This is a genomic window from Flavobacterium poyangense (genome assembly GCF_011751075.1).
GTDB lineage: Bacteria > Bacteroidota > Bacteroidia > Flavobacteriales > Flavobacteriaceae > Flavobacterium > Flavobacterium poyangense.
Genome location: NZ_JAALLN010000002.1, coordinates 634384 through 692054, shown reverse-complemented (window position 1 = coordinate 692054; position 57671 = coordinate 634384). Strand labels below are relative to the sequence as shown.

General features: G+C 34.7%; 56 protein-coding genes (2 of these 56 only partly in view). 34 read left to right on the top strand and 22 right to left on the bottom strand.

The annotated features are described in order from the left end of the window. From G3A47_RS07880 to G3A47_RS07870, 3 genes are all read right to left on the bottom strand, one after another. Window positions 1–844: the 5' portion of a TolC family protein gene (locus tag G3A47_RS07880; RefSeq protein WP_166921627.1), read on the bottom strand. 491 nt of this gene lie to the left of the window's left edge; 844 of the gene's 1335 nt are visible here — the first part of the coding sequence; its start codon is at window positions 842–844; its stop codon lies off the left edge, out of view. A 10-nt stretch (window positions 845–854) separates the two neighbouring features. Continuing rightward, window positions 855–1454: a TetR/AcrR family transcriptional regulator gene (locus G3A47_RS07875; protein ID WP_166921626.1), complete on the bottom strand. Its 600-nt coding sequence runs from the start codon at window positions 1452–1454 to the stop codon at window positions 855–857. Window positions 1455–1561: 107 nt separating this feature from the next. Further along, window positions 1562–2083: a YceI family protein gene (locus tag G3A47_RS07870; protein WP_166921625.1), complete on the bottom strand. Its 522-nt coding sequence runs from the start codon at window positions 2081–2083 to the stop codon at window positions 1562–1564. Between the two features lie 611 nt (window positions 2084–2694). On the opposite strand from G3A47_RS07870, the gene G3A47_RS07865 reads away from it, so the two are divergent. Genes G3A47_RS07865 through G3A47_RS07855 form a run of 3 tightly spaced genes read left to right on the top strand, consistent with a single transcriptional unit; the run spans window position 2695 to window position 4789 of the window. Next, a complete protein-coding gene (locus G3A47_RS07865) occupies window positions 2695–3669 on the top strand; it encodes a polyprenyl synthetase family protein (protein WP_166921624.1) in 975 nt (324 codons plus the stop codon). Window positions 3670–3710: 41 nt separating this feature from the next. Next, window positions 3711–4439 (top strand): hypothetical protein, encoded by a 729-nt coding sequence (locus G3A47_RS07860; protein WP_166921623.1) that lies wholly within the window; start codon window positions 3711–3713, stop codon window positions 4437–4439. Then, the gene (locus tag G3A47_RS07855) at window positions 4436–4789 is read left to right on the top strand and encodes a hypothetical protein (protein ID WP_166921622.1); all 354 of its coding nucleotides are present in this window, start codon (window positions 4436–4438) and stop codon (window positions 4787–4789) included. The genes G3A47_RS07860 and G3A47_RS07855 overlap by 4 nt, the downstream gene beginning before the upstream one ends. A gap of 282 nt (window positions 4790–5071) precedes the next feature. Here the strand turns inward: G3A47_RS07855 and G3A47_RS07850 are convergent, their stop codons facing one another. From G3A47_RS07850 to G3A47_RS07800, 11 genes are all read right to left on the bottom strand, one after another. Beyond that, complete coding sequence (locus tag G3A47_RS07850; RefSeq protein WP_166921621.1) at window positions 5072–6184, bottom strand: alcohol dehydrogenase catalytic domain-containing protein; 1113 nt, start codon at window positions 6182–6184, stop codon at window positions 5072–5074. 3 nt (window positions 6185–6187) lie between these two features. Continuing rightward, window positions 6188–9322, bottom strand: a complete 3135-nt coding sequence (locus tag G3A47_RS07845; RefSeq protein WP_166921620.1) for a lantibiotic dehydratase — start codon at window positions 9320–9322, stop codon at window positions 6188–6190. 16 nt (window positions 9323–9338) lie between these two features. Further along, window positions 9339–11501 carry a peptidase domain-containing ABC transporter gene (locus tag G3A47_RS07840; RefSeq protein WP_166921619.1) on the bottom strand — a complete coding sequence of 721 codons (2163 nt, stop codon included), beginning with the start codon at window positions 11499–11501 and terminating at the stop codon, window positions 9339–9341. Next, window positions 11494–12648 carry an HlyD family secretion protein gene (locus G3A47_RS07835; protein WP_166921618.1) on the bottom strand — a complete coding sequence of 385 codons (1155 nt, stop codon included), beginning with the start codon at window positions 12646–12648 and terminating at the stop codon, window positions 11494–11496. Before G3A47_RS07835 ends, G3A47_RS07840 begins: the two co-directional genes overlap by 8 nt. Window positions 12649–13045: 397 nt before the next feature. Beyond that, window positions 13046–13195: a class I lanthipeptide gene (locus G3A47_RS07830; protein WP_166921617.1), complete on the bottom strand. Its 150-nt coding sequence runs from the start codon at window positions 13193–13195 to the stop codon at window positions 13046–13048. Window positions 13196–13221: 26 nt separating this feature from the next. Next, entirely contained in the window at window positions 13222–13374 is a 153-nt protein-coding gene (locus G3A47_RS07825) for a class I lanthipeptide (RefSeq protein WP_166921616.1), read from the bottom strand. A gap of 26 nt (window positions 13375–13400) precedes the next feature. Further along, a complete protein-coding gene (locus G3A47_RS07820; RefSeq protein WP_166921615.1) occupies window positions 13401–13553 on the bottom strand; it encodes a class I lanthipeptide in 153 nt (50 codons plus the stop codon). Between the two features lie 26 nt (window positions 13554–13579). Further along, window positions 13580–13732 (bottom strand): class I lanthipeptide, encoded by a 153-nt coding sequence (locus G3A47_RS07815; protein WP_166921614.1) that lies wholly within the window; start codon window positions 13730–13732, stop codon window positions 13580–13582. A 12-nt stretch (window positions 13733–13744) separates the two neighbouring features. Then, a complete protein-coding gene (locus G3A47_RS07810) occupies window positions 13745–13915 on the bottom strand; it encodes a class I lanthipeptide (RefSeq protein ID WP_166921613.1) in 171 nt (56 codons plus the stop codon). Then, complete coding sequence (locus tag G3A47_RS07805) at window positions 13915–14100, bottom strand: class I lanthipeptide (protein ID WP_166921612.1); 186 nt, start codon at window positions 14098–14100, stop codon at window positions 13915–13917. The genes G3A47_RS07810 and G3A47_RS07805 overlap by 1 nt, the downstream gene beginning before the upstream one ends. Window positions 14101–14814: 714 nt before the next feature. Then, the gene (locus G3A47_RS07800) at window positions 14815–16623 is read right to left on the bottom strand and encodes a helix-turn-helix domain-containing protein (protein WP_166921611.1); all 1809 of its coding nucleotides are present in this window, start codon (window positions 16621–16623) and stop codon (window positions 14815–14817) included. A gap of 157 nt (window positions 16624–16780) precedes the next feature. Between G3A47_RS07800 and G3A47_RS07795 the strand changes: the two genes are divergently transcribed. Continuing rightward, window positions 16781–16951 carry a hypothetical protein gene (locus G3A47_RS07795; RefSeq protein WP_166921610.1) on the top strand — a complete coding sequence of 57 codons (171 nt, stop codon included), beginning with the start codon at window positions 16781–16783 and terminating at the stop codon, window positions 16949–16951. A gap of 234 nt (window positions 16952–17185) precedes the next feature. Here G3A47_RS07795 and G3A47_RS07790 read toward each other — a convergent pair whose 3' ends face one another. After that, the gene (locus tag G3A47_RS07790) at window positions 17186–17743 is read right to left on the bottom strand and encodes a hypothetical protein (protein ID WP_166921609.1); all 558 of its coding nucleotides are present in this window, start codon (window positions 17741–17743) and stop codon (window positions 17186–17188) included. A gap of 116 nt (window positions 17744–17859) precedes the next feature. Between G3A47_RS07790 and G3A47_RS07785 the strand changes: the two genes are divergently transcribed. From G3A47_RS07785 to G3A47_RS07755, 7 genes are all read left to right on the top strand, one after another. Then, the gene (locus tag G3A47_RS07785) at window positions 17860–20631 is read left to right on the top strand and encodes a 2-oxoglutarate dehydrogenase E1 component (protein WP_166921608.1); all 2772 of its coding nucleotides are present in this window, start codon (window positions 17860–17862) and stop codon (window positions 20629–20631) included. A gap of 88 nt (window positions 20632–20719) precedes the next feature. After that, window positions 20720–21952 (top strand): 2-oxoglutarate dehydrogenase complex dihydrolipoyllysine-residue succinyltransferase, encoded by a 1233-nt coding sequence (gene odhB / locus G3A47_RS07780; protein WP_166921607.1) that lies wholly within the window; start codon window positions 20720–20722, stop codon window positions 21950–21952. A gap of 215 nt (window positions 21953–22167) precedes the next feature. Beyond that, window positions 22168–24588, top strand: coding sequence for a TonB-dependent receptor (locus tag G3A47_RS07775; protein WP_166921606.1), 2421 nt, complete (start codon window positions 22168–22170; stop codon window positions 24586–24588). Window positions 24589–24651: 63 nt separating this feature from the next. Further along, window positions 24652–24984 carry a hypothetical protein gene (locus tag G3A47_RS07770; protein WP_166921605.1) on the top strand — a complete coding sequence of 111 codons (333 nt, stop codon included), beginning with the start codon at window positions 24652–24654 and terminating at the stop codon, window positions 24982–24984. Between the two features lie 3 nt (window positions 24985–24987). Beyond that, window positions 24988–25290: a hypothetical protein gene (locus tag G3A47_RS07765; RefSeq protein WP_166921604.1), complete on the top strand. Its 303-nt coding sequence runs from the start codon at window positions 24988–24990 to the stop codon at window positions 25288–25290. 3 nt (window positions 25291–25293) lie between these two features. After that, complete coding sequence (locus tag G3A47_RS07760; protein WP_166921603.1) at window positions 25294–26841, top strand: PepSY-associated TM helix domain-containing protein; 1548 nt, start codon at window positions 25294–25296, stop codon at window positions 26839–26841. A gap of 339 nt (window positions 26842–27180) precedes the next feature. Beyond that, on the top strand, window positions 27181–28287 hold the full coding sequence (locus G3A47_RS07755; protein WP_166921602.1) for a PepSY-associated TM helix domain-containing protein: 1107 nt from the start codon (window positions 27181–27183) through the stop codon (window positions 28285–28287). A 295-nt stretch (window positions 28288–28582) separates the two neighbouring features. Here the strand turns inward: G3A47_RS07755 and G3A47_RS07750 are convergent, their stop codons facing one another. Next, a complete protein-coding gene (locus tag G3A47_RS07750) occupies window positions 28583–28930 on the bottom strand; it encodes a toxin-antitoxin system YwqK family antitoxin (RefSeq protein WP_166921601.1) in 348 nt (115 codons plus the stop codon). 210 nt (window positions 28931–29140) lie between these two features. After that, window positions 29141–30136, bottom strand: coding sequence for a TlpA family protein disulfide reductase (locus G3A47_RS07745; RefSeq protein ID WP_166921600.1), 996 nt, complete (start codon window positions 30134–30136; stop codon window positions 29141–29143). A 157-nt stretch (window positions 30137–30293) separates the two neighbouring features. Here G3A47_RS07745 and aspS point away from each other — a divergent pair, with 157 nt between their 5' ends. The 18 genes from aspS to G3A47_RS07655 all read left to right on the top strand — a co-directional run bounded on the left by aspS (window position 30294) and on the right by G3A47_RS07655 (window position 47956). After that, on the top strand, window positions 30294–32048 hold the full coding sequence (gene aspS, locus G3A47_RS07740; RefSeq protein ID WP_166921599.1) for an aspartate--tRNA ligase: 1755 nt from the start codon (window positions 30294–30296) through the stop codon (window positions 32046–32048). A gap of 521 nt (window positions 32049–32569) precedes the next feature. Continuing rightward, on the top strand, window positions 32570–32764 hold the full coding sequence (locus G3A47_RS07735) for a cold-shock protein (protein ID WP_007137066.1): 195 nt from the start codon (window positions 32570–32572) through the stop codon (window positions 32762–32764). Window positions 32765–33008: 244 nt separating this feature from the next. Next, window positions 33009–33374, top strand: a complete 366-nt coding sequence (locus G3A47_RS07730; protein WP_166921598.1) for an NADH-quinone oxidoreductase subunit A — start codon at window positions 33009–33011, stop codon at window positions 33372–33374. Between the two features lie 160 nt (window positions 33375–33534). Then, window positions 33535–34083 (top strand): NADH-quinone oxidoreductase subunit B, encoded by a 549-nt coding sequence (locus G3A47_RS07725; protein ID WP_166921597.1) that lies wholly within the window; start codon window positions 33535–33537, stop codon window positions 34081–34083. A 1-nt stretch (window position 34084) separates the two neighbouring features. Then, a complete protein-coding gene (locus G3A47_RS07720) occupies window positions 34085–34606 on the top strand; it encodes an NADH-quinone oxidoreductase subunit C (RefSeq protein ID WP_166921596.1) in 522 nt (173 codons plus the stop codon). A 25-nt stretch (window positions 34607–34631) separates the two neighbouring features. Continuing rightward, window positions 34632–35870 (top strand): NADH-quinone oxidoreductase subunit D, encoded by a 1239-nt coding sequence (locus tag G3A47_RS07715; protein ID WP_166921595.1) that lies wholly within the window; start codon window positions 34632–34634, stop codon window positions 35868–35870. Between the two features lie 224 nt (window positions 35871–36094). Further along, window positions 36095–36625, top strand: a complete 531-nt coding sequence (locus G3A47_RS07710) for a complex I 24 kDa subunit family protein (protein ID WP_166921594.1) — start codon at window positions 36095–36097, stop codon at window positions 36623–36625. Window position 36626: 1 nt separating this feature from the next. Next, on the top strand, window positions 36627–37997 hold the full coding sequence (gene nuoF / locus G3A47_RS07705) for an NADH-quinone oxidoreductase subunit NuoF (protein WP_166921593.1): 1371 nt from the start codon (window positions 36627–36629) through the stop codon (window positions 37995–37997). Between the two features lie 85 nt (window positions 37998–38082). After that, on the top strand, window positions 38083–39114 hold the full coding sequence (locus tag G3A47_RS07700) for a 2Fe-2S iron-sulfur cluster-binding protein (RefSeq protein ID WP_166921592.1): 1032 nt from the start codon (window positions 38083–38085) through the stop codon (window positions 39112–39114). Window positions 39115–39118: 4 nt separating this feature from the next. Next, window positions 39119–40171, top strand: coding sequence for an NADH-quinone oxidoreductase subunit NuoH (nuoH, locus tag G3A47_RS07695; protein WP_166921591.1), 1053 nt, complete (start codon window positions 39119–39121; stop codon window positions 40169–40171). 26 nt (window positions 40172–40197) lie between these two features. After that, complete coding sequence (locus G3A47_RS07690; RefSeq protein WP_166921590.1) at window positions 40198–40719, top strand: ORF6N domain-containing protein; 522 nt, start codon at window positions 40198–40200, stop codon at window positions 40717–40719. Window positions 40720–40815: 96 nt separating this feature from the next. Then, window positions 40816–41361, top strand: coding sequence for a NuoI/complex I 23 kDa subunit family protein (locus G3A47_RS07685; RefSeq protein ID WP_166921589.1), 546 nt, complete (start codon window positions 40816–40818; stop codon window positions 41359–41361). Then, a complete protein-coding gene (locus G3A47_RS07680) occupies window positions 41361–41900 on the top strand; it encodes an NADH-quinone oxidoreductase subunit J family protein (RefSeq protein WP_166921588.1) in 540 nt (179 codons plus the stop codon). The genes G3A47_RS07685 and G3A47_RS07680 overlap by 1 nt, the downstream gene beginning before the upstream one ends. Then, complete coding sequence (gene nuoK / locus G3A47_RS07675) at window positions 41900–42220, top strand: NADH-quinone oxidoreductase subunit NuoK (protein ID WP_017494599.1); 321 nt, start codon at window positions 41900–41902, stop codon at window positions 42218–42220. The genes G3A47_RS07680 and nuoK overlap by 1 nt, the downstream gene beginning before the upstream one ends. Before the next feature lie 6 nt (window positions 42221–42226). After that, window positions 42227–44110 carry an NADH-quinone oxidoreductase subunit L gene (nuoL, locus tag G3A47_RS07670; protein ID WP_166921587.1) on the top strand — a complete coding sequence of 628 codons (1884 nt, stop codon included), beginning with the start codon at window positions 42227–42229 and terminating at the stop codon, window positions 44108–44110. A gap of 10 nt (window positions 44111–44120) precedes the next feature. Beyond that, window positions 44121–45563 (top strand): complex I subunit 4 family protein, encoded by a 1443-nt coding sequence (locus tag G3A47_RS07665; protein WP_166921586.1) that lies wholly within the window; start codon window positions 44121–44123, stop codon window positions 45561–45563. 64 nt (window positions 45564–45627) lie between these two features. Continuing rightward, window positions 45628–47019, top strand: coding sequence for an NADH-quinone oxidoreductase subunit N (locus G3A47_RS07660; RefSeq protein WP_166921585.1), 1392 nt, complete (start codon window positions 45628–45630; stop codon window positions 47017–47019). A gap of 163 nt (window positions 47020–47182) precedes the next feature. Then, window positions 47183–47956: a Bax inhibitor-1/YccA family protein gene (locus G3A47_RS07655; protein ID WP_166921584.1), complete on the top strand. Its 774-nt coding sequence runs from the start codon at window positions 47183–47185 to the stop codon at window positions 47954–47956. A gap of 351 nt (window positions 47957–48307) precedes the next feature. On the opposite strand, the gene amaB is transcribed toward G3A47_RS07655, so the two are convergent. Beyond that, a complete protein-coding gene (amaB, locus tag G3A47_RS07650; protein ID WP_166921583.1) occupies window positions 48308–49861 on the bottom strand; it encodes an L-piperidine-6-carboxylate dehydrogenase in 1554 nt (517 codons plus the stop codon). A 183-nt stretch (window positions 49862–50044) separates the two neighbouring features. Here amaB and G3A47_RS07645 point away from each other — a divergent pair, with 183 nt between their 5' ends. Then, window positions 50045–51004, top strand: a complete 960-nt coding sequence (locus tag G3A47_RS07645; RefSeq protein ID WP_166921582.1) for an MBL fold metallo-hydrolase — start codon at window positions 50045–50047, stop codon at window positions 51002–51004. Between the two features lie 38 nt (window positions 51005–51042). Then, window positions 51043–51333: a type II toxin-antitoxin system RelE/ParE family toxin gene (locus tag G3A47_RS07640; protein WP_166921581.1), complete on the top strand. Its 291-nt coding sequence runs from the start codon at window positions 51043–51045 to the stop codon at window positions 51331–51333. Between the two features lies 1 nt (window position 51334). Here the strand turns inward: G3A47_RS07640 and G3A47_RS07635 are convergent, their stop codons facing one another. The 3 genes from G3A47_RS07635 to G3A47_RS07625 form a co-directional block, all read right to left on the bottom strand. Beyond that, window positions 51335–51646 (bottom strand): hypothetical protein, encoded by a 312-nt coding sequence (locus tag G3A47_RS07635; RefSeq protein WP_166921580.1) that lies wholly within the window; start codon window positions 51644–51646, stop codon window positions 51335–51337. A gap of 93 nt (window positions 51647–51739) precedes the next feature. Next, complete coding sequence (locus tag G3A47_RS07630) at window positions 51740–52279, bottom strand: 3-hydroxyanthranilate 3,4-dioxygenase (RefSeq protein ID WP_166921579.1); 540 nt, start codon at window positions 52277–52279, stop codon at window positions 51740–51742. Between the two features lie 200 nt (window positions 52280–52479). After that, window positions 52480–53583 carry an endonuclease/exonuclease/phosphatase family protein gene (locus tag G3A47_RS07625; RefSeq protein WP_208328346.1) on the bottom strand — a complete coding sequence of 368 codons (1104 nt, stop codon included), beginning with the start codon at window positions 53581–53583 and terminating at the stop codon, window positions 52480–52482. Window positions 53584–53822: 239 nt separating this feature from the next. Here G3A47_RS07625 and G3A47_RS07620 point away from each other — a divergent pair, with 239 nt between their 5' ends. The 3 genes from G3A47_RS07620 to G3A47_RS07610 all read left to right on the top strand — a co-directional run bounded on the left by G3A47_RS07620 (window position 53823) and on the right by G3A47_RS07610 (window position 56155). Continuing rightward, entirely contained in the window at window positions 53823–54722 is a 900-nt protein-coding gene (locus tag G3A47_RS07620) for a S66 peptidase family protein (RefSeq protein WP_166921578.1), read from the top strand. Between the two features lie 296 nt (window positions 54723–55018). Next, window positions 55019–55378, top strand: coding sequence for a YraN family protein (locus tag G3A47_RS07615; RefSeq protein WP_166921577.1), 360 nt, complete (start codon window positions 55019–55021; stop codon window positions 55376–55378). A gap of 120 nt (window positions 55379–55498) precedes the next feature. Then, window positions 55499–56155 (top strand): aspartate kinase, encoded by a 657-nt coding sequence (locus G3A47_RS07610; RefSeq protein WP_042564741.1) that lies wholly within the window; start codon window positions 55499–55501, stop codon window positions 56153–56155. Window positions 56156–57410: 1255 nt separating this feature from the next. Here the strand turns inward: G3A47_RS07610 and mfd are convergent. Beyond that, window positions 57411–57671 carry the 3' end of a transcription-repair coupling factor gene (gene mfd, locus G3A47_RS07605; protein WP_166921576.1) on the bottom strand. The gene runs 3105 nt beyond the window's last position, so only the last 261 of its 3366 coding nucleotides appear in the window; the start codon falls outside the window, past its right edge — the gene reads right to left on this strand; the stop codon is at window positions 57411–57413.

The following is a 57671-nucleotide window of genomic DNA, read 5'->3' as shown; positions in this document are numbered from 1 at the left end:
TAGGATAATATCCGGCCTCAACCGCTTTTTTATTGTACACTAAAAGTTCTTCCTGTTTTTTCAAAAGCAAGTACTCCGTTCTCTTTTCTGTGTTTGGCACTTCTGTCAAAGCGGCCGGTACCACTTCAAATTCTTCTTTTGGCATATCGATTAGCGTTTCTATAGGCATACCCATATAAAACTTTAAAGCATTCTCCTGTAAAGTAATCTGATTTTTAATCTGCTGACGCTCGGTATCAATGTTTGACATTTTTACGATGATACGGTCTAAGTCAATTTTTTTAGCCAATCCGTTTTCAAACTGCCCTTTAACGATATCACGTACTTTGGTAGTATTAACGTAGTTGCTGTCTAATAAAACCAATCTTTCGCGTTGCACATAAACAGAGTAGTAGTTATTGGCAACTCTTTCTATTACCTGTTCGTCTGTTAATTGATTGTTTATCTGATAAAATTCACGAGTAGATCTTGCTGCTCTTAATCCGGTAAAAACGGCCTGATCAAATAGCGTCTGAGTCAAGGAAACCCCTGCTACAGAAGTCCATTTTTGACCAAATGCTGCCTGAATAGTAGTTCCCGGCTGTCCAAATCCGGCACCATCGATTACTGTTGTCTGGATAATTGGATTATGAGTCAGGTTTCCGCTTGCCGAAATTTGAGGCAATGCTTTAGAACGGGCTTCCTGAACCTTGTATTCCCCGTTTTCAACCGATAATTTAGCTTTTTTTGCATCGGCTTTGTTTTCAAGCGCGTATACAAGAGCATCTTTTAGGGTTAGTGTTTTGACTTGTGCGCTGACACTTAAGCCAATGGAGCACAAAAATATAAGAATGATTCTTTTCATAGATTGATGATTAAGTAGTAAATTTTTTAAGTTGTTTTTCTAATTCTGCAATGCCTTCTGCAGTTGCCATTGCTCTGGTGTGATATTCCAAAGCTTCTAACTCTATTCTCTGCGCTTCTTTCTCGGAGACTGTATTTTCGTTAATGTGAAAAATCAAAATGTAATAAAATTTCACATAAACCTCTATATTTAAATCTTCCCGGTATAATTTCTCCCGGATTCCCTTATTGATATTATTTCTGAACCATTCACTACACTGATCAATTTCCTGGGACATTACATTTTGATAAATCTCCGGATAGTGTTTTTTTAACTGATAAATCGGAGAGGAGTCAATATTGTTTTTAAACATTTCACAAAACATTTCTCTAATTTCAAAATTCTCATGAATCGCATTGTGGTTCTTTGCAACTATAGTATCAATAATATGATGTACTTGTGTGTGAACCAATGCAGTACTTTCTTCAATCAGGACTTCTTTATTACAAAAATATTTGTAAATCGTCTTTTTAGAAATACACATTTCACTCGCAATATCATCCATTGTGACACTTTTAAACCCCAATTTTAAAAACAATTCACTTGCCTTTGATATGATTTTCTCTTTCATTTTAATTTTCAAATTGTACTACAAATATAATTTGGAAACTTTATTAACAAAAATAGTTTCCGTTAAATTTGTACTATTTTTACATTAATTTGTTGCCTGCATAACAGTTATATGCTAAATTCTAAATTAGCAATAAGCTTCATATCCTTTCCCAATGCAAGGCCTCCGTTATGGTTAAACGAATGATAGTCTAAACCAAAATCCTGACGTTTAATGTTTCCGGTAATTTCAAAAGCAACTTTCTTTTTACCATCGTAAGAATTAATTCCGATAAACTCGGCATCAAGCTCTACTACCTTAGTCACATCTTTTATGGTCAGATCACCTTTGAAAAAATTAATATTATTATTCACTTTCTGAAATGAGGTCGATTTGAAACTAATAATTGGATGTTCGTTTACATTAAACAAATCGTTCAATTGTAAATGAGTGTCTATTTGCTGGAAACTGTCATTTCTGTTGTTTACATCCAGAGAAAATTCGACAGAAGCATCTTCAATTTCATTGTTTTCAAAATCTACATATCCGTCAAATTTATTTGTAGTTCCTCCTAAGTAAGCAATTATCGAATGTCTCATTTTTATTAAAACATCTGACTGACTAGAATCAATGGTCCACGTTGTTTTCATAAATTACTGATTTTGTTATTATTACAAAAGCCAGACAAACTATTCCGAAAGCGATTTTCTGGTTCCCTAGCTTTATTTTACGGTGCAAATATAGACAGGAAACTTTAAACACCAAAAAAGTTTCCAAGTTTTTTCAATATTTTTTTAACATATTATAACCGCCCTGCTATAAACTCCGTTTTTAATGCATAATTCCTTTTAAAATTTCGGAACTAATTATTCATAATTCAAGTTGCTAGTTATTTGTTGTAAAATGTATACTGTAAGATGTAAAATGTATACTGTAAAATGGGAAATGGGGATGATTTTTTGAAAGGAAAAATACTTTAATTAACTGATTTTCCTGCCTTTAGACGAAGCGTTAGAATTGAAGTGTATTGTTTATGTATTTCGATGATCTGGCACAACTATATATCCGTACAATGTAAACCGGTAATCAATTAAACAAAACTTATTATTTTTCACATTTCACATCTTACAGTACACATCTTACAGTATACATCTTACAGTATACATTTTACATATTACAAGTACACATTATTATTCAACTAGCAACTTGAGTTTCATAATTGAATTGTATCTTTGGGCTTCGTAAATCAGAATTTCATTTTATGCACGATATTAGTCAGTACCAGGATTTCTTTATTAGTTATTTAAACAAACAAATCATCACTAAAGAACCCAAAAATCTTTATGAACCAATCGAATATATTTTAGGTCTTGGCGGAAAGCGTATGCGTCCGGTACTTACGCTAATGGCAGCAGAAGTTTTTGATACTGATTATACGGTAGCACTTCCTGCCGCCATGGCAGTTGAAGTTTTTCATAACTTTTCATTAGTTCATGATGACATTATGGATGATGCTCCGTTGCGAAGAGGACAAGTAACGGTACATGAAAAATGGAATACAAACACCGCCATTTTATCGGGCGATACGATGTTAATTCTGGCTTATCAATATTTTGAGCAATACGAGCCTGTCGTTTTTAGAGATCTGGCAAAATTGTTCAGCAAAACGGCTCTGGAAGTTTGCGAAGGACAACAATGGGATGTTGATTTTGAAGAAAGAGACAATGTAACCATTCCGGAATATTTAAAAATGATTGAATACAAAACAGCAGTTCTGGTTGCCGCCGCCATGAAAATGGGAGCAATCGTAGCCAAAACATCTGAGAAAGAAGCAGATTTAATTTACGATTTCGGACTTAACTTAGGATTGGCTTTTCAGCTTCAGGATGATTTTTTAGATGCTTTCGGAGACCCGGAAACTTTTGGAAAACAGGTTGGTGGCGATATTATCGAAAATAAAAAAACCTATTTATACTTAAAAGCTTTAGAATTTTCATCTCAGGAGAAAGCTGTACAATTGCAAAATTTATTCGGTCTGCAACTTGACGACAATGCTGCTAAAATTGAAACAGCAAAAGCGATTTTTAACGAATCGGGCGCTTCAAAAGCAACGCAGGAAGCCATAGAAATGTATACTTTTAAAGCTTTTGAGACTTTAGAAAAAATGGATATCAACGCCGAAAAGAAAAACATCTTAAGAACCTTTGGCGAAAATTTAATGGGAAGAAAAGTATAGCTTTTAACATTAAAAGCTGCTTTCTTCAATACAACTATCTGATGGAAAAAACAGAAGTGATTACTTTTAATTCCGAAAGAAATGATATCAAACTATCCTTTCTTTTTGCAATTTGTTTTCCCTTTTTTACTGTTTTGGCGTTAGGAATTGATTCGGTATTTTTTACAACACATTATTTTGACGGCAGACCGCTGACAAACCTGTTAGCCATTCTTTATTTTACGGGCTTCTATTGGAGTGCAAAATCCGATTTAAGAAAACTGATGTTTGTAATGGTTGGGCTCTCTTATATCGGAGAATTGATTTTCTGTAAATTATTGGGAATGTACGCGTACAGAACCGAAGCGATTCCTTTATATGTCCCTTTTGGACATGCTATTGTTTATGCTTCGGGTTATGTTTATGCCCATACCAAATGGTCCATAGCTAAAGAACTTCACTTAAGAAAATATTTCCTTTTTTTCTTCGCTCTATTATTTTTGAGTGTTGCCGTACTATTAAAAGACTATTTTTCGTTGTTTCTGGGGCTTTTATTTTTTGCTCTCTTAAAAAGAAAAAGATGGCAGAATCTATACTGCTTTATAGCGTTTTGTGTTATATTTATAGAATTGGCAGGTACTTATTTTAAGTGCTGGACCTGGGCTCCTACCGTGTTTGGAAGTATCCCTACTTCAAATCCCCCAATGGGAGCTGTTTTTCTGTATGCCGGCGGTGATGTACTGTTGGCAAAGATTGTAGCTGTCTGGGAAAATAAAAAGAAAAGAAAATGAATTTCATCGCCCCAAAATCAACTGAGTTGTTGCTCGAGCAGGCACAAAGCGAGACTTTGTATCTAAAATTAATTGAGCAAATTAATAAGGATTTTAACTTAGCAAACGAAGGAATCGATTTTCCGTTGAGTATTTCTCCCAACGAAATAAAAATTCAGCTGCACGAAAAAATCTACCGAATGATTCAGTATAAATTTGCCGAATATCTCAATCTTCTTTATATAATAGATGTATCTGAAAGCGAAATAAAAAAACTTGACGGATCAGATTTGGTAATCCTCGCCGAACAAGTCTCCTTTCTAATTTTAAAAAGAGAATGGCAAAAAGTCTGGTTTAGAAATAATTACTAACCAAAAAAATCGTTTTAATTAGCGGCTAGTTTTTTGCCACTAATTGCACAAATTTTCACGAATTGTTTTTTTACTCAATTCCTCAATAGTAACGCCAATAGTGCTGTAATAAAGTTACGCATAACAATAAACTCAGAAAAAAAATCCTTTTAATCTGTGAAATCAGTGGCTAGTATTTTTTGCCACAGATTAAAAAGATTAAAAGGATTTTTTCTAAACTTTAAAATTCAATTCGTGAAAATTCGTGCAATTAGTGGCTACTATTCTCTACCGAAAATTGCTTTAAATCGCTGATTCTTCTTCAATTTCGCTGTATTCGTAAATTACTTTTCCAAATTTATCCGATTCTGTATTAAACGACTTCGATATAAAATCTGATAAAGAATCTTCCTCGGTAAAAACTGAATCAATTAATAGTTTTTGTGTTTTATAAAATTCCAGACCAGAAACCAGGTCTTGGGTAGTTCCCAAACAATTACCAATAAAACTTATGTTTCGCATCATTAAATTGGCAATCAATAGTGTTAAATTGGTTGGTTTAACCTCTTTTAACTTGCCAATAGACTGATTAAAAATACCACAGCTTAAATAACGGGCATTCAGATTTAACTGAGGTAATAAAAGCTCTAAATAGGTATCCGAAAAAGAATCCAGTACCACATCAAACAACAGTGTGTTTGGGATATTTTTTTCTTTTATAGCGAAAATATCTTTTATAAACGGAAACTGCTCCCGAACTAATGTTCTGTTTTTTCCGGAATAAGATAGGCCATAAACATTACAATCCATGCTCCAAAGTGCGTTTAATAAAAAATAAGAGGTATTTGACGTTACCGATGTTACGAGTACATTATCTCCTTTTTTAATATTGGCTTTCCGAATCATTGCATTAGCAGTTTGTGTTCCGATTCCCAACGCACCGGCCTCAACACCGGAAAGGTAAGATGGCACTTTCACCAACTTGGCATAATGATAAATTTCATACTCTTTACTGGAGTGATTAGACGGGATTCCGGGCATCGCTCCATTTTCAGCTTCAGGATAAAAACAGTTGCCTAGTACCAAATCTCCAACAGCCAAAGTGGTTACATTTCTACCAACCGCAATTACATGCCCTGCAAAATCAGAACCTATAGGATAGAAAGTATCGATAGTAGCTCCTTTTAATTTCTGCCATGCATTTTCAACAACTCCCAAATCTCTGTAATTTAAGGAAAAACTAACTTTTTTCACCAATACAAAATTGGCATATTGATCCGATTCAGGATCGAAATCAGGGAAGTTTCCCTCGACAAAAGCCAAAGGAATTTCCACGTTATCAATGCGAATTAAATGCTTGTTATGATCTTCAATCTTATCAAATAAAGAAGACGTTACTACTGCCAGTGCTCTCATATCTTAAGATGTTAGTTCTACTGTTTCTTTTGTTTGTTCATTTTTTCCGGTATGCAGTTGTTTGCTGTAATATTTGTATAAAAAGTCATAAACAACCATTTCGTGCATTCTGTGTTTTGTTATAAAGATTCGGTTGCAAATCATGTGCACATAACTCAGCATGATATCATCAAGATAGGCTGGCAAACGATCTTCTTTGTTTATTTGTTTTATTGCTTTTACAAACTCCACATTACTTTTGGAACGCTCCTGAAGAATTTCAAGCAAAGGCGCATACATTTCGTCCATTGCGTTAGGATTCAAAAATGACTCTATATCCGATTCATACTTCACAAACAATTCATTGATTTGTTTGTTGAGTCGCCCGGAACGATTAAATTCTTTTCCAAAACCGGTTTTGGCAACATTAAACAATTTGATTTTTCCCTCCAGTATTACATCAAAATCATTTAAAAAGTGATCTATAGACAATAGGGCAAACATCCATCTTATTTTTTCTCCGGAATCTCCTTCGATCATATCCGTGAATTTTAGTGTACAGACACTATCATTAAAAAACAAGGATTCGGTTTCTTCGATAGCCTCATAACCGTAGCGTTGCAGCTCTCTGAGATAATTATCGGTTTGTGTTTTCCAGATAATTCGTGTTTTTTCAAGCGGTTCAATATATTGTCTTATGGTTTGAATGCAAGCGGTAAACAAATTACTGTTTTTTAATAAAACACGGAATCTGATGTGATGCCCCTGTACATCGTGATAGCGAATAAAAAACCACTTTTCGATCAGGTCTTTGGATTGCAATTCTTTGACAATAGGGTTGATTGCTCTGTTTAAAAGTTCTTCACCGGCTCTTTCACCGCAGTAAAATTTATAATAAAGCCATTTTTCTCCTATCGAAAAAGAGGTCGCTACGCCTTCCTGATTTTCTTTTGAAACAAACTGTTTTACAGTGGCAGCTTCCACTTTTTTCTCAATATTTTTATGCGCTGTGAAAATAATTTCATTGCAATAATTCGCTGTGATGGTATCTTCAGCAAATAAAAACTCTTTTAACTGAATGAAACTCTCCCCTTTAAGCATATAGTAAAATACATTACAACTCAAATCGTTGTTGAAGTTAATGAGCACTTCATTATCACCTTGAGAAATATAGATCAAATCAGGAATATTTCTCTTTGTTCTGAAATCGCGAATAAAATCGATTGTTTTAGATTCACCAACAGCCAGTATACTTTCAATTTCGGCTTTATTAATATTCCAGGTTGCTCTGCTTAAAACGGTGTCTTTGTAATTTACTCTTGGCAAAAAATCAAACTCATTTTGTAACGCTCCCCAGCCAAAACCAAAGCCAAAAGAGTTTTGATTTTGAAGATCACACAAGAAATGATAGATCGGTAAGGCATTCGAAGCAAAATTATGGGCATTACTCAATCGCGGAATTACTTCCTTGTTAAGTCTTTTAGAACGCAGAATAATTTTCCCTCCTTTTACAGAAACATACAAATCGTCTATCGTGATTTGATGATCGCTGTCTACCGAAGCATTTCCCAAATAAGGAATTTCATACTCTCTTTGAAAGTTTCTGTACAAAATATTTCCGGTTCTTGCCTGTGGCAGATGCACTATTTCTGCAACAATTTTATCGGCGTGCAGCTGATTTTCTATAGCGGTAACTTCATTACACAAATCCAGAATTTTTGTATCTAAATGACTGAATCTCCCGATTAGACTATTGGCAGAAGGACCACTTGCTGTTTTTAAATTGATCTTTTCAACTCCATTTTCATGAAATACATTTACAAATACCGAAAAACTGTCCGGATATAAAGACTCCCTTTCTTCAAATTTGTTAATTTCCTCATCCAATAAATCAATAACTTGCAGATTATTTTTTGTAGCGTGAATTAACTTCTTTAACAAAAATGTTTTTTTAGCATCCATTGAGATCTGATTACTATCTGAATGGCCAGTATTGATCAATAAATCTTCTACTAAAGGTGATTTTGCTCCCGAAATTTTTCCGTAACCAATACCTATGTCGGGATCCAGAACGCTCACCAAAGGTTGCTCATATTCTTCAAATCGCTCGAGGAATTTCTTTCTGAATTCTTTTAAATGTCCATTTTCTGAACCGGATTGCAATTTGTTTAAAACACTTAAAGCAGGACGCAAATTCTTGAGTGTTTTAAAACTAATAGAACCTTTTTCGATTTTTCTGAAACTGTCTACCTGAAACAATTTTGAGATATCAACATGTTCTAATTCTTCATTGACCAACTCATGAATCTCGGTATACAAAGCCGGATCATTACTGCTGTTTGTATCCAGAAAATTGATTTTCGCTTTTAAATTAGTGATGAGCTCTCTAATGACCGCTGCTTCATAAGAATCGAATCTTTCTTCAGAGAATATTCTCAACAATTTCTCAAAATAGTCCTCTCCGGTAATGGTAAACTCCAGTTCGGTTACAATAAACTGACTTTTAATAAGGGTATCCATAAATTCATTGGCATCCTGCAAAGAAATCTCATCAGAAACAAGTAGCTCGGCAAGTTGACTTAGTAAAACTCCATTTTTTGCTTTTTCAAATATCAGTTCTAAATAATCACTTATTTCAACTTCAGAAATTTTATGAAACCTTACATTGTCTTTAAAATAATACTCCACATAACGGTATTTATCAAAAACCGTATAAATTGAATTGTTGCTGTAAAATTTCAAAACATTTCTGATAGCATCATTTTTTATAATAACCGGCAAAAAGCTTCCTAAAAAATACATATCAAATTTGGTAAATCTTCCGAATGTACTTCTTGCGATATCCAGACTGGTCTCAGCATTTAAATCTACCGCTGCCACTGTAGAAAACATTCCAAATGGCGTGCTTCTGTTTGATAATCGGGAAGCATATTTGTACAAAGATCCTTTTAAACTTTTAAGTTCTTCCTCGGATTGAAAAGCTTCTCCTTTTTCCCACAAAAGCATTGCCTTGTAAATATTTGGGGAACCAATAAACAATGCTTCTCTGTTTTCTTTTTTAGAAAAAATTGCTGTAATTTTTTCCCAGGTAAGATCCGTTTGTTTTTCTTCAATTGGAGTTCTTACGATAGCCGTTTTTGTAAAAGAGTAATTTTTCATTTTTGCTAAAATTTCCTTAGTAAACAATTATATTATTCCACATATTATAATAGTATTCTTTTTTATTCATAAGCTCATCATGCGAGCCCGACTCAATGATCTCTCCTTTTTTAAAGGCATAAATAACATCTGCTTTTTTAATTGACTGTAATTTGTGTGCAATCACAATGATGGTTTTTCCCTGTGCACTCAACTCTTCGATTAAATTTTTGATTACCAGTTCAGATTCCGAATCAAGTGCCGAGGTTGCTTCATCAAGAATAAGAACTTCCGGATCTTTATAAAGTGCTCTTGCAAAAGCAATTCTTTGTCGCTCTCCTCCCGATAAGTTTGCACCAAACTCACCCAGATAGGTATTAAAGCCGTTGGATAAAGACTCTATAAAATCATAAGCCCCTACTTTTTTACTTACTTCAATTATTTTTTCCATATCCGGATTGGATTCTCCAATGGAAATGTTAAAAGCAATCGTTCCGTCAAAAAGCTCCACATTTTGAGGCACCGTGGTAATCAAAGCATTAATACTTCTTTTTGAAATGTAATTTAAGTCATATTCTCCAATTAGTATCTTCCCTTCTTTCGGATTGTAAATATTCTGGATTAATGAAGCAATCGTACTTTTTCCACTTCCGCTTTCCCCTACCAATGCTGTAAACTGACCTTTTTTGATGGTAAGATTTAAATCTTTAAAAATGTAACGTCCCAATTCATAAGAGAAATCAATATTTTTAAACTTAATATCACCAAAGTTACTTTTTGTCAAATTCACTTTCGATTCCATTTCTTCTCTGTCCAAATCCATAATTCCAAACAAACGATCTGAGGCAATCATGGCGTTCTGAATGGCCTGATTCGTACCGATTAATTGTGATGCCGGTCCTGTGAAATAGCCTATTATAGAATAAAAGGAAAACAATTCACCTGGAGTAATATCACCATCAATAGCATAATACGTCCCTACCCATAAAAGAATAATGGTAAACAGTCGGGAAATAAAATCAGTAGAAGTTCTGGCAAAAATTCCATTCATTCCCGATTTGTAAATGCTTTTTAGTAAATCAACAAATTTCAGCTCGGTTCTTATTTTAGAAAAATCCTCTAAAGACAATCGCTTAACTGTCCCAATATTTTTTATGGATTCTACCAATTGGGACTCCAAAAGCGCATTTTTCTCCATTATTTCACGTTCCGCTTTTTTATTTAACTTATTTGCAATTAGATAAATAATAACATAAAACGGGATGATCAACGAGATAATCAAAGCCAGTTTCCAATAAAACGAGAACATAAAAATAAACGAAAAAAATACAATTAGAATATTTACCGAAATACTCAAAGCAGTTTCATTTATTAAAGCCCGTATTTTTACCGCATCCCCTATTCTTGACATGATTTCACCAATTCGCATGGTATCAAAAAACTTTTGAGGCATCGTAAACAAATGTTTGTAATACCCTAAAATCAATCGGGAATCGATTTGCTGACTTGTTTTTAAGATAAAAACATCTTTTAAAACACTGTATAAAATTTGCAGCAACAAACAGGCAATCACAATAATACTCATTAGATTCAACAAGCTTTTATTTCCGCTCACGAGCACAAAATCGGTAATCTTACCTACGTATATTGATACCGAGAAACCGAGCAAAGTATATAAAACAGCTCCAATAATAGCTTGCAATAAAATGTATTTGTGAGGTTTCAATAAAAATAGTATTCTTCTCAAATTGGATATTTTCTCGTTTTTTTCTTTAAAAATATCATCGTCAGGAATTAAGATTAAAGCATAACCGGTAAATATTTCTTCAAAATCGGCAAAAGGCTTTTTTTCCAGTTTTCCGCTGGACGGATCCATCACCTGGATGTAATTTTTAGCTACTTTGTAAGCCACCATATAATGAGGAAACTCATGTCCGTCTTTTTTAATCAGGACATGTAAAAGAGCTGGTAAAGGCACATCTTTTAATCCTTCAAATTCTACTTTTACTCCTTTGGCAAGAAAACCTAATTTTACTGCAGCATCTCTTAATCCTAATAATGTTGTTCCTTTTTGAGTCGTACTGGCATATTGTCTAATTCTCGAAATAGGTAAACTTAAATTATAAAATTCTGAAATTGAAGCTAAACAAGCTGCACCACAATCTGAATGATCGTGTTGTTTTATTTCTATTTTACTCATTTTTGCTATTGTAAGGATTAAACCAATCTTCTACTTTGTCAAATAATAATTGAAATGCAGTTCTTTTAGTTAAGAAAAACCGGCTCGTTAAACTCATACCTTTTTTTAGGTTCCCTTTAGCTCCATTTTTTAAGGTTAAACTATCAGTAGATAGATTACTTTTTATTTTATAATAAGGAGCATCATTAACGATAAGCACATCTTTACTTATTTCAAAAATTTGTCCTTTTGCAAATCCCCATTGATTTGAATTAAAGGCATCTATTTGATAAATCGCATCACCTCCTTCTTTTAAATAACCAATTTCAGACGGGTTTACGTAGGTTTCTACAATAATGTTTTTATCCGGTGAAATTTCTACAATAGGGTTTCCGGTTGCAATTACGCTTCCTTTGTGAAAGCCCTGCATATTGATCAATTCACCATCAATAGGAGCAATTATGATATAATTATTCTCCTCTTCTTTGAGTTGTTTCTGTTTAGAATGAATGCTTTTATTATCCTGACTTAACTGAGTGTATTCTTTTTGCCAGGACAATTCAGCTTGTTTAATTACATTAATTCTGTCATTCTTAATTTTATCCAGTTCTAATTGTGCTTTTTCAAATTCCGATTTCGATATCACTTCTTTTTTATAAAGATGTTCTTTTCGGTCAAAATCGGTTTGCGTATTCTTAACCACTATATCAAGATTGTACAATTCCTGTTGGTGTTTTAAAAGCTCCTTTTTATACTGATCTGATTGTACCTGACCATAATTACGACGAATTAAATTACGCAGGTCATTCAGGTAAACGGAGTTTTCTGAACTCTGAATTGTATTTAAGTTCTCTCTTTCTTTTAATATATTATGATCTATTATCAGTAAAGTATCTCCTTTTTTGATTTTCTTATTTTCTTCCACATTAAAAAAGGAAATTTTACCACTTATAGGAGAGTAAAGTGTAAGCTTCTTTTCCTGTGGAATTATCGTTCCTCTACTCGTTGTATAAATATCTATATGTATAAAAGGTAACGAGACAAAAGCAATTAAAAGAGCCAAAAACGTAATCACAAATAAGCGTGATGTTTTTTTATTGTGTTTAGCAATATGACTTTCAACAGTGTTGTTTAAAATCTCTTCCGGGAAAATTTCTTTATCGCTCATGACTATGGTATTAATTACAGAACAAATGAACCTAATATTTAAGGAAGAAAAAAATGAAAAATACCCATTTTTATAAAAAATAGTGTCCTTTTTGAAATTCAAACAGTTGATTTTCAGTGATTTAATTTTAAATCAAATTGGTTTTGTATGAAAGCGGTTTGAGATCCGTTTTCAGGATTTAAAAGCACAAAAAAAGCATTATCAGTAAAACCGATAATGCTTTTTAGAAGAAACATGTTCGAAATTATGCTAAATGTATGGTTATGACGATACGATCCGGATTGCAAAAAGTTGAGCTTCTACCATCAATAGGATGTAATGAACCTACATTTAATTTCGTACAGCTATTTCATTTAAAAACAGCTTGTTGTTCACATTTTGTTTTTACAACAATAATTTACTCTAAGGCTTTAGTCACTAAATAACTGATTACTACTGTACAAACAGGAGTAGTTCCTCCGTCTACATCATTCATTTGATTGTCGTTTAATTCGACAACAGCTACTTTATTGAAAGCCAGTTTATTGTTTGGATTTTGCTTTTTCATCTTTGTTAAAATTTAAGGTTATTGGATTAGTCGGCTAAGATTGTAGTTACTAAATAACTAACTACTACAGTACAAAGAGGAGTAGTTCCTCCGTCTACGTCATGCATTTGATTGTCGTTTAATTCGATAACAGCTACTTTGTTGAAAGCTAACTTGTTGGTTGCATTTTGTTTTTTCATCTTTGTTAAAATTTAAGGTTATTGGATTAATCGGCTAAGATTGTAGCTACTAAATAACTGACTACTACAGTACAAACAGGAGTAGTTCCTCCGTCTACGTCATTCATTTGATTGTCGTTTAATTCGACAACAGCTACTTTGTTGAAAGCTAACTTGTTGGTTGCATTTTGTTTTTTCATCTTTGTTAAAATTTAAGGTTGTTGAATTAGTGGTCTAAGACCGTAGTCACTAAATAACTGACTACTATAGTACAAGGAACAGTAGTTCCTCCATCTACGTCATGCATTTGATTGTCGTTTAATTCGATAACAGCTACTTTATTGAAAGCCAGTTTATTGTTTGGATTTTGCTTTTTCATTTCTGTACTATATTACATTTGTTGTAATACTGTGATACTTGTATCTGCACAGCAACATCCTGTACAAGTCTCTCCTCCAAGGATTGTTGAACCACCGTTGATTTCAATAAGTGAATTGTCATTTAATTCTGTAACATCTGCTTTTTTAAAATACAGTTTGTTGTTTAGATTTATGCTTTTCATCAGAATTGATTTTTAATGATTGTTAATTTCGGTAAGATCGGATCACAGATGCAACCGGAATTTGGGTTGGTATCAGTATCTTGCCCCGTTATTACACCCCCATTAACATTTTTTAACTGTTGAACATTTAATTCTGCAACATTAGCTTTGTTGAAAGCCAATTTGGTTTGGTTTTGCTTTTTCATTTTTGTTAAGATTTAATAATTAATAGCCTTTTAAAATCACTAATTAAAATAAGGGCAAGTCAAATTGTCCCAAAAAATGCAGCTCGCTTTAATGAATAACAAGAATTTAAATGTTGGTCTATTCAACCTAAATTCCTAATAGCCCTCCTAAAATGGGCTATTGCGATTTAGTCCGGAAAAAATTCAGGCTTATCTAAAAAGCTTTGTAATTCGTTTTTTGATTGTTAGCAATAACGATTTTGATTGTTTTCCGCCATCATTATCTTCAATCTTGAAAATCAAATTTTTGCCAAGCCGTTTTTCGCCCGAATGATTACCGTTAGTCATAATTTTCATTTTTAAGCTAACAAGTCTGCGGTGTAGAAGTACTTTAGAAATAGTAAAAAAAAGTTTTATAAAAGACACTTTTTCTTTACCTTTGTAGAAGTAATTTCTGGCACCTTGTTAGGTATTACGTTTTTGTTAAAACACCTTATAAAACAGAGTCTCCACACTCTGTTTTATTTTTTTAATTTAAAGTGGTACTCATTTACATTTTCACCACTCTTCAAAACCAAAGTAGAAACCAATCTGATCTTCAGATTATATCTAAGACAAAGTAAAATCTTTTTTTTCTGTAAAAAAAAATAAAAACCCCCATATTTATAAAATAAGGGGGCTCTTTTTTAGATATAACTAATTGACTTGTATATAATTACAAACTTATTACTTGTCTTAATTTTCATTCATCTGATTTATCTTTTTTATATAAATCGAAGGGCTAATTCCTGTTGCAATCTTAAAATATTTCGTGAAAGACTCCGGGCTTTTGTAGCCAATTTCTTCCGAAATCGCATTGATCGAATAAGATCTTAGTTTGGTATTATTCTTTAATTCAATAATAATATAATTAATCCTTAGCTCATTTACGTACGAACTAAAGTTTTTATCCAGCTCACTATTGACAATTTTAGACAGATAAGCGGTATTTGTCTTTAATCTTTTAGCTACATTATGAAGTGTAAAGTCTTGTCTCAGGAACAATCTTTTCTCTTCGAGTTTAATTAGTTTATCTAAAATCTCTGTTCTTGTTTCATCTTTGATAATAAAATTAGAGGCCGTTGGCTCCTCAATGTCGGCAATATTATTTTCTTCTGTTACTTCATCATTAGAAGCGCTATTTATAGTGACCATATTGGTTGGAATAAACTCTGTTTCAAATTCTTCTTCTAATGGGTCAGCTTCCGCAATTTCATTATCACTAGCAGAAATACTGTTTTGTCGGTTTTCCTCAGCTACTTTTGGCTTCTGGTGTTCAAAGTCATTAATTTTTAGCAGTAGTTCCTCAAATTTCACCTGGTTTTGTATACCCTCTTTTCTTCTTTTAATATAATAACCGATAAACAAAAGAATTAAAAAACTTGTACACCCAAGCAATATCCATTTTTGATACTCTTGTGTTTTCTCTCTTTCCTTACTTTCGGTAATGTCTATTTTATATAAATGATCTACAGCCTCAATCCTTTTTTCGCCTATTTTCTTCGATTTTTCAATAAACTGACTATAATAATGGTTTGATTCTGAATAATTTTCGATGAATTTATAGTTTTCGGCCAATAAGTAATATATTTCAGCCAAGTATTCTGTAGGTATTTTTGAGGTTTGTCCCTTACTAAGGATCGATTTCAAAAGCAGTATCGCTTTATCGTAATCTTTTTGAAGTGAATACAATTGAGAGATCCTGATATTTATTTCTGTAATCAAATTATTGCTCTCAATTTTTTCAGCAATATTTAGGGCCTTATCGAAGGTTAATTTAGCGTTTTTAAAATCTTTTTTATCGATGTAAATTAAGCCCCGTTGACACAAGAAATGGATTTCATGCTCTTTTAAGTTGTATTTTTTCGATTCCTCGATACCACTTTTTATAAAAGCGTAGACAGCAGAATCCTGTTTATTTAAATGAATATAGGTTTTTACTAAACCCAATTTTATATCCAGTTTACTTACGTTACTAAAGCCCTCCTTAGACAAATTTTCTTTGTAGATTTTTAAGGCTTCCTGATATCTTCCTAATTCGTATGCAATACTCCCTCTTTTTATCGAAATATAATTGTAAGCACCTACATCATTGAGTTTTTTAGATAAAGTAACACATTCCTCATAAAGAGTTAAGGCTTCCTGAAAATCAAATTCGTTAAATAAATAATTCGCTTTATTGATTTTGAAAACCATTTCGAGCTTTTCGTTATCAATGGCATTGGCCTTATGGATTGCCTTATCGAAGTAATAAAAGGCACTGTCTTTTTGGGTTAAAGCACCACTTAAATCAGCCAGGAAACAATACGATTTTGCCTCTTCGACTACTAAATCATTGGTTTTAGCGTATTTTAATAACTTATGGCAGTAGTATTTTGCTTTACTCGGGTTGTTGTACAATAAATTTTTAACCGAGTCTTTATAGGTTTCAATTTTATTCTGTGAAAAGGTAAAATTGACTATAAACAATAAAAATAAGACCGGTATCTTATTTACTGTATTCATATTCATTTATTTTTAATATAGAGCATTAATAATCAGCTATTTAATAGTACTGAATTATAGGCTATTTTTATAAATCTGGGGATTTATAACTTTTTTTGTTGGATTTTTTGAAATAATTTCACAAACAATTCAAAAAACAATTCCAAAACCAAAGATTATGAAAAAAATTAACTTAAAAAAATTAGTTTTAAAAAAAACGAATATCATAGAACTAAGCTCAGATGAGGCAAGATTAATTGTAGGAGGTAATACTACTCCTTCTAATACTACTACAGGACCACTGGATCAGACAGACCCACGAAGCATGTATTCCATGTTTTGCCGTTAAAAGATAAATCTCTCAATACTAAAGAACGACTCCATTGGGTCGCTCTTTTTCTTTTGTATAAAAGTTACTAAGGTTTTCAGGTGCTAAATTCCTAAGCTCTAATTTCAAACTGATGACTATTGGAATTCCTGTCTTTGAAAAACTAACTTAAAAAATCCTTACAATAATATTTTAGTCGATAGAAAACTCAGAATCTGAGAATCTCAGCACCTAAAAACCTTAGCATCTTTAAAATTAAAAATACACTCTCACAAAAGGCATAAACCCGGATCCGTACAAACTTCTGTCCGGATCATATAAAACATCGTAACGAGCCCCAATGGTAACACTTCCGGTTCTGTAACCTGCACCAAGGTATAAAGCTGTATTCCAATAATCATCGGTATAAGAAGGCCTGAAATTATTTGCTTTATAATCTGTGTTTACACGCACCTGTTCTAATTCTGCCGATAACTGAATTTCCGGAATCGGATTTACCAAACCAACGAGACTTCCCCCGTAAACAAAAGATTCATAATAGTTTTTCGAAGACAGATACCCAAACTGTAACCCTACTCCCACAGATACAATCGGATTAACATTGTAAATAGCGCTTGGCATAACCGAAATATCAGTATAACCAGAGCCAATTCCCAGACCAAGGCCTCCACCAAATTGGACTTTATCCCAAAAAGCACTGCTATTGTCAATAACATACTTTGGCTGTTGCTGTGCAATTGTCAGATTTGAAAATAAGAACATCAAAATCACAAAAACTGATTTGAAAACGATTGAAAAATGATTTTTTCTCATAGCTTGCTCCATTTTTAACATATTTTTACGTAAAAGTACGCAAAAAAAGGATCTTAATAAAGGCGATTGTTGTACTTTTGCCATTCTATTTAACAAAAAGTATATTCACTAATATTATGGATAGGTTTTCATTTTTAAATGCAGCGCATACAGAGTTTTTCGCACAACTATATGATCAATATTTAGTAAATCCAGATAGCGTTGAGCCAAGCTGGAGAAGCTTCTTTCAAGGTTTTGACTTTGGAATGACAACTTATAATGACGAAAATCCTGTTCAACAAATCGTTGAATTTGCTGCTAACAACACCGATTACACTCAGGTTTCTGAAAAATTACAAAAAGAATTTAACGTATTAAAATTAATTGACGGATACCGCACTCGTGGCCATTTGTTTACCAAAACAAACCCGGTTCGTGATCGTAGAATTTCTTCTCCTTCTTTAGATATCGAGAACTTCGGATTATCAACTGCTGATTTATCTATTGTTTTTGATGCTGCAAAAGTTATCGGAGTAGCACCATGTTCTTTACAAGACATTATTACTCGTCTTCAGGCTATTTACTGCCAACATATTGGTATTGAATACATGTATATCAGAAATCCTAATGTTGTAAAATGGATTCAGGACAAATTGGCTGTAAATGTAAATCAGCCTAGTTTTTCAGGTGATGAAAAGAAAATCATATTAGAAAAATTAAATGAAGCGGTTTCTTTCGAGAACTTTTTACATACTAAATACGTAGGTCAAAAAAGATTCTCATTAGAAGGTGGAGAAACTATCATCCCTGCACTTGATGCTTTAATCGAAAAAGCGGCTGAAAAAGGTGTTGAACAATTCGTAATGGGAATGGCTCACCGTGGTCGTCTGAACGTTTTGGCAAACATCTTCGGAAAATCAACTCAGGATATCTTTGGTGAATTTGACGGTAAAGATTACGATCAGGAATATTTTGACGGTGACGTAAAATACCACCTAGGTCTTACTGCTGACAAGAAAACAAGAACAGGAAAAAACATCAATATCAATTTAGCACCAAACCCTTCTCACTTAGAGACTGTTGGAGCTGTAATTGAAGGAATCACAAGAGCAAAACAAGATAAATATTATGCTGATGATTTCTCAAAAGTATTGCCTATCGCCGTTCACGGTGATGCTGCAATTGCCGGTCAGGGAATTTTGTATGAAATCATCCAAATGGCACAACTTGACGGTTACAAAACCGGAGGTACCATTCATATTGTAATCAACAATCAGGTTGGATTTACTACCAACTATTTAGACGCACGTTCTTCTACGTATTGTACAGATGTTGCCAAAGTAACACTTTCACCGGTATTACACGTAAATGCAGACGATGCAGAAGCGGTTGTACATGCGGTATCTTTTGCTTTAGACTACAGAATGCAATTCGGACGTGACGTATTTATCGACTTGTTAGGATACAGAAAATACGGTCATAACGAAGGTGACGAGCCTCGTTTTACACAACCGGTTTTATATAAAATCATCGCTAAACATAAAAATCCAAGAGATATTTATGCAGAAAAATTATTGTCTGACGGCGTAATCGATGCTACTTATGTAAATGGATTAGAAAAAGAATACAAATCAAATATGGAGGAGAACTTAGAAGCTTCCCGTAAAAAAGATTTGACCATCATAACACCATTCATGCAAAATGAATGGAAAGGATTTGTTCAGGTTTCTGATGATGCTATGTTAAAAAAGGTAGATACTACTTTTCCAAAAGAAGGTTTGGATTCTATCGTTAACACTATATCGACATTACCATCTGACAAAAAGTTCATCAATAAAATCACCAAAATTGTATCTGACAGAAAAACAGGATACGACAACAATACATTAGACTGGGGAACTGCAGAAGCATTAGCTTACGGTTCGCTTCTGACAGAAGGTTTTGATGTTAGAATTTCAGGACAGGATGTTGAGCGTGGTACATTCTCTCACCGTCATGCAGTAGTTAAGGTAGAAGATTCTGAAGAAGAAGTAATCTTACTTAACGGTATCGAAAACAAGAAAGGAAGATTCGGTGTATTCAATTCGCTTTTATCTGAGTATGGTGTTCTTGGTTTTGATTACGGATATGCATTAGCTAATCCGAAAGCATTAACGATCTGGGAAGCACAGTTTGGAGATTTCTCTAACGGAGCTCAAATTATGATTGACCAGTACATTTCATGTGGTGAAGACAAATGGAACAACCAAAATGGTATTGTTTTATTGTTGCCACACGGATACGAAGGACAAGGTGCTGAGCACTCTTCTGCAAGAATGGAGCGTTATTTACAATTATGCGCCAGACATAATATGTATGTTGCTGACTGTACAACACCGGCCAACTTTTTTCACTTGTTGAGAAGACAAATGAAAACTGATTTCCGTAAACCATTAGTAGTTTTCTCTCCAAAAAGTTTATTGCGTGACCCAAGATGTGTGTCTACAGTAGATGAATTGGCAAACGGAAGTTTCCAGGAAACGATTGACGATGCTACAGTAAATAAAAAAGAAGTAAAGACTTTGGTTTTCTGTACAGGTAAATTCTACTATGACATTGTTGCAGAAAGAGAAAACAACGGAAGAAATGATGTTGCAGTGGTTCGTATCGAGCAATTATTCCCTTTCCCTGTTGAGCAAATCAAAGAAATCATCGCACAATATCCAAATGCTGATGATTATGTTTGGGCACAGGAAGAGCCTAAAAACATGGGAGCTTACAGCTTTATGCTGATGAATTTTGATCTTGTAAAATGGAGATTAGCTTCATTAAAAGCATACGCTGCTCCGGCATCAGGAAGTTACACACGTGCAAAACGTCGTCATGCAGATGCGATCAGAATGGTATTTGATAAAAATTTATTTAGATAATAAAAAATAATTGTTTCAAGTTTCAAGTTTCAAGTTTTGTAATAAACCTGAAACTTGAAACAAACTAAACTTTAAACAACGAAATAAGATGATTTTAGAAATGAAAGTCCCATCACCAGGGGAATCAATTAAAGAAGTTGAAATTGCAACTTGGTTAGTAAAAGACGGTGATTATGTAGAGAAAGATCAGGCTATTGCCGAAGTTGATTCAGACAAAGCAACTCTTGAATTACCAGCGGAAGCAAGCGGAATAATTACGCTAAAAGCAGAAGAAGGTGATGCAGTAGCGGTAGGAGCTATTGTTTGTTTAATTGATACAGGCGCAGCAAAACCGGCAGGTGATGCTCCGGCTGCACCAGCAGTTGAAGCTCCAAAAGCAGAGGCTCCTAAAACCGAAGTAAAAGCAGAAGCTCCAAAAGCAGCCCCTGCTCCAACAACTTATGCTTCAGGAACTCCGTCTCCGGCAGCAAGAAAAATATTAGACGAAAAAAATATCGCTCCGGCAACAATTTCAGGAACCGGTAAAGGAGGAAGAATTACTAAAGATGATGCTGTAAATGCAGTACCTTCTATGGGAACTCCAACTGGAGGAAGCCGTGGAACTGAACGCACAAAATTATCTATGTTACGTCGTAAAGTAGCAGAGAGATTAGTAGCGGCTAAAAACGAAACGGCAATGTTAACTACTTTCAATGAAGTTAACATGACCCCAATCAACCAAATTCGTAACGAATACAAAGATGCTTTCAAAGCAAAACATGGTGGTCTTGGTTTAGGTTTCATGTCATTCTTTACAAAAGCAGTTACAAGAGCTTTACAATTATATCCGGATGTTAACTCAATGATGGATGGTGATTACAAAGTTGCTTACGATTTTGCTGACATCTCTATCGCAGTTTCAGGACCAAAAGGATTAATGGTACCTGTAGTTCGTAATGCTGAATTATTGACTTTCCGCGGAATTGAAGCAGAAATCAAAAGATTAGCACTTAGAGCTCGTGACGGTCAAATCACGGTTGACGATATGACTGGTGGTACCTTTACCATTACCAATGGTGGTGTTTTTGGAAGTATGTTGAGTACTCCAATTATCAACCCTCCTCAATCAGGAATCTTAGGAATGCACAATATTATTGAGCGTCCAATTGCTGTAAACGGTAAAGTAGAAATTCACCCAATGATGTATGTTGCCCTTTCTTATGACCACAGAATTATTGACGGTCGTGAGTCTGTTGGTTTCTTGGTTGCTGTGAAAGAAGCATTAGAAAACCCATTAGAGTTATTGATGAATGGCGATGCTAAACGTGCTTTAGAGTTGTAATTCAACCAGTTTTATAAAAAATCAAATCCTGCTTAAATTAATAAGCAGGATTTTTTTTGTTCCAACGACAACATAAGCAGATTAATCTGTCATTTTTTCAAATAAATATAAAATTGTCCCTTTAAAAGAGTATTTTATTTAGAATAAGTAAAAATAATTTGGCTCATTAGGATTCTACACTTAAATTTGCGCTATTAAAAACAATTCTAAACAATATGAAAACCAAATACTCAGTATCTTTTTTGGCTTTTTTCTTTGTTCTATTGGCAAGTACAACTGCCTGGGCACAACAAAAAGCAACTATAAAAGGTCAAATTACCCTAACTAATAACCAGTCAGCAGATAATATTTCTGTAGTATTAAAAGGAACCAAAATCGGAACAGTTACAAATGACCAGGGTTACTACGAAATTAAAAATATCAAACCCGGAAACTATGTAATCCGCGTTACCGGAATCGGGCATTCAGCAAAAGAAAGACACGTAACATTAAACTACGAAGATATAATAACAGAAAATTTCTCGATAGAAGCTAATTCTGAAGAACTTGGAGAAGTAGTTATAGATTCTAAAAGAACAAACAAATTTACCAGAACAGAAAGTGAATACGTTTCGCGCATACAACTAAAAAACCTTGAAAATGCACAGGTATATAATATTGTAAGCAAAGAGTTGATGGCCGATCAAATGATCACCAATCAAGACGATGCCTTAAAAAATATTCCGGGTATTTATCAGTTATGGTCTGCCAGTGGACGCGCAGGTGATGGTGGATCTTATTTTGCTTCTCGTGGTTTCGTTACACAAAGTTTAATTCGAAATGGTGTTGCCGGTTCTACAATTGGTAATTCAGATGCCAGCAATATCGAACGCATCGAAAGCATAAAAGGACCTTCAGCTACCCTTTTCGGTTCTGTACTTACTTCTTACGGAGGGTTAGTAAACCGTGTAACCAAAAAGCCTTATGAGTCTTTCGGAGGAGAGGTTAACTATCAGACCGGAAGTTATGGTTACAATCGTCTGACTGCAGATGTAAATACACCTTTAAATGAAGACAAAACCGCTTTATTCCGCGTAAATGCAGCCTACAACAATGGCAATACTTTTCAGGATTTCGGTACTAATAAAAGTTATTTCTTTGCTCCTTCTTTCAGTTATAAATTCAGCGAAAGATTATCTGTTTCGATTGAAGCAGAATTCAATAGCCTGAACGGATCAGGATTCCATACTATTTATTTAGGCGCACTACCGTCAGCAATTGGTTTCAATAGTGTAAATGATTTAAAATATGATTTTAAACGTTCGTTCTACGGAAGTGACCTTATAACAAAAACAAGAAGTACAAATATTTTCGGTCAGGTAAACTACAAGATGTCTGATAGCTGGAATTCGCAAACCGTAATTACCACTATCACCAATACATCAGTAGGCCCACAAGCCTGGTTCTACCTATTACCAAACAATACTTTCTCACGTAATGCATGGAAAGTAGACGGAACAAGTAATGCTATTGAATTCCAACAAAACTTTACCGGTGATTTCAACATCGGAAATGTACGCAATCGTGTGTTGATTGGTGGTGACATTTACCACATCACAGACCGAACAAGCAGAACAATAGGACCTAAAGGTTTTGAGTTTGACAAAGTAGATTATACCGCTGCAAACACAAATTACTACGCTTTTAACCAAGCTGCTCTTGAACAAACTTTATCCGGAACGCCATACAGTAACAACCGTACTAATATCACTACTTACAGCGCTTACGTTTCTGATGTAGTTAATATCACGGATCAGTTAATTGTTTCTGCAGGTCTTCGTTTTGACAATTACGACAACAAAGGAATTTTTAATCCGGCTACCAATCTTACAACCGGAGCATTCTCTCAAAATGCCTTTTCTCCTAAATTTGGGGTTGTGTACCAAATTGTAAAAGATCAGCTTTCGGTATTCGGAAACTATCAAAACAGTTTCACGAATAAAGGTTTCTTAAATGCCAATGTAAACGGAAAACTTGAATTGGTTAAATTTGATCCGGAAAAAGCGAATCAATTTGAAGCTGGTATTAAACTAAACGCTTTTGATAACAAATTAAGCGCAAACTTGAGCTATTACGACATAAAAGTTGAAAATGTGGTACGTGCAGACATCAGCTTACCAAACGCCAATATACAAGATGGAAATCAAAGAAGTAAAGGATTTGAAGCTGAAATCACCTCTAATCCAATTGCGGGATTAAACTTTACTGTTGGTTATGCCTACAATGACAGCAAAATGGAAAAAGGTAATGCCAACGTAAACGGTTTAAGACCCGTAACTGCTGGTCCGGTAAATCTGGCAAACTTCTGGGCAAGCTATACCGCTCAAAGTACTAACCTTAAAGGATTAGGAATTGGAATTGGAGGAAATTATGGAAGTGAAAGCCTTATCGCGAATGCAAATACAGCAACCGGAAGAGAAACTTTCAGTCTTCCTTCTTACACAGTTCTTAACTCAACTATTTTTTACGATCAGCCTAAATACAGAATCTCTTTAAAAGTAAACAACTTCACTGACGAATTGTACTTTAACGGATATACGACAATCAATGTTCAGGCTCCAAGAACTTTCTTCGGATCTGTAACTTATAAATTCTAATAAAAAGCACAAAGACATCTTTCTGCCAAACTACAGAAAGATGTCTTTAAAATTTATAAAACCATGATAACAATAGCCAGCCTTTTCGTTTTTATCTCTTTTTATATGTTTTATTATACCTCCAAAAGAGCGGCGCTGACTTACAACTACAGCTTCGAAAAATGGATGAACAACAACCCCAAACAAACCAAAATTACCGGATTATTTTTTCTTCTTTTGGCTTATTCTTTTTGGCTATTTACTACTGCATTAGGCTCAGGAACTTTGTTGTTTTTTATACAACTAATGACTATTGGAAGTTTAATAATTATACTTACGCCTTTAAAAGTCATAAACAGCAAAGCAGTTGCGCTACTTTTTATTCTGACAGGAGTTATAGAAATTTATTATTATTAAAATATGCCGGCAAATCCTAAATACCTTACGCAGTCTAAATGGCAGCGTTTCCTAAAAATATCAGCTGCCATACTTGGCGGCTATTTCGTTTCTGTAACCTTCCACTTGGCTTTGGCCTCCTGGATGAATCATGTAAATGTGATTATGACCATGGCTTTTTCAGGTTTTATCCTTTGGGTTGCTCTGATGGTAGTGGCCTTCTTAGCAAAAAGCGGATTAAAAATTTGGGGAATATACCTTTTACTTACCCTGATTTTCTGCGGCATCATCTATCTCGGACAAACCTATAATCCTATTACCAAATAACTAATGAACAACAGAAACTATAATATCTATTTTCATACACATACCGTAAGTGGTATTGTGATAAGCGTGGTGTTGTTTGTTATTTTCTTCGCCGGATCCTTTTCCTTTTTCAAAGATGAAATAATCAACTGGGAACGAGGCGAGACTGCTCCTATCACCAAAGAAATTCAACTCAATTACAATGCAACTTTAGACACTTTAGACAAAAGATATACTTTACACGGGAGAAATATCTCTATCTCTAAAGCCACAAACGAAAATCGTGTTAACGTTTACATGGAAGGCACCAAAGACTCTTTGGCTCCCGCTAAACTAAAAGAAGGCCAGTTTTTTTATTTGCATACACAGAATCTCAAAACACAAACCTATGAAGAAGCTTATTCTTTAGGAGAGTTTTTATACCGCCTACATTTTCTGGCACAAATTCCTTATCCCGTTGGTTATTATCTTTCGGGTTTTACCGCATTATTCTTCTTGTTTGCAATTGTGACCGGAGTTTTATTACACTGGAATAAAATTGTATCTAATTTCTACATCTTTCGACCAAAAGAAAAACTAAAAACACTATGGACTGATGCCCACACCGCATTGGGAATGATTGGACTGCCTTTTCAATTTGTATATGCTGTTACCGGAGCTTTTTTTATGATCAAACTGCTTATTGTAGCACCAAGCGTTATGGCTTTATACAAAGGCGATCAAAACAAATTATACGATGATCTGGAATACAACAATCCGGAGTTTAAATTTGAAAATAAAAAATTAGCAAACCCTTTTAACATTAATGAATTTGTAGCGAAAACCAAAAGCAACTGGAAAGATTTTGAAATCACCAGCGTTCAAATTCAAAACTACGGTGACAACAGCATGCATGTTATCGTGGAAGGAGAATTGCCTTATGATAAAAAATTTACAGCCTTTGGAAAAGTAATTTACAACGTTGCAACCGGTAAAGTCATTGCTAAAAAAGACCCGATCACCGAAAACAAATACTTAGACGGAGTTAAAAATGTCCTGTACCGCATTCACTTTGGTGATTATGGTGGATACGCTCTTAGGATAATCAGTTTTGTACTTGGTATTATTACTTGTTTTGTAATTATATCGGGAGTTATGATTTGGCTGGTGGCCAGAGACAAGAAAAATATGCCGGAGAAAAAACGTCGTTTTAACAACTCCGTAGTACGTATTTATTTAGCACTTTGTCTGAGCATGTATCCGGTTACTGCACTTGCTTTTATTGTAAATAAAATATTTTATCCTCTTACTCAAAACAATATTTACAGCGTCTATTTTATCAGCTGGTTGGTACTGACTATCTTCTTTCTAATCAAAAGAGACATTAATTTCACCAATAAATGGTCTCTGATTTCCGGAAGTATTTTAGGCTTCTTAGTCCCGATAACAAATGGTATCTGCACCGGAAACTGGTTTTGGAAAACATTTGCCAACAATCAGATTCAGATTTTCTTTATTGATATTTTCTGGATTGTTTTAGCCGCGATTACACTCTATGTTTCTTTTAAATTAAAAAAGGTACAGAGTCAATAAATCACAGCCTTATGGAAAAATCTCGCAAAGACGCCAAGTCGCCAAGTTTTTTGCACGCAGATTTTGCAGATCCCGCAGATTTATTTGAGTTGTTTCCTGCGGAAGACTAAATCCAAAGAATAATCTTTTTTTATAGAACGCAAATCAGCTAAATCTGCAAAATCTGCGTGAGTTATAAAAAACTCCGCGACTTGGCGACTTGGCGAGAAATATTTGAAGCATAACAACAAACCTAATCCTTGCGAATCAAACCCGGTAAGTTAAAATAAACACATATAATTTGTGGATTGCACATTTAGAATTACTTTTGCCTTTTGCAGGTATTTCGCAATTCATCAAATGGCATTTACAAAACAAATACGTTTTATACACAAATGGCTCGGATTAATTTCCGGGCTTATTGTTTTTATTGTAAGTGTTACCGGTTGCCTGTTTTGTTTTCATGACGAAATCAAAGACATTACCCGAAAAGAATGGCGTATTGTAGAACCGCAAAACAAACCCTTTCTTTTGCCATCTGTTTTAGAGCAAAAGGCGAAACAAATTGCTCCAGAAAACAAAGTATCGATGGTTTCCTATTACGGCAAAAACCGATCTGCAATTGTCTACACCTTTACCGACACCAAAAACGAATATCTGTATTTCAATCCCTACAACGGTAAGTATTTAAAAACAGAAAATCCTGAAACTGATTTTTTCATTATTGTCGAATACATTCATTTGTATTTACTTTTGCCCGACTATATCGGAAAACATATTATTGGCGGTGCCACTATTATCTTCATACTGTTAGTCATTTCGGGATTAATACAGTGGTGGCCCAAAAGAAAAAGTGATATCAAAAGAAGCTTTACCGTAAAATGGTCGGCCAAATGGCGTCGTGTCAATTACGACTGGCACAACACCTCGGGATTTTATATTTCAATTATTGCGGTTATCATAGCCATCACCGGATTAACTTTTACTTACGAATGGGTGGGTGACGGGATTTACAAAACATTCAACTTTGGCGGAGATAAAGCTATGGAAACAAAAGCCCCAACGATTGACACTACAAAATTTGCAAAAAATAATATCCTTGCTGTAGATAAAGCTTTTATAGCAACCATGCAACAGCAGCCAAAAGCCGAAATGTTTTACGTAATGTTTCCGCAAAACAAAGGAGATCTTATCAACACCGGCGCTTATCCGCACGCTTTACGATTTGATCACCAGAGTAATTATTATTTCCATCCGGGCGATGGAAAACTAATTCAGAGCATCCCTTACCATACCAAAACCCTAGGTTTGCAGGTAGTAGAAATGAATTACGGCATTCACACCGGACAAATTTTAGATCTACCCGGAAAAATCATTGCCTTTACTGCAAGCCTAATTGCTGCTGCCTTGCCTGTAACAGGTTTTGTGATTTGGTTTGGAAGAAGAAAAAAATCCAAAAAAAACTAAGGTTTAGAAAAGAACCTGCTCCCTATTTCGTTGACATATTTGCTCCCGAAGTCGCAAAGTCGCAAAGTTTTTTTTGCACGCAGATTCAGCAGATTTAACAGATTATTTTTTCCGAAAAACAAAATCAAAAAAAATCTTATTTTATAGAAAACAAATCCGCTAAATCTGCTGAATCTGCGTGAGTTTTAAAAAAAAACTTTGCGCCTTTGCGAGACACAGAAACAATATTAATATTCTCATACAATAAAAAAAGCCGTCTCTATTGAAACGGCTCCCTAAATTATTTGAAATCTTATTAATTTCTGTTTGCTAAAGCATTTCTCTGCAAGTTCTTAACAGAACTTACTTTGCTGTTTTCAAAAGCAACTTCGCAAAGGTTATTCTCATTGAAGAAAATCCATTTACCGGTTTTCACACCATCTGTATATTCACCAACTGCTTTTTTATTTCCTCTTTCATCATATGATACCCAAACTCCATCTAATTTACCATCCTTAAAGAAACCTTCTTGTTGTACATTACCATTTTCATAGTAATAAGTAGCTTTTACTTTGTTTCCAACTGCTTCCAATTCAGGGTTTGTTTCTTGTGCAACTAAAATTCCAGAGAACAATATTGCAACTAAAATTACACACTTTTTCATATCTCGTAGGTATTAATGTTATCAAATCTTTATCAAATATAGTTAATTGTTTACATTAAAAAAACTTTTACTTAACAATTTGGTAACATTGAATAAAAACTTAACATTGGAAATCAGTTCTATACAAAAAAACCAGTGCTCAGGCACTGGTTTTACTGGTATTTTAACGAAGACTTAATTTACCACAACGTTTTAAATTTCGCTGGAAAATTAGTTCAATAAAGCATCTAATTGTGTTAAAAGTTCCGGAGAAGACGGCCTTTCTGCATCGGGATCCAATATATTCCCCTGAGGATCAATAAGAATAAACCTCGGAATTCCCGTTACATTATAACTGGTTACAAATGCAGATTTCCATTCATTATCAGAAAACAACTGAACGCCTCCCAACTGTTTATCCGATACAAATTTCTGCCATTTATCGTGATCTTTTACCGCATCAACAGAAACACTCACAAATTCAATATTTTTTCCATGATACTTTTCTTCAATTTTTTTCAAAAAAGGAATTTCAGCTCTGCAAGGCCCACACCAAGTTGCCCAAAGATCAATATAAACATATTTGCCTTTTAAATCAGAAAGTTTTGTTTTACCTCCTTTGTGATTTTCATAATCAAAATCAGCAGAGACAGTTCCTTTTAACTTTTTCACTGCAGCGTCACTTTCGTACTGCTGAGCGGCGAATGCATGGAATTTTTCAACCGATTTTTTTGCACCTGCTTTAAACTCAGCATCAAAATCGCCTTTTTCAATATTTTCTAAATCTGTTTTTTTCTTTCCTTCTAATAAGGCTGTAAACTCAGCAGCCTCTTTAGCAAATGCTTCTTCAGCAAATTTTTCATCTTTTAAAGCTTGTTGCGCTAAAAAGTTACTTTCGTTTGTTCCTTTTCCTTTGTAGATAATGGTTTCGTCAAATTCTTTGGCATTCATTGTCAGATTGACTTCAGAACCGGGTTTCAGGTATAAATTCGAAGACTCTACTCCGTCAGAAAAACGATAGAACCCTTTTGGAGCAGTAAAAGAAGCAACAAAAATTTCTTTTTTATTAATCGGAATAACTTGTTTAAAATTGTTAGGTCCTTTAATAACTAGTGTATCACTATTTCTATTCGCAATTTTAGCGGTAAATTTAATTTGGTTTTTGGTCTGAGCTATACCGTTGAGGGCGGTAAGAACCAATAAACCGGTAACAAAAAGCTTTTTCATATGTATTTATAGTTGGTTTTTAGTATTCAAATTTAAAGAATTTACTTATCTAAAATTTATCCGTTAACAAAATATTTCAAAATTATAAGCAGCAAGTTATCACTTTACTATATTAATTTGAATTTTGTGTTTACTTTTGCAATCTAAAATTTTGATCATGTATAGAAGTCATAATTGTGGCGAGTTAAACGCCTCAAATATTAATACGGAAGTTACACTAGCGGGTTGGGTTCAAAAATCACGCGATAAAGGATTTATGAACTGGGTTGATTTACGCGACCGCTATGGAATTACACAACTTATTTTCGACGAAGTTCGCACCGACAAAACGGTCTTTGAACTGGCAAAAACACTTGGAAGAGAATTTGTAATTCAGGTAAAAGGAACTGTTATTGAGCGTGAAGCCAAAAACAAAAACATCCCAACCGGTGATATCGAAATTTTAGTTTCTGAACTAACTATTTTAAACGCTGCTTTAACACCTCCGTTCACTATTGAAGATGAAACTGATGGTGGAGAAGACATCCGAATGAAATACCGTTATCTGGACATTAGAAGAAATCCTGTAAAAAACAGTTTATTATTCCGTCACAAAGTAGCGATGGAAGTTCGTAAATACTTATCTGATTTGGATTTCTGTGAAGTGGAAACACCTTACTTAATCAAATCAACTCCGGAAGGCGCAAGAGATTTCGTCGTACCAAGCCGTATGAACGAAGGACAATTTTATGCGTTACCACAGTCTCCGCAAACTTTCAAACAATTGTTGATGGTGGGTGGAATGGACAAATACTTCCAAATCGTAAAATGTTTCCGTGATGAAGATTTACGTGCAGACCGTCAGCCTGAGTTTACTCAAATCGACTGTGAAATGGCATTTGTGGAGCAAGAAGACATTTTGAATGTTTTTGAAGGATTGACAAGACATTTACTAAAAGAAATCAAAGGGGTTGAAGTAGACAAGTTCCCAAGAATTACCTACGACTACGCTATGAAGACCTATGGAAATGACAAACCGGACATTCGTTTCGGAATGGAATTTGGAGAATTGAACGAGTTTGCACAACACAAAGAATTCCCTGTTTTTAATGCTGCTGAACTTGTTGTGGGTATTGCAGTTCCGGGAGCAGGAAATTATACACGTAAAGAAATTGATGCTTTGATTGACTGGGTTAAACGTCCGCAAGTTGGAGCATCAGGAATGGTGTACGCTAAATGCAATGACGATGGAACTTACAAATCATCTGTAGATAAATTTTACGATCAGGATGATTTGGCACAATGGGCAAAAATTACAGCTGCAAAACCTGGCGATATGATTTTTGTACTTTCAGGTCCGGCTAACAAAACACGTGCACAACTTTCAGCACTTCGTATGGAATTGGCGACTCGTTTAGGATTGCGTAAACCGGAAGAATTTGCTCCGCTTTGGGTAGTAGATTTCCCATTATTGGAATTAGATGAAGAAAGCGGTCGTTACCATGCTATGCACCACCCGTTTACCTCTCCAAAACCGGAAGATTTACATTTATTACCAACAGATCCGGGAAAAGTTCGCGCAAATGCTTACGATATGGTTTTAAACGGAAACGAAATTGGAGGAGGATCTATTCGTATTCACGATAAAGAGACACAACAATTAATGTTTAAATACTTAGGCTTTACAGAAGAAGAAGCAAAAGCACAATTTGGTTTCTTAATGGACGCTTTCCAATTTGGCGCACCACCACACGGAGGTTTAGCTTTTGGACTGGATCGTTTAGTTGCTATTTTGGGTGGTCAGGAAACTATTAGAGACTTTATCGCATTTCCTAAAAACAATTCAGGACGTGATGTAATGATTGATGCCCCGGCTACAATTGATGATGCTCAATTAAAAGAATTAAACATAAAAGTAGCTTTAGCGCAATAATTGCTTTATCGCTTCTAACTATATTTTAACATAAACAGGAACATAGTTTTTAAAACTAAAAAAAGACATTTCATTTCTTTAAAATTTCAATTCGCAGTCTGAGCGAGGTTGAAAGCCTCATAGTTGAACTATGAATCAGAAATGCATTTCTTTTTTACAGCTAAAATCTATGTTCCTGTCTGTTAAGTGTTATTTTCCCAAATTGCACTACCGGATTTACCAAAAATTCATCAGAACATATCAAGCCACTAAGATGGAAAACCCAGCGTAAAAAAGTAAAATAATACGTACGAAAACCACATTTGTCAGAAAATACGATTTTTTATAAAGTAAAAAAGCTCCTACTTTTTAACATATCCTTAAGAATTCTCCTTTTAAGCTACGACATATCAAACAAGACATCAAATAAATGCTAAAAACACTGTAAATCAATAATTTTTACAAAAATTTAACAACACACTGTCTTTTATATGAATATATATGTTACATTTGCTTCATTATAAATTATTATTACAATTACAATGCGTACAGGTACAGTAAAATTTTTCAATGAATCTAAAGGTTATGGATTCATTACAGACGAAGAAACAGGAAAGGATATCTTCGTTCACGCTTCAGGAATTAACGCGGAAGAATTACGCGAAGGTGACCGTGTTAGCTACGAAGAAGAAGAAGGAAGAAAAGGGAAAGTTGCTGCTAAAGTAGCAGTAATCTAAGAAAAATATAGCAATTTATTTTTTTTGCCTCTGAATGGTTTAAAAATACGCTTCGATTCATTTCGAAGCGTTTTTTTTTGCTCAAATCTTAAAAAAATATTAAAATACTGAAAAGTTATTTATAATGAATAAAAATTAGGTATAATCACTCTTTATACCCCTACTTAAATCCTTTTTTAGCTTGTGATTTACAGAGTTCGGAACTATCTTTGTGGCTTATTTTTTAAGTAAAAACCCTAAGTTTATGCAATCTGATCAATACAGCTATCTTCCAATTTTAATGCAGCTAATCCTTGCTGTCGGTTTTGTAGTGGGAACTATCATCATTTCCGGAAAATTAGGTCCAAAGAGAACCTCTGAAGTAAAAGATAAAAATTTCGAATGTGGAATTGAATCCGTTGGTAATGCCCGTATTCCATTCTCTGTAAAATATTTCTTAGTAGCCATCTTATTTGTTTTGTTTGACGTAGAGGTAATTTTCCTTTATCCTTGGGCAGTAAATTTCAAAGAACTTGGAATGGAAGGGATGCTAAAAATGATCATTTTCATGTCTTTGCTTTTAGTTGGTTTTTTCTACATTATCAAAAAGAAAGCTTTAGAGTGGGAATAACAAAATTTAGATTTCAGATTTCAGATTTTAGATTGTTTTCGGTTTAGAATTTCAAATTTGAAAAGTAAATTTTTCCAAACACAATATTGATTTATAAAATATTGATTTCGATTCACGATTGCTAAAATCTAAAATCTGAAATCTAAAATCCGAAATAAAAATGAGCGATTCAAAAGTAAATATGGTTGCACCGCCGGAAGGAGTTGTAGGAGAAGGTTTCTTCGCTACAAAACTAAATGATGTTGTAGGTTTGGCAAGAGCCAACTCATTATGGCCACTTCCTTTCGCGACTTCTTGCTGTGGTATCGAATTTATGGCTACAATGGCTTCACATTACGATTTAGCACGATTTGGTTCAGAGCGTGTGAGTTTCTCTCCACGTCAGGCTGATATGTTATTAGTTATGGGAACCATTTCTAAAAAGATGGCGCCTATTTTAAGACAAGTTTACGAACAAATGTCTGAGCCTCGCTGGGTAATTGCTGTTGGAGCTTGTGCTTCGTCAGGTGGAATCTTCGATACTTACTCGGTTTTACAAGGAATTGACAAAGTAATTCCGGTAGACGTTTACGTACCGGGATGCCCTCCAAGACCCGAACAAATTGTTGACGGCGTAATGAGACTTCAAGACTTGGTTAAAACAGAATCTGTGAGACGCAGAAGCTCTCCGGAATACCAAGAATTATTAGCTTCCTATAACATTTCATAAGATGGCTTTAGAAAATAACCTGATCCAGGATAAACTTACAGAAACATTTGACTCAAGTGTTTTTAACTTTCGAGAAGAAAGAGATATCTTTTCTTTAGAAGCAAGCGCTGATAAAATTACAGCACTGATTCTATTCCTTAAAAACGATACCGATTTACGCTTTCATTTTTTAACCGATGTATGTGGTATTCACTACCCGGATAACGAAACAGAACGTCAGTTTGCAGTGGTGTACCATTTGCACAACTGGTACGAAAACAAACGTATTAGAATCAAAGTATTTCTTAATGGTGAAAAACCGGAAATAAAAACGATTTCAAATATCTTCCTAAGTGCAAACTGGATGGAAAGAGAAACATACGACTTTTTCGGTGTTAATTTTATTGGGCATCCACAATTGAAACGTATTTTGAATATGGATGAAATGATTTCTTTTCCAATGCGAAAAGAATTCCCAATGGAAGACAGCGGAAGAACTGATAAAGATGACAGATTCTTTGGAAGAACGATAACAAATTGCTAAAAAATAAATAATTCAACATTATAAAATGTCAGAACTATTATTACCACCAGAGCATCGATATGCTAAAATAATCAAGGAGAAACTAAACGAAGACGGAAGCGAGCTTTCGGTACTGAATTTAGGTCCAACACACCCAGCTACACACGGTATTTTTCAAAATATCTTATTGATGGATGGTGAAAGAATTCTCGAAGCGGAACCTACTATTGGTTACATTCACAGAGCTTTCGAAAAAATTGCTGAAAATCGTCCTTTTTACCAAATTACGCCTCTTACAGACCGTATGAACTATTGCTCCTCTCCTATCAATAATATGGGATGGTGGATGACTTTAGAAAAACTGTTGAATATAGAAGTTCCTAAAAGAGCTCAATATTTAAGAGTTATCGTAATGGAGCTTGCCCGTATTACAGATCACTTAATCTGTAACTCTATCCTAGGAGTTGATACCGGAGCATATACCGGTTTCTTATACGTTTTTCAATTTAGAGAAAAAATCTACGAGATCTACGAAGAAATTTGTGGAGCCCGTCTGACAACCAATATGGGAAGAATCGGTGGTTTTGAAAGAGATTGGTCTGAAGCCGCTTTCAAAAAACTGGATACTTTCCTTGAAGAATTTCCGGTTGCCTGGAAAGAATTCGAAAACCTGTTCGAGAGAAATAGAATTTTCCTTGACAGAACTGTAAATGTAGGAGCTATCAGTGCTGAACAAGCAATGGCCTACGGATTTACAGGTCCAAACTTACGTGCTGCCGGTATCGATTATGATGTACGTGTAGCACACCCTTACTCTTCTTATGAAGATTTTGACTTTATTGTGCCTGTTGGAAAATCAGGAGACACTTACGATCGTTTCTGCGTTCGTAATGCCGAAGTTTGGGAAAGTTTAAGCATCATCCGTCAGGCATTGGCTAAAATGCCGGCAGGAAATGAGTATCATGCTGAAGTTCCGGATTACTACCTTCCTCCAAAAGAAGATGTTTACACTTCTATGGAATCCTTAATTTATCACTTTAAGATTGTAATGGGAGAAGTTCCTGTACCGGTTGCAGAAATTTATCACCCGGTTGAAGGAGGAAACGGAGAAATAGGATTCTATTTAGTTACAGACGGAAGCAGAACACCATATAGATTACATTTCAGAAGACCTTGTTTTATTTATTACCAAGCGTATCCGGAAATGATTAAAGGTGCTTTATTATCGGATGCAATTGTTATTCTATCAAGTTTAAATGTAATTGCCGGAGAATTAGACGCATAAAAAGATTGTAGATTGTTGAGTTTAAATCTTAGATTTAACGCTACAGACAAAGATTGAAGAATCTAAAACTTAAATAGTGATTACAGAATTTAGATACAGACAAAGATTTGAAAAAATCTAAAATCAGAAATCTAAACTCTAAAATTAAAAAGGATTGCAGAATATAGATTAGAGATAAAAGATTGAAAAATCATAAAATCTAAAATCTAAAATCTAAAATAAAAATGGAACGTAAACATTACAAACAAGAAATAAACATGACGGAGTCATTGATGAATCGTATCAATGAACTGATCAGTCATTATCCGGAAGACAAAAGAAAATCAGCTTTGCTGCCTGTTTTGCACGAAGTGCAGGATGCACATGACAACTGGCTGAGCATTGAGTTGCAGGATAAAGTTGCGGAGATTTTGCACATAAAACCAATTGAGGTTTACGAAGTGGTTACTTTTTATACCATGTACAACCAAAAACCAATTGGAAAATATATGTTCGAATTCTGCCAGACTTCTTGTTGTTGTTTAAGAGGTGCCGAAGATTTAATGGATTATACTTCTGAAAAATTAGGCATTAAAGTAGGAGAAACAACTCCGGACGGAATGTTTACCATTGCCGGTGTAGAATGTTTAGGTGCTTGCGGATACGCTCCGATGATGCAATTAGGCGATTTCTACAAAGAAAAATTGACAGAAGAAAAAATCGATCAGTTAATCGCTGATTGTAGAGATGATAAAATAATATTACACGATAAATAAGATGTCACAGAAAATATTATTAGATAAAATCAACGTTCCGGGAATTAAAACCTACGAAGTATATCGCCAAAATGGTGGTTATGCTTCTGTAGAAAAAGCATTAAAAACACTTACTCCGGACGAAGTTGTTGAAGAGGTAAAAAAATCCGGATTACGTGGTCGTGGTGGAGCTGGTTTCCCTGCGGGAATGAAATGGAGTTTTATTGACAAAAAATCAGGAAGACCAAGACATTTAGTTTGTAACGCAGACGAATCTGAACCGGGTACTTTTAAAGATCGTTATTTGATGGAATTTATTCCTCACTTATTGATCGAAGGAATGATTACTTCAAGTTTTGCCTTAGGCGCTAACCTGTCTTATATCTACATTCGTGGAGAATATATGTGGGTTTTCAAAATTTTAGAAAGAGCTATCGCCGAAGCAAAAGCTGCTGGTTGGTTAGGAAAAAATATATTAGGTACAGGTTACGATTTAGAATTACACGTTCATTGCGGTGCCGGGGCTTACATCTGCGGAGAAGAAACTGCACTTATTGAGTCATTGGAAGGTAAAAGAGGAAATCCTCGTATTAAACCACCGTTCCCAGCAGTTTCAGGACTTTGGGCAAATCCTACCGTAGTAAACAACGTAGAAACTATCGCTACTGTGCCATGGATCATCAACAATTCTGGTGACGATTATGCCAAAATTGGAGTTGGTCGCTCTACAGGAACTAAATTAATTTCAGCTTCCGGACACATCAAAAATCCTGGAGTTTACGAAATCGAATTGGGTCTAAGTGTTGATGAATTCATGAATTCTGACGAATACTTAGGCGGAATGTCTTCCAGCAGACCTCTTAAAGCATTTGTACCTGGAGGTTCTTCTGTACCCATTTTACCGGCTGAATTAATTTTTAAAACAGCAAATGGCGAAGACCGATTAATGACTTACGAATCTCTTAGTGATGGCGGTTTTGCTACCGGATCTATGTTAGGTTCAGGAGGATTTATCGTTTACAATGACACGGCTTGTGTTGTTAGAAACACCTGGAACTTTGCTCGTTTCTACCACCATGAATCTTGCGGACAATGTACTCCTTGTCGTGAAGGAACAGGATGGTTAGAAAAAATATTATGGAGAATTGAAAACGGTCAAGGCCGTGAAGAAGATATAGAGTTACTTTGGAGCATTCAAAGTAAAATTGAAGGAAACACAATTTGTCCACTTGGTGATGCCGCTTCCTGGCCGGTAGCAGCAGCGATTCGCCACTTTAGAGATGAATTTGAATATCACGTTCGTTTCCCAGAAAAAATTAAACATAGAGATCATTTTGTTGCTGAACCTTTCTCTCAAGTGAAACATTTAGTAGGCGGTAAAGTAATTATTTAAAACAGTTTCAAGTTTCAAGTCTTTTTTGTTTCAAGTCCAACGATCTGAAACTTTAAACCTGAAACTAAAAAAACAAAAAAAAGAGATGAAAGTAACCATAGACGGTCAAAGTATAGACGTAGAACCAGGAACAACGATCCTGCAGGCTGCACGTATGATTGGTGGAGATTTAGTACCGCCAGCCATGTGCTATTACTCAAAATTAAAAGGCAGTGGCGGTAAATGTCGTTGTTGTTTAGTTGAAGTTGCCAAAGGAAGCGAGGCTGACCCAAGACCAATGCCAAAATTAATGGCTTCTTGTGTAACAGGATGTATGGACGGTATGGAAGTAAACAGTAAATCTTCAGACAGAGTAACGGAAGCCCGTAAATCTGTAACTGAATTTTTATTAATCAATCACCCATTAGACTGTCCGGTTTGTGATCAGGCGGGTGAGTGTGATTTACAAAATTTAAGTTTCGAACACGGAAATCCAAAATCCCGTTTTATCGAAGAAAAAAGAACATTTGAACCGGAAGATATCGGTCCGAATATTCAACTGCATATGAACCGTTGTATCTTATGTCAAAGATGTGTACAAGTGGCAGATCAATTGACAGACAACAGAGTTCACGGAGTATTAGACCGTGGAGATCACGCTAATATTTCTACCGGAATCTCAAAAGCAATCGACAATGAATTCTCCGGAAACATGATCGACGTTTGTCCGGTTGGTGCTTTAACAGACAAAACATTCCGTTTTAAATCAAGAGTTTGGTTCAACAAACCTTACAATGCACACAGAGAGTGTACTACTCCGGGATGTTGCGGTAAAACAACCGTTTGGATGTTTGGAGGAGAAATTCAACGTGTTACAGGTCGTAAAGACGAATACCATGAAGTAGAAGAATTTATCTGCAACAGCTGTCGTTTTGACCACAAAAATGTAAATGACTGGGTTATTGAAGGACCAAGAGAATTTGAAAAAGATTCTGTTATCAATCAAAATAACTACACTCAAAAATTAGAGAAAGTAGAAATCGCTACAGAGAAAAATATTCTTTTAGGTAGAGATGAAGACCGTAAAAAAATTAGTATGGCTGAAATTCCATTAACCACTAACAACAAAAATTCTTAAAAAGATGGATAGTGCATTTATTATAGAAAAAAGTGTTGTTATTGTTGTAGTTTTTGCTGTAACAATGATTATGGCGATGTATTCTACCTGGGCAGAACGTAAAGTTGCCGCTTTCTTACAAGACCGTGTAGGGCCTAACCGTGCAGGTTGGGGAGGTTTACTACAACCTCTTGCCGATGGTATGAAATTATTCTCGAAAGAGGAGTTTTTTCCAAACACACCTAATAAATTTTTATTCGTTGTAGGACCGGCAATTGCCATGAGTACCGCTTTAATGACCAGTGCTGTAATCCCTTGGGGAGATAAATTACACATTTTTGGCCGTGAGGTACTTTTACAGGCAACCGACATTAATATTGGTATCCTTTATATTTTCGGAGTTCTTTCTGTAGGTGTTTACGGAATTATGATTGGAGGTTGGGCTTCTAACAACAAATTCTCTTTAATGGGAGCGATTCGTGCAGCATCTCAAATGGTTTCGTATGAAGTTGCAATGGGATTATCAATGATCGCTTTGTTGATGATGACCGGAACTTTAAGCTTAAGAGAAATCTCCTTACAACAGTCAGGAATGAACTGGAATGTTTTTTATCAACCTTTATCCTTCCTAATTTTTCTAATCTGTTCCTTTGCTGAGACCAACAGAACTCCTTTTGACTTAGCAGAATGTGAAAACGAATTAATTGGTGGTTACCATACCGAATATTCCTCGATGAAAATGGGATTCTATTTGTTTGCTGAATATGCAAGTATGTTTATCTCTGCTACTATTATCTCGGTTTTATTTTTCGGAGGATACAATTATCCGGGAATGAGCTGGATGGTAGAAAATGTAGGTGTTAATACCGCTAATATCTTAGGAATTGCAGTGTTATTTGCTAAAATATGTTTCTTTATCTTTTTCTATATGTGGGTGCGTTGGACGATTCCAAGATTTAGATACGATCAATTGATGCATTTAGGATGGAGAATTTTGATTCCGCTTTCGATCATTAATATTATGATTACCGGAGCTGTTATTTTACGACACGATATTGTAGCCGCTTTAGGGTTTTAAGGCACTAATTCGTAATAAGAATCACTATGAATGACGAATTAAAATTTACCGAAGAATTTATAAGGAGTAAAATTTTGCTCATTAGAAATCAGAAAGTAATGCTTGATTCAGATTTAGCGCTACTTTACGGAGTAGAAACAAAACAGCTAAAAAGACAAGTTCGTAGAAATATAGATCGTTTCCCTGAAGATTTCATGTTCGAACTGACTGAAATTGAAAATGAAATCTTGAGGAGCCATTTTGGCACCTCAAGTTGGGGAGGAAACAGATACGTTCCGTTAGCATTCACCGAACAAGGTGTTGCTATGTTATCAAGTGTTTTAAGTAGTGCTACTGCAATTAAAGTTAACATTCAGATTATACGTGTTTTTACAAAAATACGTCAGGTAATTGCAGACACTTTAGATATAAAACTCGAAATCGAAGAGATAAGAAAAAAAGTATCCAATCACGATAAAAACATAGAATTGGTTTTTTCTTATTTAGAAGAATTGATGGATAAACAAGAAAACAAAGTTGAACGAACCAAAATTGGTTATAAAAAATAAATTGAATTAAAATCAAAAGTTACAGCTCCAAATGATAATTCTATTAAAAATATAGAACAGTAAAGCGGACTAGGCTTCAAAATAAAAACATAAAAAATGTCAATAGAAACTATTTCATTATCGGGTAGAAAAAAAGTTGTCTCAAACAAAGACATGACTTTTTTGGAACGATTGTATCTTGTGGCGATTGTAAAAGGTTTGTTTATTACTTTAAAACACCTTTTTAGAAAAAAAATCACCATTCATTATCCGGAACAGGTGCGTGAAATGAGCCCTGTTTACCGTGGTCAGCATATGTTGAAACGCGATGAACAAGGACGTGAAAATTGCACCGCTTGTGGACTATGTGCGCTATCCTGCCCTGCAGAAGCGATCACAATGAAAGCTGCTGAGCGTAAAGCAGACGAGAAACACTTGTACAGAGAAGAAAAATATGCTTCGATTTATGAAATCAATATGCTTCGTTGTATTTTTTGTGGTTTGTGTGAAGAAGCTTGTCCAAAAGATGCTATTTACTTAACTACGTCAAAAGTTCTGGTTCCTGCAAGCTACGAAAGAGAAGATTTCATTTTTGGAAAAGACAAATTAGTGATGCCTTTAGAAATGGCGATGAAAAACACTCAACTTAAAAACGCCAACTAATGATACATATTCCTGACTTTGCCCACGCAACTACAATACAAGTTATATTTTGTTTTCTGGCGTTTATCACAGTAATTACCGCATTCTTAACTATTTTTAGCAGAAACCCGATTCACAGTGCCATCTATTTGGTAATCTGTTTCTTTTCTATTGCCGGTCATTATTTATTGCTTAACTCTCAATTTTTGGCTATTGTACATCTTATAGTTTACTCGGGAGCGATTATGATTTTGTTCCTGTTTACCATCATGTTGATGAACCTTAACGAACAAAAAGAAGTCCACCGACCAAGAATCACACGTTTGGGCGCTATCGTTTCTTTCTGTTTGATTTGCATTGTTTTGATTGCAATCTTTATCAACTCGAAACCAATTATGGGTGATTATGACTCAACCGGAGAAGATTTTCAATCGATCAAAGTATTGGGTAAAATATTATTAAACGAATATATGGTTCCGTTTGAATTTGCATCAATCTTACTTTTAGTAGCGATGATTGGAACTGTATTATTGTCTAAAAAAGAAAAATTAAATAAATAATGGGTAATATATTAAATCAAATAGGTATTGAAAATTACATCTTTTTAAGTGTTGTACTTTTCTGTATTGGTATTTTTGGTGTATTGTACAGACGAAATGCTATTATCGTTTTCATGTCTATCGAAATCATGTTGAATGCAGTTAACCTTTTATTTGTTGCTTTTTCAACGTATCATCAAGATGCACAAGGACAGGTCTTTGTCTTCTTTTCGATGGCAGTTGCTGCAGCTGAAGTTGCAGTAGGATTGGCTATTTTAGTTTCGATCTTTAGGAATTTAGGTTCGATTAGTATCGATAATTTAAAAAATTTAAAAGGATAAATGGAAATGAATACCAATTTAGCTTTAGTTTTAGTATTAGCTCCTTTCTTAGGATTTTTAATCAATGTTTTCTTTGGAAAAAGCTTAGGCAAAACAGTTTCCGGTATTATCGGAACAGCTGCTGTTGTAGTTTCGTTTGCTGTTACCTTATTCTTTTTTAATCAGATTACCCAAAATCAACAAGCGATTCAGATTACTTTATTTGACTGGATTCAGATTAGTAATCTGCACATTAATCTTGGATTTTTATTAGATCAATTATCCCTGCTTTGGTTGCTTTTTGTAACCGGAATCGGGTCATTGATTCATTTATACTCTATCAGCTACATGCATGATGACGAAAACATACACAAGTTTTTCTCTTACTTAAACTTGTTCGTGTTTTTCATGATTACACTTGTAATTGGAAGTAACCTACTGGTTTTATTCATCGGTTGGGAAGGTGTTGGACTTTGTTCGTACTTGCTAATTGGATTCTGGCATAAAAACCAGGATTACAATGATGCTGCAAAAAAGGCTTTCATCATGAACAGAATTGGAGATTTAGGTCTTTTGATCGGAATGTTCATCATTGGTTCTATGTTCTCGACTTTAGATTATGCTACCTTAAAAACAGCAATTGCCGGAGCTGCTAACTTAAATATCCCGTTGCTTTCTTTAGCTGCTTTATGTTTATTTATTGGAGCTTGTGGTAAATCTGCACAAATCCCGTTATATACCTGGTTACCGGATGCGATGGCAGGACCAACTCCTGTATCTGCCTTGATTCACGCTGCAACGATGGTTACTGCAGGTATCTTTATGGTAACAAGATTAAACTTTGTTTTTGATTTAGCACCGGATGTTCAATCAGTAATTGCAGTTATTGGAGCAATCACTTCGTTAGTTGCTGCAACAATTGGTTTGGTTCAGACCGATATCAAAAAAGTATTGGCTTATTCTACCGTTTCTCAATTAGGTTTAATGTTTTTAGCCCTAGGATTTGGTGCTTATGAAGTAGCTGTTTTTCACGTAATCACACACGCTTTCTTCAAGGCTTGTTTGTTCTTAGGTTCAGGTTCTGTAATTCACGGTTTACATGGAGAGCAGGATATGCGTAAAATGGGTGGTTTGCGTAAAGCAATGCCTATCACATTCTGGACTATGTTAATTTCATCATTAGCAATTTCCGGAGTTCCGTTCTTTTCAGGTTTCTTCTCTAAAGACGAAATCTTATTAACGGCTTTCCACCACAACATTCCACTTTATGTTGTTGGATCTGTTGCTTCTATCATGACTGCTTTTTATATGTTCAGATTAATGTTTTTGACTTTCTTTAAAGATTTTAGAGGAACCGAAGAACAAAAACATCATCTGCACGAAAGCGATGGTTTAATTACTTTCCCACTAATAATTTTAGCGATATTAGCTACTTTCGGTGGGTTAATCAGTTTACCGGGTCACAGTTGGTTAAACGAATATATGGCTCCATTATTTACAAAAGTAGCGGGTGAAGAACACCATTTAGGCACAACAGAATATACTTTAATGGGAGTTGCAGTTTTGGGAGGATTACTTGGAATCTTAATTGCGTACATAAAATATTTCAAACAAGACAATGTTCCTGAAGCAGACGAAAACATTACTGGTTTAACGAAAGTATTATACAACAAATATTATGTAGACGAAATTTACGACGCTGTATTTGTTCGTACCATAAATGCATTATCAAGATTCTTTAGAGATTATATCGAAACCGGTTTAACAGCAGTTGTTTTCGGATTTGGTAAAGTTGCCAATGAACTTGCTTTTCAAGGTAAAAAAGTACAAAATGGAAGTATAGGATTATATCTTTTTGCTTTTGTTTTGGGTCTTTGTGCCATTGTTTCCTATATATTTTTAGCTCAATAATTTAATAACTATGAACGTTTCTCTTCTATTAATTATCCTTTTAATTGGTGCATTTGCCACTTATTTTGTTGGTGACAAACTAGCTTCAAAAGTAGCCTTGTTCTTTAGCTTAGCTGCTTTCGGATGTTCTGTAGTGTTGTTAAATCATTTTTGTGCAGGCGAAAATATTAGCTTAATCAACGCTTGGATCACGGAACCAAAAATATCTTTCGCTTTAAATGCTGATGGATTAGCTCTTGCTATGGTTCTGTTGACTTTGTCTTTAACCCCAATCATTATATTTTCTTCTTTCGGGAATGACTATAAAAATGCGAAAGGTTTTTACGCTTTAATTTTATTTATGGCATTTGCAATGACAGGAACTTTTCTTGCAGCAGATGGTCTTTTATATTATATTTTTTGGGAATTAGCTCTAATCCCTATTTACTTTATTGCTCTTATTTGGGGTAATGGCGATGCTGACGAACGCAGAAAAGCAGTTGTAAAATTCTTTATTTACACTCTTGCCGGTTCGTTGTTTATGTTAGTTGCCTTTATCTATTTATCGCAAAAAGCAAATGGAAGTTTCTTAATTGAAGACTTCTACAAATTAAACTTATCTGCTACTGAACAACTTTGGATATTCCTGGCTTTCTTCTTAGCATACGCTATTAAAATTCCAATTATTCCATTCCATACCTGGCAGGCAAATGTGTACCAAAAAGCACCAACAGTCGGAACGATGCTTTTATCCGGTATCATGCTAAAAATGGGATTGTACAGTGTTATTCGTTGGCAATTGCCAATTGCGCCACTTGCTGCAAAAGAATACATGAATATCTTTATCGTGTTAGGAATTGCCGGTGTGATTTACGGATCTATCGTAGCTTTAAGACAAAAAGATTTGAAGAAATTATTAGCGTATTCTTCTTTGGCACACGTTGGACTAATTGCTGCGGGATCGTACACTTTAACTATTGATGGTTTACGCGGAGCGGTTTTACAAATGATTGCTCACGGTTTTGTTGTAGTAGGATTATTCTATGCCGCCGAAATTATCTACAGAAGATATGAAACCAGAAATATTGCAGAGATGGGCGGAATTCGCACACAATCTCCAAAATTTACTTCTATGTTTTTAATCTTACTTTTGGCTTCGGTTGCGTTGCCGGGTACTTTTAACTTTGTTGGAGAGTTTACTGTTTTGTATAGTCTTTCTCAAGTAAATGTTTGGTTTGCCGTTTTAGGCGGAACAACAATTATATTGGGAGCTTATTATATGCTTAAAATGTTTCAGAATGTAATGTTGGGAGAAACCAATGCAAAAACATTCAAAGATGTTTCTCTTAATGAAGGAATTTCTTTAGTGGTAATTATTGCAGTACTATTGTTCTTCGGATTTTATGCGAAACCAATTACTGATCTGATTACACCAAGTTTAGAAAACATACTAAGCGTTATCAACAAGAACTAATATTTTAAATAAAAATAAATTAGGGCATCAGCAGCATTCGATATCCTAAATCAAAAAAGCAAAAATGAATACATTAATAGCAATTACAGGATTGGGTATTTTCTGCCTATTATTTGAAATTCTTAATTTCAGAAAAGCCATTGTTCCATTTTCGATTATTGGACTTTTGGCTGTTTTGGCACTTAATTTTTCAGAATTCGGATCAACAGAAAGTTATTACAATAATATGATTACAGTGAGTAAATTCTCGACTGCCTTTTCATCATTGTTTATTGTTTTAACCATTTTCCTTATCGCTTTAAGTCACAATTTTTACGAAAATCATCCCACAAAAATCTCCGATTATATTGCTATAAAAATATTTTTATTGGCCGGTGGTGTAGCAATGGTTTCTTTTGGAAACTTAGCGATGTTCTTCCTGGGAATCGAAATTTTATCAATCGCTTTATATGTACTTGCAGCAAGCGAGCGTTTGAACTTAAAAAGTAACGAAGCGGGTATGAAATATTTCTTAATGGGTTCATTCGCATCAGGAATTATCTTATTCGGAATTTGTTTGATCTACGGAGCAATGGGAAGTTTTGATGTTGCCGAAATACACGACAGCTCATTATCTGCAGAATTACCAATCTGGTTTCCAATCGGAATGATTTTGATGGTAGTTGGAATGTTATTTAAAATAGCAGCAGTACCTTTTCATTTCTGGGCTCCTGACGTTTACGAAGGTTCTCCGGCTTTAACAACCGCTTTAATGAGTACTTTGGCAAAAGTTATTGCTGTTGCTACTTTATACAAATTAGTAAGTGCCTTAAATCTGATTCCGTCATTAGACAATCAAGATCTTTTACCAACCTTTGAAACCATTGTAGTCATTATTGCAATAGCTTCTATGACAGTGGGTAATATCATGGCATTGCGTCAGGTAAATGTAAAACGTATGTTGGCTTTCTCGGGTATTTCACATGCCGGATTTATGTTGATGACGTTATTAACAATTGCTACTTCTGCAGGTGTTTTATTATATTACACAGCAGCTTATGCTTTAGCCGGAATCGCTGCTTTTAGTGTTATCTTATACGTTTGTAAAAATCAGGAAAATGAAGACATTACAAACTTCCACGGTTTAGGAAAAACAAATCCTTTATTGGCGGCTATACTTACAGGTTCATTACTATCAATGGCCGGAATTCCGATTTTCTCAGGATTTTTTGCTAAGTTGTTTTTATTCAACCAAACCATTCAGGCAGGTCACATTACTTTGGTAATTGTTGCGGTAGTAAATTCCATTATCAGTGTTGGGTACTATTTCAAACTAATTTTAGCAATGTACTCAAAAGAACCAAATGAAGAGCGTACCGGAAAACCATTCCTTATTTATGCCGTTGCGATCATTTCAATTACTTTGAATATTGCTTTAGGTTTATTCCCATCACTAGTGGTAGACTTATTGAAATAAAAATTTCAGTCCAAATAAACACAAATCCATCAAGAATTTTTTTGATGGATTTTTTCTTTTAAGCCCACTCCTGCCAAAGAAAAATTCATGTTAAAAATTTAACGGAAACAAGTTCCCCTCAAAAAAACTCCCTATATTTGATGTCAATTAAATGCAATAAAACATGAACTTCAACTCAAATAATCCATTTTTAAGCAACAAGCGTTTTTCATCAAATGCTGTTTCAAAAGCTGAAGAAGTACACCAAGCACAAATTATCGACTACAATCAGGATATGACCTTGTCGGGTACAATTAATAAAACAGCTATTTTATTTTTAATATTATGCGGATCGGCCATGGTCACCTGGTGGATGGCTTTTAACGGAATGAATATAATGTTACCTGCTATTGGAGGTGCTGTTGTAGCCCTTATTTTAGTTATAGTTTCGGCATTCAAACCACAAGCTTCTCCTTATTTAGCACCCGGTTATGCTCTTTTTGAAGGTCTGTTTATCGGTGGTATTTCTGCTATTTTTGAAGCCATGTATCCCGGAATTGTAATCAATGCCGTTGGTGCTACATTAGTAACCTTTTTAGTATGCTTAGGTTTGTTTAAATTTAAAATCGTTAAAGTAACTGAGCAGTTTAAATCAGTTGTTGTTGCCGCTACATTAGCTATTGCCACTTATTATTTAATTTCGTGGCTTGTCTCAATGTTTACGAGTTTCACTCCTGTACATCACGGAAACTCTATGATGAGTATCGGGATTAGCGTTTTTGTAATCATCATCGCTGCTTTAAATCTTTTCTTAGATTTTGACTTAATCGAAAAAGGTGTTGAACAAAAAATGCCAAAATTTATGGAATGGTACGGCGCTATGGGATTAATGATCACCTTAGTTTGGTTGTACATTGAATTTATAAGATTACTATCAAAAATATCAAGTAAAAACTAATTACTTAGACCTCATAAAAAAGGCCTTTTTGAAATTTCAAAAAGGCCTTTTTTTATCTTAGTATTCTTGTCGTTAAGCTTTCTAAACGCAAAGACGGAAAGTCTTTTGCACGCAGATTTGCTTCGCCAGTTCGCTATCGCTCGGGTAGCAGATATTTTTGTTTTGTTATTTCGATAAAAACAATTTGAATAAATCTGCCATCTGCGTGAGAAAATTTCACTGCAAACATAGAAGTCCGCAAGGATTTTACTTTTCTAGAACGTTAGGTTCGCAAAGCTTTATGAAAACCTTTGCGAACTTTGCGTAAACCTTAGCGCACCTTGCGGTTAAACTTTCTACCCGCAAAGATATTTACAAATCAAACTTTATTCCCTGAGCCAATGGAAGACTCGTCGTATAATTAATCGTATTGGTTTGACGTCTCATGTAGATTTTCCAGGCATCAGATCCTGATTCGCGACCGCCTCCGGTTTCTTTTTCTCCACCAAAAGCACCTCCGATTTCAGCTCCCGAAGTCCCGATATTGACATTGGCAATACCACAGTCAGAACCTGTTACAGATAAAAATCTTTCGGCTTCACGTAAATTATTGGTCATAATGGCTGATGATAAGCCTTGTGCAACTCCATTCTGAAGCGCAATAGCATCCTCTACGTCGCCTGAATATTTTAGTAAGTATAAAACCGGAGCAAAAGTCTCGTGTTGTACAATTTCAAATGAATTTTGCGCTTCGGCAATGGCTGGTTTTACATAACAACCACTCTCGTAGCCTTCTCCCGAAAGGACTCCACCTTCTACCAAAACAGTACCTCCTTCAGCTACTACTTTCTGTAAAGCCTGAGTGTACATTTCGACAGCATGGGTGTCAATTAGTGGCCCAACATGATTGTTCTCGTCCAATGGATTCCCGATGCGCAGTTGTTTGTAAGCAGCCACTAGGGCATCTCTAACTTTATCGTAAATACTTTCGTGAATGATTAATCTTCTGGTTGATGTACAACGTTGTCCGGCTGTACCAACGGCACCAAAAACAGCACCGATAACAGTCATTTTTATATCAGCATCAGGAGTCACGATAATGGCGTTGTTTCCTCCCAATTCCAGTAATGATTTTCCTAAGCGTCCTGCAACGGTTTGTGCTACAATTTTCCCCATACGAGTTGAACCTGTAGCAGAAACTAATGGAATACGAGTATCGGCAGTCATTAACTCGCCAATTTTATAATCCCCATTGATCAGGCAGGAAATCCCTTCCGGTAAATTATTTTCTTTAATAACCTGTGCCATGATGTTTTGACAGGCGATACCACAAAGAGGTGTTTTTTCTGAAGGTTTCCAAACACAAACATCACCCGAGATCCAGGCTAGTGCTGTATTCCATGCCCAAACGGCAACCGGGAAATTAAAGGCAGAAATGATCCCTACAATTCCTAAGGAATGATATTGTTCATACATGCGGTGACCCGGTCTTTCAGAATGCATAGTCAATCCGTGAAGCTGGCGTGATAATCCAACCGCAAAATCGCAGATGTCAATCATTTCCTGTACTTCGCCATAACCTTCCTGAAGTGACTTACCCATTTCATAAGAAACCAATTTACCAAGTGCTTCTTTATTCTCACGCAATTTTTCTCCAAACTGACGTACAATTTCGCCACGTTGTGGAGCCGGAATCAATCGAAATGTTTTGAAAGCTTCTGTTGCAGACTGCATTACTTTTTCATAATCGGCAGCGGTTGACATTTTAACAGAAGCAATTAATTTTCCGTCAACCGGAGAATAACTTTCTAAAATACCTCCTGACGAAAAGTTTTGTAAACCTGTAGATGTTCCTTCATTTATTGCTTTGATGCCCAATTTTTCCAGAGCTTCATTCATTCCAAATTGTGATGCTATTGTTGTCATTGTAACTTTTTTAGTTAAAATTGTTATATTTTTATGTAAAGATATTATTTCGAACTGAATTCTTATTCAATTCAATTGTTAAAATGAAAGTAAATTTAGGGTTAATTACGATCAATAACAGAAATACAGCGCAATTTATTCCTCATAATTGATGAAATTTGCAACAACAAAATTCTTCCGACTATGAGATTTCTCCAGCAGCTTCTTCTTTGCTTTATTTTAATTTCTACCACTGCCTTTTCGCAAAAGGGACAAAAACCTTCTTTTCAAATTGTACCACTGGGAGTAAAAGGTGGCATTGACGAAAAAAACCTTTCTGCTTATTTACTGGCACCTGTAAAAACAAACGATTATATCTGCCTTGATGCCGGAACCATAAATGCCGGAATTGAAAAGGCAATTGAGAAAAAAACATTTAAGATTTCGACCAGTGAAGTATTGCGAAAATACATTAAAGGTTATCTCATTTCTCATGCTCACTTAGATCATGTTTCTGGTTTAATCATCAATTCACCTGCCGATTCTTCCAAGACTGTCTACGCAACAAAAAAATGCATGGAAATGATGGAAAATCATTATTTCAACGACCAGACCTGGGCTAATTTTGGTGATCATGGCCCCGGATTTCCTTTGAAAAAATACCACTTTCAATCCTTAACAACTGGAGAAGAAACTCCCGTTACCAATACCTCAATGACGGTAAAAGCTTTTCCGCTGAGTCATGTTAATCCGTTTGAGAGTACGGCATTTCTAATTAAAAATGAAAACAACTATGCCCTATATTTAGGAGATACCGGACCGGATACGGTAGAGAAAAGCAATAATTTGCATGAATTATGGACCGCTGTTGCTCCATTAGTTAAAACCAAACAACTAAAAGGGATTCTTATCGAAGTCTCCTTTCCAAACGAGCAACCCGACCAATTCTTATTTGGGCATTTAACTCCGAATTATCTGATGAAGGAACTTCATGTATTGGAAGAATTAGCCGGAAAAGGTACTCTGGAAAATTTTAAAATCATTATAACACATTTGAAACCGCCAACTAAAAATATTTCAAAAATTAAAGAGCAGTTACAAAAACAAAATGATTTAGGAATTCAAATTATTTACCCAGAACAAGGAAAAAGAATATTTTTGTAAGTTTATTTTTATAAATTAGCGGAAGTAAATTATTCTGCATGAAAATTCTTTGGTCTAAAAAAGCTACTTATAGCTTTTATAATATTCGAAATTATGTTGAGATATGCTGGTCACCTTTCGTTGCAAAAAAATTCACCAATGATGTTTTACATTTAAACAGCCTTCTTGAAAAAAATCCTCAATTAGGCAAATACAGAGCAGATTTAGAATGCCGGGAAATAGTAATTTCAAAACAAGTAACTTTATATTACGAAATACAAGAAGAATATATTAATTTAATTACTTTTTGGAATAATCGTCAGCGACCTATAAATATTCTTAGTTTATAAATTAAATTAATCCTTTATTTTTCAATTCTTCCAGCATTTCTTCATGAGTTATAAAATCTCCATTTTCAAAATCCAGCTTCCCTTGTGCAATATCAGCCTTTAGCTCTAACAAGAAATTTTCTTCCGGGGAAAGTATTTTTGCAATAGACAACATTTCATCAGGTGTAAAAGACTGCGTCTTTAGTTTTCTGTAAAATGTTGGACTGGGAATACCAATCTTTTCGATGATATAATTTTTTTTAAAAGGAGACTTATCTATTAAATCCTCAATATTATCCACTATATTCTTATATGCGATTACTTCTTGTATCATTTTTAATAGTTTTTAGAATCATATTCAATACAAAAATACATCAAAAACGATTATAATCGTCACTTAAGCAATATAAAATATTCCTCAAAAACTTTATTTCTTCGCCATAAACCTAGGATCAGATTCCATTACAGTTCCACATTTATCACAGGTTCTTAGCGCTTCTGAATTATAGAAATGCTCAAAATGAGGCAAGAAATCTTTCTCGATATTATGTAGTTCAAAATGTACTTCATACAATTTATGGTTGCAGTTATCACAATGCCAAAGCAAACCATCTGTATACCCTTTTCCGGCGCGTTTGCGTTCGATCACCAAACCAATTGAGCCTTCTGAACGTACCGGAGAATGTGGAATCTTAGCCGGATGCAGATACATATCACCGGCGTTTAAAACCATTTCTTTGCGTTCGCCATCTTCCTGAATCACCACTTTTATACTACCTTCCAGCTGGTAAAAAAGCTCCTCGGTTTCATTGTAATGATAATCTTTTCGGGCGTTTGGTCCTGCCACAATCATAACGATATAATCACCTGAATCAACATAAAGGTTTTTGTTTCCAACCGGTGGTTTTAATAATTGACGATTTTCTTCAATCCATTTTGTAAGATTGAACGGTTTAGCTATTGCCATCTTTTCAGGTCTAAATTTTATGTAGCTAAGTTACTAAAATTGTAGAGATAGACAGCAGTTCATTTTCGCTCAACAAAAACAAAAAACAATGTTTTGCTTACTTTATTGGAATTAACGGGGGAAATAGAGCAATGAATGATATAGAAATGAACGATGTTGAGATGAATAATAAATAGATGGAGATGGACTGCAGTCCATCTCTACGGTCTTTGTTTGTGCGGATGGATTTCTTTAATCAAATACATATAAACCGGAAAATGATCACTAAAACCCGCTTCTGTCAATGTATTCCGTAATGGATATCCTTTATATCTCCCGGAGGGCTGAACGATATACGGCTTTCTAAAAATATCGGCTTTCCAGAATTTAAAAGACGAGAAATCAGGTCTTATCAAAGATTCGGACAGTATGATCTGATCGAAAAGATCCCAGGAATCTCTAAAAGCAAGTGTACCCATTCCGTTAGTAATCATTTGCCCAAACGGGTTAAAGAGTCCAAATTCAGAAACCTCTGCTTTTTTTGACTTTGCTCCCAAAACCTCTTTTATACTTTTACTGTATGGACCGTCATTAAAATCTCCCATAGTTATAATTTTAGCTTCCGGATTTATTTGCTGCAAGGAATCAATAATTTTCCGATTCAGTCTGCCGGCAGCTTCCCGATATTTGCCGGAAACAGCTTCTCCACCCCAACGTGATGGCCAATGATTGACAATGATATTTATTTCTTCCTCTTCTAAAAATCCTGTAACCAAAAGCTGATCTCTTGTGAAAACACGATTGCTTCCGGCCGCGACTTTCATTTCTTCCTCTGACTCATTCTTCTTTCCTTTTCTAACCTCTATTGCATCTTTATCAATATACAACGGAATGCTCGAAAATGAACTCGGTCTGAAATATTTCTTCTGAAACAATAAAGCAACATCAATTCCGCGTCTGTCCGGTGAATCGAAATGAATGATTCCATAATCATAATACTGCAATTTTGACTGCTTTACTAAATCCTCCAGGACTCCTCTGTTTTCAATCTCAGCTACCCCTATTAAAGTCGCCGTATTTTTATTCTCAACTGTTCCAATTTCAGATAGTACCTTTGCCAGATTTTTTAACTTCTGCTGATACTTTTCATTAGTCCAATTTTGAATTCCGTTTGGAGTCCACTCATCATCCTTTTTTTCTGAATCATTTATAGTATCGAAAAGATTTTCCAAATTATAAAAAGCCACCGTATGAATAGTATACTTTTTAGATTGCCCCATTAAAGTGGAGAGGGAGAAAAAAAGAATCAAAAAAACTTTAGCCATTGTAGTTTCTATAAATATTTAAAAACATCTAAAGTACAAAATAAAAACATTATTTGTAAGATATTTCTTGTGTTTGTAATTTTTAAAATAGCTATATTTGCTGCTTAGCATTAATACATCAAGCAAAGGAAAATATGAACTTAAAAAGCTTTCAATACCTAAAGAATCGTTTTGTCATTTGCAAAATCGTATTTCTTACTTTTGCTTTACAATCATTCACCTGTCAATCTCAACAAAACATGATAACACCACCTTATTTACAAAAAGGAGACACCATAGCTATACTGGCAACCGCGAGAAAAAATATAGATGACAATCTTAAACCTACCATTGATTTATTACATAGCTGGGGTTTAAAGGCTGTAATAGGAAGCACCATAGGTCTTGATGTAAACCAATTAGCAGGAACAGATGAACAACGTGCCGCCGATTTTCAAAAACAATTAGACAACCCGAATATTAAAGCAATTTGGTGTGTTCGTGGCGGATATGGAACAGTTAGAATGATTGATCTTTTAGATTTTACCAAATTCAAACAACACCCAAAATGGGTTGTTGGTTTTAGCGACGTTACGGTCTTACACAACCATTTAAACACAATGGGTTATAAGTCGATTCATGGTGTCATGCCTGTTACCATTCCACGGGCTACTCCGGATGCCATTAGCTCTATGAAATCAGCTTTGTTTGGTGAACCTCTGTCTTATACTGTTGGCCCGGATAAAATGAATCGTTTTGGGAAAGCAACCGGTGAATTAGTCGGTGGAAATTTATCTATACTCTATAGTTTATTAGGTTCTCCATCTGCAATAGACTGCAAAGACAAAATTTTGTTTATTGAAGATTTGGACGAATATCTATATCATATCGATCGTATGATGATGAATCTGCGACGCAACGGTTGCATTGAAAACCTAAAAGGAATTATTGTTGGCGCTATGACAAAAATGAAAGACAATGAAGTGCCTTGGGGGAAAAATGCGGTCGAAATAGTAGATGATGTCACTAAAAAGTACAACATCCCGGTAATCTTTAATTTTCCGGCAGGGCATATTCAGGACAATAGAGCTTTGATTATGGGAAATACGATTACAATTGATGTTAATGCATCGGGGAGCACTGTTCTTTTTAACCAATAGCTTGTGGGGTTTAAACCATATAAGTGATATAAGTACATTTAAAGCTACACTTACTACTTTGGGTGTAGCTCGTGAAAATTATACGTGACATATAGGAGTCGCAAAGTTTTTTATGCACGCAGATTTTGCAGATATTTTTGTTTTGCGATTCCGATAAAACAAGCTGTGTAAATCTGCGTGAAAAATTTTCCAGCGAACATAGTAAAATATCAACCGGCATATAATTATACCCTATTAGCCAGACTTATGTTTTCTCAAATAACTTATATGGTTTAAAAAAAGCAGGACTATAAAAAATGGCAAAACACAACGAACTCGGAAAAAAAGGAGAAGAACTTGCTGTAGACTTCCTCATAGAAAACGGTTATGAAATCCTCGACCAAAACTGGACATTTCAGAAGGCCGAAATAGATATAATTGCCAAAAAAGAAAACATTTTAGCCATAATTGAAGTCAAAACAAGATCGAGTATTGATTTTGGTCTACCACAAGAATTTGTCAAGCCAAAAAAAATCCAGTTACTCGTTAAAGCAGTAAATGCCTACATAAACGATAGGGAAATAGATTTTGAAGTCCGTTTTGATATCATTGCGATCCATAAAAAAAGTGAAACATTTGCAATTGAACATCTTACAAACGCTTTTTATCATTTTTAACATAATTTTTCATTGTTATAATTTTAACAAATTGTTTTTTTATTTATATTTGCGTGGATTTATAACATCACAATTAACTAAACCATCCAATCAAGTTACTCAAAAAACAAGTAAAAAATTATGAAAACCGTTTCTTCAATTGTCGAAAATTACATTAAAACAAAACCTTTTTTATTAAATGCGTTATCGCTGGGAATCATCAATCTTACTTCACTGTCACGGAACATTATGACCGAGTTGGAAAGTGAGTTTGGCAAAGAAGTAAAACAAGGCGCTGTTGTAATGTCTCTTAAACGACTCACCGAAGAACTGGATTTTAAACTGAATCACAAAATCAACAAAGTCATTAAGAATATTGGAGAAATTACGGTTCGTTCCGAATTAACGGATTACACTTTTGCTGCTTCTGAAACTGTTTTAAACAAACAAGCTGACTTAATCTCTGATATTAATGTACTGTCTGATATTTTCTATACTTCATCACGTGGTGTAAATGAAACTAATATCGTAGTGAGCAGCAGCGTTAATCATTTGGTGGAAAAACACTTTATGCGCGAAAAACTAATTCAGAAATTAGATAATTTAGCCTCAATTACGGTTAAACTTCCGAAAGAGAATATTGTTGTTCCGGGTATTTATTATTTTATTTTTCAGCGTCTGGCTTGGGAAGGAATTATTATTAATGAAGTAATTTCTACTTCCAATGAATTTACAATTTTGGTAGGAGAAGATCAGGTTGATGTTGCTTTTAAAGTAATTAAAGACCTAAAAAACTAATTCCAACAATTACACAGAATCACACGATTCTTCCTTTATATATCCTTTTATCTTTTAAATTAAACGAAAGATAAAAGGATTTTTTATTTGTAAACCTTACTACAGAACCCTCGAAGAAATTAGAATTTTAGTCCCCCTTTGTGCTAGTTTAACCGCAAGGTGCGCAAAGATTTACGCAAAGAGCCTGCAAAGTATTAACACAAAGCAAAGTCTTTTGCACGCAGATTTTGCAGATTAAGCCGATATTTGTTTTGTACTCAGATAAAAACGATCTGAATAAATCTGCTACCCGAGCGATAGCGAACTGGCGAAGCAAATCTGCGTGAAAAAATTTCACTGCAAACATAGGAGTGCGCAAAGATTACACTTAAAGCTTGCAAACTTTACGATCGGTATAAACAAAATTCTTTGTGTTCTTTGCGTTTAAAATAAACTGCACATTTTTAACAGGGCAAGAAGTTTCTATAAAAAAACAGCATTTAAACGAAATCAGGAACGAATATTCTTAAAAAACACCTCTACACTTGTTAATTTTTTGAAATACTTACCTGGAATTTATCGCTAAAAAAAGAAGCTTTCCCTTATTTCTAGCGACACTCCATACAAAAACACTAAAAAAAAGAAGAATATTATTTTTTTAAACACAATTTTTTAAGAATAATATTTTTATATATTTGTTAACTCGTTAACAGAATTGATTATTCAAAAACATATTCAGAAACTGGATATCACTAAAAATACAATCAGGAGCCTAACAGACAAAGTAGTATACTTCGGGTTTCTGATCAAACTGTCTAGACCAAAAAACCACTTTTAACCAATCAAATCACTCTATTTGGGGTGATTTTTTTTGCCGCTAATTTCACGAATTACCACGAATGTTTTTTCTTTTAGCTAAATCACGCTGTACTTTCAATACAGCAATTTGCTACACGAGAGACTGAAATTACCTCAATTTCAAAAACTAATCTCTATCAGACACCAATTTGACCTAAGTCACTAAAGGCAACTATAAGTGAGAAAAAAATCTTTTAAACCATTGAAATCTGTGGCAGTTATTTTATCACAGATTAATTCGATTAAACTGATTTATTTTTAATACTAAAAAACCTTACCTTGAGTATTAAACAGCAACTATAGCCAAAAAATAGCCTTAACTACTTTAAAAAAAATTACACGATTTCAAACTCAAATCAGAAACCAATAAAAAGGTTTCAATTCGTGTTAATTCGTGAAATCTGTGGCAAAACTACCTCTACTCCTCAAACAACTCCATCAATTCCAAAGCGCGTTTGATAGATTTTACGTTATCAAAAGTCAACAGTAAACGCAATCCGTTTACGGTTTGTTTTTCTTTCATTTTACAAAGCGAACTTTGCTTTTGTACAAACTGCAAAACGTTTCTAAACTTAGCCGATTGATAATAATCTGATTGCTGATCTGACACAAAATAACCAATCATTTTACCTTGTTTCATGACCAGTTTCTCGATTCCAACCCGGGTTGCAATCCATTT

Bases quoted from the DNA above. Each gene is read 5' to 3' on its own strand.
- G3A47_RS07875 (WP_166921626.1), bottom strand. From the start codon at position 1,454: ATGAAAGAGAAAATCATATCAAAGGCAAGTGAATTGTTTTTAAAATTG.
- G3A47_RS07870 (WP_166921625.1), bottom strand. From the start codon at position 2,083: ATGAAAACAACGTGGACCATTGATTCTAGTCAGTCAGATGTTTTAATA.
- G3A47_RS07865 (WP_166921624.1), top strand. From the start codon at position 2,695: ATGCACGATATTAGTCAGTACCAGGATTTCTTTATTAGTTATTTAAAC.
- G3A47_RS07860 (WP_166921623.1), top strand. From the start codon at position 3,711: ATGGAAAAAACAGAAGTGATTACTTTTAATTCCGAAAGAAATGATATC.
- G3A47_RS07855 (WP_166921622.1), top strand. From the start codon at position 4,436: ATGAATTTCATCGCCCCAAAATCAACTGAGTTGTTGCTCGAGCAGGCA.
- G3A47_RS07850 (WP_166921621.1), bottom strand. From the start codon at position 6,184: ATGAGAGCACTGGCAGTAGTAACGTCTTCTTTATTTGATAAGATTGAA.
- G3A47_RS07845 (WP_166921620.1), bottom strand. From the start codon at position 9,322: ATGAAAAATTACTCTTTTACAAAAACGGCTATCGTAAGAACTCCAATT.
- G3A47_RS07840 (WP_166921619.1), bottom strand. From the start codon at position 11,501: ATGAGTAAAATAGAAATAAAACAACACGATCATTCAGATTGTGGTGCA.
- G3A47_RS07835 (WP_166921618.1), bottom strand. From the start codon at position 12,648: ATGAGCGATAAAGAAATTTTCCCGGAAGAGATTTTAAACAACACTGTT.
- G3A47_RS07830 (WP_166921617.1), bottom strand. From the start codon at position 13,195: ATGAAAAAGCAAAATCCAAACAATAAACTGGCTTTCAATAAAGTAGCT.
- G3A47_RS07825 (WP_166921616.1), bottom strand. From the start codon at position 13,374: ATGAAAAAACAAAATGCAACCAACAAGTTAGCTTTCAACAAAGTAGCT.
- G3A47_RS07820 (WP_166921615.1), bottom strand. From the start codon at position 13,553: ATGAAAAAACAAAATGCAACCAACAAGTTAGCTTTCAACAAAGTAGCT.
- G3A47_RS07815 (WP_166921614.1), bottom strand. From the start codon at position 13,732: ATGAAAAAGCAAAATCCAAACAATAAACTGGCTTTCAATAAAGTAGCT.
- G3A47_RS07810 (WP_166921613.1), bottom strand. From the start codon at position 13,915: ATGAAAAGCATAAATCTAAACAACAAACTGTATTTTAAAAAAGCAGAT.
- G3A47_RS07805 (WP_166921612.1), bottom strand. From the start codon at position 14,100: ATGAAAAAGCAAAACCAAACCAAATTGGCTTTCAACAAAGCTAATGTT.
- G3A47_RS07800 (WP_166921611.1), bottom strand. From the start codon at position 16,623: ATGAATACAGTAAATAAGATACCGGTCTTATTTTTATTGTTTATAGTC.
- G3A47_RS07795 (WP_166921610.1), top strand. From the start codon at position 16,781: ATGAAAAAAATTAACTTAAAAAAATTAGTTTTAAAAAAAACGAATATC.
- G3A47_RS07790 (WP_166921609.1), bottom strand. From the start codon at position 17,743: ATGAGAAAAAATCATTTTTCAATCGTTTTCAAATCAGTTTTTGTGATT.
- G3A47_RS07785 (WP_166921608.1), top strand. From the start codon at position 17,860: ATGGATAGGTTTTCATTTTTAAATGCAGCGCATACAGAGTTTTTCGCA.
- odhB (WP_166921607.1), top strand. From the start codon at position 20,720: ATGATTTTAGAAATGAAAGTCCCATCACCAGGGGAATCAATTAAAGAA.
- G3A47_RS07775 (WP_166921606.1), top strand. From the start codon at position 22,168: ATGAAAACCAAATACTCAGTATCTTTTTTGGCTTTTTTCTTTGTTCTA.
- G3A47_RS07770 (WP_166921605.1), top strand. From the start codon at position 24,652: ATGATAACAATAGCCAGCCTTTTCGTTTTTATCTCTTTTTATATGTTT.
- G3A47_RS07765 (WP_166921604.1), top strand. From the start codon at position 24,988: ATGCCGGCAAATCCTAAATACCTTACGCAGTCTAAATGGCAGCGTTTC.
- G3A47_RS07760 (WP_166921603.1), top strand. From the start codon at position 25,294: ATGAACAACAGAAACTATAATATCTATTTTCATACACATACCGTAAGT.
- G3A47_RS07755 (WP_166921602.1), top strand. From the start codon at position 27,181: ATGGCATTTACAAAACAAATACGTTTTATACACAAATGGCTCGGATTA.
- G3A47_RS07750 (WP_166921601.1), bottom strand. From the start codon at position 28,930: ATGAAAAAGTGTGTAATTTTAGTTGCAATATTGTTCTCTGGAATTTTA.
- G3A47_RS07745 (WP_166921600.1), bottom strand. From the start codon at position 30,136: ATGAAAAAGCTTTTTGTTACCGGTTTATTGGTTCTTACCGCCCTCAAC.
- aspS (WP_166921599.1), top strand. From the start codon at position 30,294: ATGTATAGAAGTCATAATTGTGGCGAGTTAAACGCCTCAAATATTAAT.
- G3A47_RS07735 (WP_007137066.1), top strand. From the start codon at position 32,570: ATGCGTACAGGTACAGTAAAATTTTTCAATGAATCTAAAGGTTATGGA.
- G3A47_RS07730 (WP_166921598.1), top strand. From the start codon at position 33,009: ATGCAATCTGATCAATACAGCTATCTTCCAATTTTAATGCAGCTAATC.
- G3A47_RS07725 (WP_166921597.1), top strand. From the start codon at position 33,535: ATGAGCGATTCAAAAGTAAATATGGTTGCACCGCCGGAAGGAGTTGTA.
- G3A47_RS07720 (WP_166921596.1), top strand. From the start codon at position 34,085: ATGGCTTTAGAAAATAACCTGATCCAGGATAAACTTACAGAAACATTT.
- G3A47_RS07715 (WP_166921595.1), top strand. From the start codon at position 34,632: ATGTCAGAACTATTATTACCACCAGAGCATCGATATGCTAAAATAATC.
- G3A47_RS07710 (WP_166921594.1), top strand. From the start codon at position 36,095: ATGGAACGTAAACATTACAAACAAGAAATAAACATGACGGAGTCATTG.
- nuoF (WP_166921593.1), top strand. From the start codon at position 36,627: ATGTCACAGAAAATATTATTAGATAAAATCAACGTTCCGGGAATTAAA.
- G3A47_RS07700 (WP_166921592.1), top strand. From the start codon at position 38,083: ATGAAAGTAACCATAGACGGTCAAAGTATAGACGTAGAACCAGGAACA.
- nuoH (WP_166921591.1), top strand. From the start codon at position 39,119: ATGGATAGTGCATTTATTATAGAAAAAAGTGTTGTTATTGTTGTAGTT.
- G3A47_RS07690 (WP_166921590.1), top strand. From the start codon at position 40,198: ATGAATGACGAATTAAAATTTACCGAAGAATTTATAAGGAGTAAAATT.
- G3A47_RS07685 (WP_166921589.1), top strand. From the start codon at position 40,816: ATGTCAATAGAAACTATTTCATTATCGGGTAGAAAAAAAGTTGTCTCA.
- G3A47_RS07680 (WP_166921588.1), top strand. From the start codon at position 41,361: ATGATACATATTCCTGACTTTGCCCACGCAACTACAATACAAGTTATA.
- nuoK (WP_017494599.1), top strand. From the start codon at position 41,900: ATGGGTAATATATTAAATCAAATAGGTATTGAAAATTACATCTTTTTA.
- nuoL (WP_166921587.1), top strand. From the start codon at position 42,227: ATGAATACCAATTTAGCTTTAGTTTTAGTATTAGCTCCTTTCTTAGGA.
- G3A47_RS07665 (WP_166921586.1), top strand. From the start codon at position 44,121: ATGAACGTTTCTCTTCTATTAATTATCCTTTTAATTGGTGCATTTGCC.
- G3A47_RS07660 (WP_166921585.1), top strand. From the start codon at position 45,628: ATGAATACATTAATAGCAATTACAGGATTGGGTATTTTCTGCCTATTA.
- G3A47_RS07655 (WP_166921584.1), top strand. From the start codon at position 47,183: ATGAACTTCAACTCAAATAATCCATTTTTAAGCAACAAGCGTTTTTCA.
- amaB (WP_166921583.1), bottom strand. From the start codon at position 49,861: ATGACAACAATAGCATCACAATTTGGAATGAATGAAGCTCTGGAAAAA.
- G3A47_RS07645 (WP_166921582.1), top strand. From the start codon at position 50,045: ATGAGATTTCTCCAGCAGCTTCTTCTTTGCTTTATTTTAATTTCTACC.
- G3A47_RS07640 (WP_166921581.1), top strand. From the start codon at position 51,043: ATGAAAATTCTTTGGTCTAAAAAAGCTACTTATAGCTTTTATAATATT.
- G3A47_RS07635 (WP_166921580.1), bottom strand. From the start codon at position 51,646: ATGATACAAGAAGTAATCGCATATAAGAATATAGTGGATAATATTGAG.
- G3A47_RS07630 (WP_166921579.1), bottom strand. From the start codon at position 52,279: ATGGCAATAGCTAAACCGTTCAATCTTACAAAATGGATTGAAGAAAAT.
- G3A47_RS07625 (WP_208328346.1), bottom strand. From the start codon at position 53,583: ATGGCTAAAGTTTTTTTGATTCTTTTTTTCTCCCTCTCCACTTTAATG.
- G3A47_RS07620 (WP_166921578.1), top strand. From the start codon at position 53,823: ATGATAACACCACCTTATTTACAAAAAGGAGACACCATAGCTATACTG.
- G3A47_RS07615 (WP_166921577.1), top strand. From the start codon at position 55,019: ATGGCAAAACACAACGAACTCGGAAAAAAAGGAGAAGAACTTGCTGTA.
- G3A47_RS07610 (WP_042564741.1), top strand. From the start codon at position 55,499: ATGAAAACCGTTTCTTCAATTGTCGAAAATTACATTAAAACAAAACCT.